The following is a 57,671-nucleotide window of genomic DNA, read 5'->3' as shown; positions in this document are numbered from 1 at the left end:
ATTTAACGCACTTCCAATCAATAAAATAAATACTAACTATACAAGAAACAACTTATAGCAATTATTTATGAGGCTACGGCTATATTTCTACCTCTCCAGTTCCCTACCTGCTAGCGGGGAGGGTTAGGGTGGAGTTCTTTGTCTGCATCTTCATATCAAATTAATATTACTTACTTGAGCTTGAGTGTACATTCTAAAATTAATTTTTGATTCACCAACGAATAGGGTTGTATTTCTAAAGCCCGTTTAAATGCTTTAATAGCTTGACGGTACTCTCTCAAGGCAGCGTAACACAAGCCCATCCCATGTAGAGCGCCAAAATGTACTGGGTTAATCTGAATCACCCTCTCGCAGTCTCCTAGAGATAATTGATACTCACCCATACTGTAATACAAAAAAGCCCGGCGATTCCAAGCCTCAGCAAAATCTGGTTGCTGTTCGATCAGTTCCGTCAATATTACTTCAGCTTGAGCCATTTCCCCCGCATCCAGTAATTTTTGACTCTGCTCAATTCTTTCTAACCCATAAATTCCCTTCTGCTGAAACCAGATCCGCCAGAGTTTCTTAGTGGCTTGCTCTCTCACTTTCACATCCGGGTTTTTCAAGTCTTCCAGTAACGAGTTAATAGATAAAGAATCCATAAATTTGAAATCAGAGATTATATTTTTGTATCTTTGTTTTAAAATATCAAGTTTTCCCGAAAATCTAATCAGCCTTTTTTAAAGACATCTTTAATTTTTTGCCCTACTCATTAAATATTAAGCAAATCGGAATAGTTTTTATGTATGAAGTAATACTTTTCAGCAAAAAATCAGATATTTTATCCTCAATGATTAATCATGAGAACAGCAAGGTTTCAAAACCAAAAACTAACTATTACCAGATCACAAATACGTGTTAACCAATAGTTCAGAAAAAAACACACAAGAATATGCTGTTTTATCCAGTGGTGAATCCCAAACATAACGGAGCAAAGAAGCATAAGTATAGGGAGTACGAGAAAAATGTGTTCCCAGTCCTCATCTCTACAGAACCTCTCTAGGACAATTTGCCGCCACCTCACAGAAGATATTCAGTAGAGTCCCAAATTAATCCTTCCTAGCTCTCCGTAGCGCGTCAATGTGGCAGATCGGCTATCCCTCTCATACCTAGAAGGAATCGGCTTCCCGCCGCTTTTGGCGATCAATTCAACGCCAGGAGCTTACACTTTTTGAATCACTCTGCTAATGTGAGTAAATTTCCCTACAATCTATCAAGTGAGAGCGCGAGGCTAAAAATATTGGACGACAACTATCAAACTTACTTGAATCGGGTAGCAAGAATGACCCTACCAGAAGCTTACAGATCCCAAATTCAGCATATTCAGGAATCTGCTAAGTTTCATTTGCATTCTGGCTCCAGACAAGCCGCACCTTTTCCAGGTTATTCACTCATTACCCCACCTGCGGCAGAAGATGCAAAAAACGCTAGTTTCTATAGCAAATTACAATCTTACCAGCAGCAAATTTTACAGTTACCGATCAACACCGATTTGATCGTCCCTCTACCCCCAGCTAGCTTTCATCTGACTTTAGCTGACTTGATTTGGGACAGTGCTTATGTTCATGCGTCTGAAAAAAACCCTGAATTTGGAGAGCAGTTAAATTCTTGTTGTGCTGAAATATTTCAGAAGTATCAACAATCCATGACAAATGAAACCAATCCGATTAAATGGCAAATGCTGGGATTAATAGTCATGCCTAGAGCTATAGGTATTTGTTTAGTCCCCCAGGATCAAAGTAGCTATGACCAAATTATCCAATTTCGCCGTCAAATTTATCAAAATCCTCAGTTAATGGCCTTAGGTATTGAACAGCATTATCACCTGTTTACAGCCCATGTGACATTAGGCTATTTTGGCAATATTTCCGCAGATTTAGACCGTATAAATCTCACAAATGTGCTGTCTGAATTAAATCAGCAATGGCTGTCGGATTCTCCCAAATTTTTAATCGACCGTGTGGAACTACGGAAATTTGACGATATGACACACTATTATCGTCAACCAGAGTGGCCGAGTTTAAATTTTTAGGGACTGATATCGTTTCTTAATGGAGATGCCTTTTCTTATTTGCTGTTGAAACTTTATATTAGGACTTACGCATAATCTACGTTTTCTTGGCGTTCTTGGCGGCTTGGCGGTTGGATAAATCAAGATTTTTGGCAATTGTTGCGTAAGTCCTGTATATATCAAGTCTCTAGATAAATTTGGCAAAATCTCATAGACAATTGCTATAAACCTCTTCTAAGAAACACATTTTGTTATCCTGATATAGCAAATTTTTGAGGAAAATAATCCTCATGTGTTTCTTGGGAGCAACCTTTTTTTAATGAAATTAATCTCATAAATGGCAGATATTCGGGCTGAACGCTACAAATTAAGCCGCAGAATTTCAGTCATTTGCTGTATTGCGGAAACATGACAGATAATTTTTCGTCATTTTGATTTCCACATATATATCAATCTGGGTGATGTTAAAAGCTGTATTGATTTTTCTCAAGTCTCGATTTTCAAGAATGAAATCCTATCGGAAATCTTACTAGTTGAGGTTGTATTTAATTATGTTCATCTTTAATTAAGATAGCTAAAGCACTTCTATCCTCAATACCTTAGCTATTTTTTGTAGGTTGCGCTCTCGCTTAACCCAACCCAACCTACGAATTAAGGCTTTTTTTAATTTGTCTCAGGTATTGATCCTATTATATTGTGTTTTTAGTTCTCGTATTACTGGTGGAATTGCAAAACATTAAGTCAGCGAAATATCAGGATAAATGATGTCAATTAAATGCTTTTCAGATGGTTTCTGATGCTATCTCTATCACACTCTAAAGGGAATTTTCAGTGATTAGAATTTTATGGGATGCTGATTTAATATTAGAGGCTTTGATTAATCGCCAAGAATTTACAGACGATATTAGAGAATTATTAGACACAGCACATCCATTAATTGAAATGTACATCACGGATGTTGGCTGGCAAAAAATTTACACCTATGCCAGATGCTTAAAAAATACTAAAATTGCCGAAATAGTCTTATTTTGGTTAAAAGGGAAAATTGCGGTTTGCCAAGTTGACCAGCAGATTATCCACAAAGCACGCTCATTACCCTTGAGAGATTTTGAATCTGCTGTCGAGTTATCCTGTGCTAGGTTCTGTGAGCTAGATGCAATTGTTACTCACAGACCAGAAGATTTTGCAGGATTTACAAATAAGTTGTGGGTTTGGTCGATAAAAGACTTGTGCTTACGTGTAAATCTAGAGAATCAGTTACAGGGGACTAAGTAAGAAGGTATATTTGATTTTACTATAGCCCCCTGGGTACAAACATCTTTTAATTAACGGACTTCTTTCAAACTCTCAACTTGTTTAGTAAACATTTCAGTAAATAGACTCATAACTGTGCGTTCTTCCCGCACTTTAATATTAGCGACAATTGACATTCCTGACTGTAACGAGATATTTCTACCGTTAATATCTAAATATTGTTTATCCAAACTAATGGTTGCCGGAAATCTATAAAATTGATATGTTTCATCTGGTGGTAATGCATCTGAGCCGATACTAACCACTTGTCCTTTAATGTCACCAAACTTGCTAAAAGGAAAAGAATCAATTCTCACATCAGTCTTCATCCCTGGCCGCACAAAACCAATATCTTTATTGGTAATGAAAACCTCAGCAGTGAATTTATCATTAGGGACAATTTGTAAAACGATTTGACTAGCATTGGCGACAAAACCAGGGTTTTTTGCTTGGAGGTCGAAAATAGTTCCTGCTACAGGAGCGCGGAGTTCTTGATATTCAAAGTTTAATTGAGATTGGGAAATCTTACTATTTAAATCTGCCAAAGTTTGTTCATTACTTAGCACAATTTTCATAAATTGGCTATCAATTTCTGCAATCCGTTTTTTATTATCAGCTATTTTTTCTAAGACATTTTTTCCAGAAGCCGCCACGGTATTTTTTTGTTCTTGCTGTCTTTGCTCAATTCCGAACTGTAAACGTTGCTGTTCCTCATCTAGTTCGGCTATTTCGGCTGCGAGGGTTTGGACTTGTTGTTGCTGATTGAGATACTGAAGCTGAGAAATACCACCTTCTTCGGCGAGGATTTGAATTTTATCTAAGATACCCTGTTGAATGGCTAAACTAGATTGAGTATTTTTCTTTCTCACTTTTACTTGAGCAAGTTCTTTTTTAGTTTTATCTACTTCTAATTGTGCGGCGCTAGAGCGAGAATCTAATTCTCTTTGAGCAAATTGTAACCGTTTTTGTTCGTCAATTCCTAAACCTGTAACTGTATTTAGGTTACTCAGTTCAGCACGTAATAATTCATTTTCTTTAACTAATGCTGTCCTACTTTTTAACAGAAATTCGGCATTTATGGGTAATTTACCACTGGAAAATTCTACTTCAGATGCTGTGGTATAACTATTTTCCATTAACCGCCGATAAATTTGGTTTTCTGCCATTAACGCGGTGCGAATCTGTTTTAATGCATCTAATTCGGCAACTGTAGCTACAGTTTCAAAGGTAAGTAATAAATCTCCTGGCTGAACTTTTTCGCCATCTTTAATATGAACAGATTTTACGACTCCACTGACGGGAGCTTGAACTTCTTTGACTGTCCCTTCTGGCTTGAGTTGACCTGTAGCGGGGACTACTTGCTCAATTTTAGCGAAATAAGCCCAAGTAATTCCAAAACAGGCTAACCCAACTAAGGTCATCATAATTGCACGGGACCAAATTGGGGATTGGCGTAATACTACTGATTGTTCAAAATTAGTATAGTCGGCGTTACCAAAAGACTGGTGAGAAGCTTTAGCTAAAGATGTGTCTATCTGGGAATCTGGTTGGATATTATTTTTTTGCTTACCGTTGCTATTTCCATTAAGTAGAGTCATAGGATTTTAGATTTGGGTAGGAACTATTGGGGAGAAAATTAGTGCTAGGTTTATAAGTTAACTTCTTGTTGCTGATAAAGATAGGAATAATGACCTTTAGCAGCCATTAATTCTCGGTGGTTTCCTTGTTCGATAACTCTGCCATTATCCATAACGACTATCATATCTGCATGGCTAACGGTGTTCAGACGGTGGGTGATAAAGAAAACTGTGTTCCCTTTAAAGGCTTGAGCTAAGTTTAAACACACTTGTCTTTCTGTGGGGTAGTCTAGGGCGCTGGTGGCTTCGTCTAAAACTAATAACTTTGGTCGTTGTAATATAGAACGGGCGATCGCAATTCTTTGTCTTTGTCCTCCGGAAAGTCCCGCACCCCGTTCTCCTACCCGTGTATTGTAACCGTTGGGTAAGGACATAATAAAATCGTGCGCCACAGCAATGCGCGCTGCTGCAATAATTTCGTCTGTGGTGGAATCGGGATTGGTTAAAGCGATATTGTCCTGAACAGTTCCATCAAATAAGAGTGTTTCTTGGGGAACTACACCCAGCTGTCGCCGCAGGGAATAAAGTTCGACTTTGGCAATATCATAATTATCAACTAAAATTCTGCCGGACTCTAGTTCGTATAATCTCAGCAGTAGTTTCATTAATGTGCTTTTACCGGAACCACTTTGACCGACAATCCCAATAAATTTTCCTGATGGAATATCGAGGTTAACGTTAGAAAGTTGTAAGGGGCCACTGGTCGCAAATCGGAAGGAAACATTTTCAAATTTGACATCCCCAGAGATGGCGGGTAAGGGAATATTTCCTCGGTCTTCTTCGCCTTCTTCTGGTGTATCAACAATATCGCTTAAACGTTCTAGAGATAAAGCTGTTTCTTGGAAAGTTTGCCAGAGTTGAGCTAATCGTAATATGGGGCTGGTGACGTAACCTGAGATAATCCGAAAGGCGATTAATTCACCCAGAGTTAATTCTTGTTGCAGGACTAGATAAGCGCCTAACCACAAAATTAGTAATGCACTGAGTTTATTCAGAAAACTACTGGTGGAGTTGGCGAGGGTGGAAGTAATAACAGTTTTAAAACCAGCCGCTACATATTGAGCATAACGCTTTTGCCAGGAAAACCGCGATTGTAGTTCAATGTTTTGGGCTTTTACTGTCTGCATCCCCGACATGACTTCAACTAAATATGATTGCGTGTGGGCGTTGCGTTCGGCTTTACTGCGTAACTGTTTGCTAATTGTGGGGGAAGCAATTAATGTGATGATAATAAATATGGGAATTGTGCTTAAACCGACTAAGGTTAATTGCCAGCTATAAAACAGCATGACGATAATATAAATTATCGAAAATAGGGCATCTAAAACGACGGTTAAGGCTGTACCTGTGAGAAACTGGCGAATATTCTCTAATTCGTTGATGCGAGTGGAAAGTTCACCGACAGGTCGTTTATCAAAATAGCGCTGTGGTAAACGTAGTAGGTGGTCGATAATTTTTGAACCCAAACTCATATCAATACGGTTGGTGGTATCGACAAATAAGTAGGTTCTTAATGTGGTGAGTAAGGCTTCAAATATGCCGACTACTAACAGCAATACTCCTAAAATATTGAGGGTATTAATGCTATTTTGAACTATGACTTTATCAATGATTAGTTGAATGACGAGGGGGTTAGCTAGCTGGGCTAATTGGACAAAGAAGGAAGCAATAAAAACTTCTATGAGAACTCGGCGATATTTGGAGAGATAAGGAATAAACCATTGAATACCAAAGCGTTCTTGGGGTGTTTCTTTGGTAGCAGTCAGTAATAAAACTTTTACCTGGGGAGGTAAGTTGCTTTCGTCAACATCTAATTTGGCGACAAATTCCGCAGGTTTGCAACGGACAATTCCTTGGGATGGTACACCTATAACTATGGTGTTCGGGTTGGTTTCATATAAAACAGCATAGCTATCACCATAATAAATTAGTGCTGGTGTGGGAATGCGGGTAATTGCTGCTACGGGTAGGTCTACTAACTGAGATTTGAGTCCGATGAATTCGGCGACGTAAGCACAAGCTGGAAAGGATATGTTTCCTTGACGTTGGATTTGCTCAGTTAAGAAGCGACGAATCACCTCCCGGCGAAAGGGCATTTCTAGGTGTTTCGAGAGCATTTGAAAACAGGCGATGGTGGTATTTAATTCGCCTTTAGCTTTAATAAATGGGTATTTTTGAGGTTTTCGTGGGGTTTCTTCTGGAGATGGTTGGGGCTGGGGAATTTCTTGGTCAGAGGCGTAGGGAATATCTAGGTCATCTGTGATAGTTGCTTGGGTAAGTTTTACCGGAGTCTCTATTTGATGACTATCTAAAAATGATAAGTCTGTGGGAGATAAACCTATCAAACGAGGGCGTTTTGTTCCTGTGATTTCTAGTGTGTCAGTTAATTCTAAGCGGGAACCAGGAGGAAATTGGGTGAATGAACTACTGCTACTGACGAACCAGATATGTTCTCTATCTAGTTGAATGGCTGAGGTGATGTCTGGATTAAGATAATGTATTTTGGCTCTGGATAAGGCTTGTTCGGCTAGTTCGGTGAAGTTCAGTACTGCGTTGGCTTGCTTTTCTACTTGTGAACTGAGAACGTCAAATACTTCGATTAAATGACTGCGGTTTACGCGTGTGTTGCTAAAGTGTGGGTAGGAAGTCAGGAGGCGCAAATATTCGGTTTTATTTAAGCTGAGACAGATGACTTCTGTGGATGCGATCGCTGTTTCACAGGCCACTTCCCGTAATATACTAATCTCACCGATGATTGCGCCTGGTTCCAATAATTTTAAGGTTGTAGGTGTTTGGGTTTGGGGATGATATCCCAATAACCGGACTTTTCCTTGGTAAAGAATGCTAATTTGTTCGTTGAGTTTTTCTTTCCCGATTATTTTGTTTCCTATGCGGTAGCGCAAAGGTTGTAATTGTTGGGAAAGATGAGTTATTTCTTCAGCAGGTAGATGTTGAAAGCCTTCTATTTTGGAAAGAAATTCTGGAAAGTAACTTGCAATATTAGCCATTTCTTGATTAGTATATATAGATGTGTATTTATAATTACAACCTAAAAGTTAGTTTGAGATTTTGAGGTTGCTATTATCTGTATTTTGTGTTGTCATCTGTGCTTGTAGCCAAGTATGAAAACGTTCGTTTAGTAGGCGTTGGCGTAGTGAATTATCTAACTGTGTGAGCAGTAATTTTTCTAGGCGGATGATGACTATCAAGTTTTCTATTGGAGTTGGTGGTAGGAGTTGCTGTGGTTGGCTACTAGTTAATATCTTGGCTAAAACTGGATGCAGAGTTTGCAATTCTACCGGACCAACTAAACCATTTGTCTGTGCTTCTGGTCCTTGGGAATATTCTTGTGCTAATTCACCAAAGGTTTGTTCTCCGGCTTGGAGGCGAAAATAAATTTCTTGAGCAATCCCCATGTCATTAGTTCTGATTAAAGAATAAATTACTCGATCTAGTTGGGGTTTGCGCTGGGAAAAGTAGGATTCTAAATCGTTTCCCCAAGTCAAGTGCTTGAATTTTTCGATTTTAAATTGGCGGATGGCGATCGCATCTAATTGTTCTGTGGTAAGATTATTCTTTTCTAGCCAGCGTTGACGGATATCGTCAGAGGTGATTTGATAATGTTGAGCTAAATTTTCACAGGCTATTTTCTTTTCTTCTGGTGTACATGAAATTTCAGCGATCGCTTCGTCAATAACTACTTCTTTGATTAGCTGTGGAAGCATTTGGTATTTTTCCAGCAGTTGCAAAATTTCTGCTGAGTCACAATTATGAAGATTAGCAACTGTTTGTTGCCAAATTTCACCGGATTTTAGAACTGCTGTCATATTTTTTTATTAACAATAGTTTTGACTAGAATACTCGAAAAATTTAGCTAATAGGTTATTCTTTGGTTAATAAGGTTGTGGTGCAGATATATAATGCTTCAGTTTAGTGTAAATAGATAGGTATATAGTATCAGGACTTACGCTAAAATTCACATACACAATCCTGTAATATGCGATCGCTGAATCAGCGTAATCTATTGACAAAGCTCATGAGCTAAATTGAAGTGAAACTTTATGTCAGTATTCTAGATATATTAAGTTAATTTAAGTACATGACCTCTAAGGGAGTTCTTTTCATCCTAATGAAAGTTATTTTGTGTTGATTCATTAACATAGAGAGTGAAACCAAGCACAAATCCTGAAACTATGAGATTATAAAGAAAATCTTAAGAAAGCTCAAAATCATGATTACTGCTAAGATGATGCAACAAATTTGGTCTGTAGTGGAGTCCACCCAAGTTAGTACTCTACTCCAGTTCGACGATGCCGCCTTAATCCAATTACTCCTTCAGAAGTTTAAATCCCAGCAAGTGCTAGATATTCAAGCAGATAGCAGCCTCAATACTTACATCAAATCTAAACTTCCCTTAATCCGTGACACAGCAGAAGGAAGAATATCCTGTGACAAAGGCTATTATTAGTAGAGCAAACAAAATAATTACACATATAACATATATGGTCAATTATTTTCTGGGAATGTAACCTTGACAAAATATATGAATCACTGGCTAGGAATTGCCCTGGTAGCTTATCTAATTGGAGCAGCAATTGAAGGGGTGAGTACAGTCAGTCAGCTATCTCTTTTAATTCAAGAGCTAGAGCAAAGTAAGGAAGAGAAATCATCAGAATCAGATAATTTGTCTCACTCAAATTGGAGAATGTTAACTACCATCGCCTCCGTTAGTATGTGTGGAGCTTTCTTTTGGCCTTGCCGACTGCTCCACCGTTCTATTAAAGGATGGATTTCATCGAAAAACTTGTAGATGATAGTATTAATTTTGATAATTATACTCTTTACCGCCAGTATAAAAAATTATATCAAAAATTGAATCAATTATTTAGAGGAAATTTGAGGGACTTTCACCGTCAGCATCTCTGGGTATCCACATCATTTGACTAATGGAAACAGAAAGTATCAGAAGTGATTTAGGGAAGATAGCGCTTCACTCAAAGTTCAACCAAAGAAATGATGTTAAGCAACCCCCAATCAACTAACCTATAATAAACTAATAAAGTTGAGTTCATCCTTAAGGACGAGTCAAGCCCCCTGTAACTGTTAGAGATCAACAAATGCACTTAACCACTGACTAATCTGGTCATGGTGAATGCAGGAAACAAAAATCTCACTGCCTGCGAAACGGCAATTGCTGCAACGGGGGGAAATACTGCCACTCAATGCCTCGGCTGTGTCAGACCTACCCTTGTGGAAGGATTGGCTGAAATCGGGTTTAGCCCCGAATATCCTTGTGATATGCCGGATACGGTGATGGCAGATGAAGCGGGAAACCCTGTTCAGGTAGTTTTTCTCCTTGAGAGAGAACGAATGAAACCGTTGTTGCGCTGGCTATAAGTTGGAAATTCCAGCTTCAGCCGAAGACAAGTTAGGGTGCTTCACATCTCTAGACAGTGATGATTTTGGAGAGAATCGATGTCAATTTATGTAGGTAACCTCTCATACGACGTTACACAAGATGATTTGAAGGAAGTTTTTACAGAATATGGTTCTGTGAATAGAGTTCAGCTACCTAGTGACCGAGAAACAGGTCGTCCGCGAGGCTTTGGTTTTGTGGAAATGCAAACCGAGGCCGAAGAAGCTGCTGCTATTGAAGCTTTAGACGGTGCTGAATGGATGGGTCGTACCCTGAAAGTTAACAAAGCTAAACCCAAAGAAAACAGAGGTCCCTCCGGTGGTAGCCGGGGTGGATATGGTGGTGGCTACTAAGCTTTGAAAGTTGAAATGTTAACTAGAGTTTTCAAGGTTAGACAAAGTTCGGCTTTTTGCATACTCTAGTTAACTGAATTTGTTACCACTGTCGAGTTATCAATTAAATCAATTTAGTAGGAGAGATAATGACCCAAATTATAGTGGGTGAAAATGAAGCTATTGAGTCAGCTTTACGCCGCTTTAAACGAGAAGTTTCCAAAGCCGGAATTTTTCCAGATATGAGGAAGCATCGTCACTTTGAAACACCCCTGGAAAAACGCAAGCGCAAAGAAATTGCCAAGCATAGACAGAGTAAGAGACGTTTCCGCAACTAAGAACTGACGTAGCTTGAAATTAAGGCCCTCAGATATCTGAGGGCTTTGTTATTAGAACAGTTATCAGTTATCAGTTATCAGTTATCAGTTATCAGTTATCAGTTATCAGTTATCAGTTATCAGTTATCAGTTATCAGTTATCAGTTATCAGTTATCAGTTATCAGTCCAGAGACATAATTGGGTTGAAACCTCTGAATAAAACGCCTTGAATACTGTTCCCTGTTAACTGTTCCCTGTTAACTGTTCCCTGTTAACTGTTAACTGTTCCCTGTTAACTGTTAACTGTTCCCTGTCCCTGGTTTAATTGCTGTTTAACTTCGTGAGATGATAGCTGATTAACTTCGGCTAAAATCTGGGACAGTGCATCATCGTCGATTTGTTCTAGTTGTTTGGCTATGACTATTTCTGCTAGTCCGGCGATGGTGGGACTATTAAAAATGGCTTGGACTGGTAACTCAATGGTGAAAGTTTGGCGTAAACGGGAAACAACTTGAGTCGCTAAGAGGGAATGTCCGCCTAGTTCAAAAAAGTTGTCATGAATGCCGATTTTGGCAATTTCTAATACAGAGGATATGATATCAGCGATCGCCTGTTCTGTCTCCGTTTGTGGTGGGACAAAACTAGCGCTCAGATTTTGGGCTAAATCTGGGGACGGTAAAGCGCGGCGGTCGAGTTTACCATTAGTAGTCAGGGGTAAACTATCCAGCAAAACAAAAGCTGAGGGAATCATATAATCAGGCAATTGTACCTCTAGATGTTGACGGGCTTGATTAATTAGTGCTTGGGGACTAGTCCAAGTTGTCTTTTGAGTAGTGCTAGAGGCTTGAGGAGAGCGAGGCCTGATTGCATAGATATTGTATAAAGCTGTATCTTGTAAAACTACATCCTGTTCAATTTCGCACTCAAAGCCATGTTGTTGGAGTAAGTTGGTGACGTAGGCTAGTTGTCCGTCAATATCGTGAATCTCTACCACAATTTGCTTGATTTTCGGCCAGTCCTCGGCTTTGATTCCTGCTAAAACTGCTAGTTCACTTTTCTCAGCATCAATTTTGAGTAAATCAATTTGAGTCACACCTTGTTGTTGAATCACATCAGAAATGGTGTTTAACTGGCAAGTGAAACGTTGATGAGTTAAACGTTCTGTTAATAGCTCATCAATTTCTGCCTCAGATAACGCTACATTTGTGTCATTACCCTTTTGGTTGACTAAGAAAGATTTAATTGTTTCCCGTTCCTGGTCTTCATTTGCAAAGCGACCAGAAATCACAGAGACATTGGGATAATAGGTAAATTCATCTGTTTTCACCTCATCAGATAAACCACATTGGAATAACTGCACATTCAACCCATACAATTCACAATTAAGACGCAGAACCTCAAATACTGGGGGAATTGGTTCAAAAGCGTAAATTACAGGGTTTTGACATTGTTGGGCAGCAAACAGCGAAAACATACCAATATTAGCCCCGACATCAAAAATGCGATCGCCATCTTGGAGAGTGATACCATGTCGTAAATAAGATTCCTCAGCAAAAATCTCCTGATAAACAAACTCAGTTTCATTTTGATTCAAATGAGCAATTGTCATCCCATTAGGTAACTCATACCGCAGTTGATTATTGAATCTTCCCTGCTGTTCCAGGCGCAGAAGTTGCTGTACATGAGAAGCTTCCAAAGCATCAGGCACAATATAAGCTACTAAACGCTGATTCCCCGAACTATCTGGACGCGCAACCACCACATTTTCCTGAACCATATCATGTTGATTTAACGCCGCCTCAATTTCCCCCAACTCAATGCGAAAACCGCGAATTTTCACTTGGTCATCAATGCGACCGAGATATTCCAGATTACCATCAGCCAAATAACGCGCTAAATCCCCAGTCTTATATAATACCTCTCCCCCAGAATCAATAAACCTTTCAGCAGTCAACTCTGGACGATTGAGATAACCCCTAGTTACCCCAGCACCGCCAACATACATTTCACCCCGCACCCCCACCGGCACAGGTTGTAAAAACTCATCCAGAATATAAACTTGTAAATCCGGAATGGGGACACCAATCACACTACTACTACACCCAGCATCCGCCATAGTCAAAGGACGGAAAGTCACGTGTACAGTAGTTTCAGTAATCCCGTACATATTCACCAACTGCGGACAAGCATCACCATGTCCCTCAAACCAAGGTAATAAACTAGTAGGGTCAAGCGCCTCACCGCCAAAAATCACCCAGCGCAAACCCATCTTCTCATCTTCCTCTCTCCGCGCCTCCGCGCCTCCGCGTGAACCATCCACCCAAATCAACTGACGAAAAGCCGAAGGAGTCTGATTAAGAACCGTCACCCCTTCCCGACAAAGCAACTTATAAAACTCTTCTGGGTCACGACTGACAAAGAAAGGCACAACTACCAACCGCCCACCATGTAATAACGCTCCCCACATTTCCCACACTGAGAAATCAAAAGCATAGGAATGGAACAGCGTCCAAACATCCCTAGCATCAAAGTTAAACCAATCCTGAGTAGCTGCAAATAGCCGCGTCACATTACTATGATTGACTAATACACCCTTCGGTTTACCCGTAGAGCCAGAGGTATAAATTACATAAGCTAAACTCTCTGATGTCGCCTGACCCACAGGATTTTCTAAACTCTGCTGTTGAATATCTGCCCAATCCTTATCTAAACAGATAGTTTTAACAGCAGTCACAGGTAAAGATTCTAACCACTTCGCCTGAGTTAATAATACCGACACCTGAGAGTCATCTAGCATAAACTCTAAACGCTCAGGGGGATACTCTGGGTCAAGGGGGAGATATGCAGCACCTGCTTTGAGGATACCCAGGATAGCCACCATCATGTCTAGGGAACGCTCCACGCAGACTCCCACAAGGGTTTCAGGCTTTACACCCAAAGACTGCAAGTGATGGGCTAATTGATTGGCGCGAGTATTTAACTGGCTGTATGTGAGACTTTCCTCACCGAATACTAATGCTACAGCATCGGGTGTTGTTTCTACCTGCTGCTCAAATTTTTGATGTAAACAGAAATCATGAGAATATGTTTTTTTATTAGCATTCCAGGCAGATATTAACTGTTGTTTTTCGGTGTCACTAATTAAAGGTAATTGTGTAATCGGTAACTCTGGCTGAGTGACAATTGCTGTTAAAACATTTTGGAAATGTCCCATCATGCGGGTTACGGTTGCGGCATCAAAGCGATCGCAATCATATATAATTCTGCCAGATAATGTCTGCTGGGCTGCTGCTACCAAGGTTAAAGGATAGTTAGTGATTTCAAAAGTCCGGACATGATCAATGTCTAAGCTTTCTAAAGGTTCTTGCAGTGCCGCATCTACAGGATAATTCTCAAATACTACCAAACTTTCAAATAAAGACATTCCCCCCGGAACTTGACTCCAGGTTTGAATATCGACCAAGGGACTGTAAGCATATTGTTCCCGTTCTACCTGTTGGCTCTGTAAAGATTGTAACCAAGGCACAATTGCTGTATCTTCTGGGATTTGCACCCGCACCGGTAGGGTATTGATAAACAAGCCCACCATCGACTCTACCCCCGCTAAGGTTGGAGGACGACCGGACACCGTAGCCCCGAAAACTACATCCAATTCCCCACTGTAGCGACTCAGTAATACTGACCATGCTCCTTGCACTAAGGTAGAAAGGGTAACACGATGTTGCTGGGCAAAACTTTGGAGAGTGGCTGAGGTCTGGGATGGTAACTCAAATTTAACGTCTAAAAAATTACCTTTTCCTGGCACATTTTGATCTACCCCCAGAGGAGTGGGTGCGGTGAAGCCTTGTAATTTTTGCCGCCAAAAGTTTTCCGCCGCCGCAATGTCTTGATTTTGCAACCAATTAATATAATCTTGGTAGGGACGAGGGGTAGTTAAAGATATAGATTCACCGCGATTTCCGGCTTCGTAGAAAGCAAATACTTCTTGAAACAGAATGGGGAGTGACCAACCATCGACTAATAAGTGATGAAAACTGGCGACAAATTCATAGGTATTTTCTGCCAATTGCAGCAAAGCACAACGCATCAACGGAGCTTGATCTAGCTTAAAGCCTTGAGTGCGATCGCTCACCAAAAACTCTTCTACTTGTCTTTGTTGTTCCGAGGGAGAAACTGAACGCCAATCATACTCAATCCAGGGTAATTTAACTTGATGCCGGACAACCTGTAAAGGCTTTTTGCGATTTTCCCAAACAAACAGGGTTCTCAAGACAGGATGTCGCTCTACAACTTGCTGCCAAGCTTGCTGAAACACTGGTACATTTAATTTGCCGCTAATAGTGCAAATAAACTGCTCAAAATAAATCCCTGACTCTGGTGAGTATAAAGTATGAAACAGCATCCCCTGTTGCATAGGCGACAAAGGATAAATGGCGGCGACGTTTTTGTTTTTGCTGGTTTGTTTAGAGACTGTCATAGTTTCCTATTAATGGGTAATTTGTAGTTGAGTCGTGAACTGTTTTCCTATTCATCAATTTCTGCTAATAAAGCATCTAACTCGTCTTGGCTTAAATCAGCGACAGGAAAATCAGAAGGGGTGTATCCGCCTACTGTGGACTGACAGTGGCTAATGAGTGTTTGTAAAGCGGTGATCAAATTATCAGCAAGACGCTGAATAGTGCTTTTTTGATGCACTTGTGCGCTGTAAATTAAATTGATCTGTAGTTTACCTGCGGCGACAATTCCCGTAATTTCTAATAAGTAGCGCCGACGGGATGAAGGACTTTGATTTTCTCCAGTGGATATATCGGCAAATCCTTGGATAATTCCCGGTGGGATGCGTTCAAATTGTCCCAGGTAGTTGAAACAGACTTCTGCTGGTGGGAGGTCTGCTAGTTGTTGGCGAATTTGGGGGTCATCGCTGAGATAGCGCAGGATTCCGTAATTGATGCCTTTTTGGGGGATTCGCCGCAGTTGTTCTTTGATGGATTTTAGGGCTTCTCCGGGATGAGGATTTTCCTCAAGTGATAGGAGTACGGGGAAAATTGCCGTAAACCAACCCACCGTGCGGGAGAGGTTGATATCTGCGAATAGTTCTTCTCTTCCGTGTGCTTCTAAATCCATCAGGAGTGAATTGTTACCTGTCCATTGAGCGCAGCTTTGGAGACAGGCAGTTAATAAAATATCGTTAATTTGGGTGTTGTAGGCTTGGGGGACTTCTTGTAGCAGTGCGAGGGTTTCAGATTCACTGAGGCTAACTGATACTTGTTTAGCACTAGCTACGGTGTTATGGTCTTGTCCCTGGGGATAGTCTACAGGTAGGGGGACATTATGAGATTGTCTCAGCCAATATTCTATTTCAGATTTGAGCGTAGGCGATCGCCCGTATTCTAACAACCGCATTCCCCAATCTTGAAAAGAATTTGTTTTCGCTGGTAATTGGATAATTTCTCCCCGGCTGAGTTGTTGGTATGCAGTAGATAAGTCTTCTAACAAAATCCGCCAAGAGACTCCATCGATAGCTAAGTGATGAATAATAATCAGTAACTGACTGGGTTTATCTGTTCCCAAGTAAAACAGCACAACTCGCAGCAATTCACCTGTTAATAAATTGAGGCTAGCTTGCAATTCCGTAGCTATGGCTGTAATTCTCTGTGATTGCTGTGCGGGAATCTCTGTTGATAAATCCATCACCTCAAAGGGTGCGGTAATTTTCCCATCACCATTAACTTGCGACCATTGGGAATCATCCCGCCCAAACCGCAACCGCAAAGCATCATGATGTTCTAACAGCTTTTGTAATACTTGCTGTAATAGTTCTGGCTGCAAATCTGGCTGAACTTCTAGCAGTATTGACTGATTAAAATGGTGTGGTTCTGGTGAATTTTGCTCAAAAAACCAATGCTGAATCGGCGTTAGGGGTATTTCTCCAGTCACTAACCCCTGTTCTGCGGGAATAGTACCCATTGTGCAGACTTGGGCTAACTCAGAAATGGTTTGATGTTGGAAAATCTGCTTCAGAGTCAGTTGGATTCCCAATTGATGAGCGCGGGCAATTACCTGGATACTAATAATAGAATCACCACCCAAATCAAAGAAATTATCGTGAATCCCCACTTGTTCCAGTCCGATAATTTCACCCCAGATATTCACTAAGCTTTCTTCAATAAAGTTGCGGGGGGAGACAAAATTATCTTGGTTACTAGCGGCTACATCCGGGACAGGAAGGGCGCGGCGGTCGATTTTGCCATTGGGTGTCAGAGGTAACGCCTCTAAGTAGACAAATATCTGCGGAATCATATATTCAGGAAGTTGCTGTTGTAGCAAAGTCCGCAACTCGCTGTTAGTCGGTGCTTCTGCTTGGGAAACAACATATCCTACCAAGCGTTTATTTCCCGGTTGGTCTTCACGAACAATCACGGCGGCTTGCTTAACTTGGGGATGGGCGATGATTCCAGCTTCAATTTCACCCAATTCTATGCGGAAACCCCGTAATTTTACTTGATGGTCAATGCGTCCCAAGTATTCAATTTTGCCATCTGAAGTATATCTAGCTAAATCACCTGTTTTATATAATCGCTTCGGAGATGGGGAATCAGACCCTAGAGCCAATTCAACAAATTTATCTGCTGTTAAATCTGGACGGTGACGATAACCTCTAGCTAATCCTGCGCCACCAATATGCAGTTCTCCTCCGACCCCAATTGGTACTGGTTGTCCGTAGGTGTCTAACAGATAAATTTCAGTATTAGCGATGGGACGACCAATCAACACCTTTCCTTCACCTGGTTCTACTTGATCAACTGTTGACCAAATTGTAGTTTCTGTGGGACCGTAAGCATTCCAGAGTTGAGAACTTCTGGCTAATAGTTGATTCGCTAAATCTCTAGGTAATGCTTCACCTACAGAGAAAATTTTGAATTGATTTGCACCATTCCACCCAGAAGCCAATAAAATCCGCCAAGTGGCTGGTGTAGCTTGCATGATTGTGGCGTGAGATTCTAGCAACAACTTCTGTAATGCATAGCCATCTTTACTAGTTTCAGCACTGACTAAAACAACTTTAGCCCCTACGATCAAGGGTAAGAAAATCTCTAGTACCGCAATATCAAAGGATAAAGTTGTGACAGAAAGTAAAACGTCTTTAGCTGTGATTCCTGGCTGTTGCGCCACTGAGGTTAAAAAGTTAACCACAGCACTATGGATAATCTGCACACCTTTGGGTTGACCTGTAGAACCGGAGGTGTAAATTACATAAGCCAGTTGACTAGGGGAGTAGGAAGTAGAGATGGGAGAGGGGAAAGTATTTGCAGTAATAGCTAGCCAATCTGTATCTAAACAGATAATTTTGGCTTCTGTGGTGGGCAGTGAATTTACTAAGTGCTGTTGTGTTAAGAGGACTGCAACTTCAGCATTCTCCACCATGAAAGCTATACGTTCCGCCGGATATTTGGGGTCGAGGGGTACATAAGCACCACCTGCTTTGAGGATTGCTAATAAACCCACAAGCATATCTAGGGAACGTTCGACACAAATTCCTACTAACTGATCAGTTCCTACACCCAAGGATTGCAAGTACGCAGCTAGTTGATTAGCACGGGAATTTAACTGAGTGTAAGTTAGTTGTTCTGTGGCTATTTCTACGGCGATCGCATCTGGTGTTTTTTCTACCTGAGCCTCAAACAGTTGATGTAAACAGACATCGGTGGGATAGGTCGCCTGAGTTTGATTCCAATCAACTAGGATTTTTTGGGCTTCACTAGCTGTTAACAGTGGTAATAAAGCCACTGGTTGTTCTGGATCGGCGGTTACTGCTGCGAGTAAATTTTGGAAGTGGTGCGCGATGCGTTGAATAGTTTCTAAATCAAACAAGTCGCTGTTATATTCCCAATTTCCGGCTAATCCTGCGGGTGTTTCTTCCATCGCCAAAGTTAAATCAAACTTGGCTGTAACTATTTCCATCGGTAAAGCGCTCAGACTCAACCCTGGTAATTCCCAATTTGCTGAGGGGGTATTTTGCCAAATGAACATTACCTGAAACAGGGGACTGTAACTGAGGTTGCGCTCTGGTTGTAATGCTTCTACTATTTGCTCAAAGGGGACATCTTGGTAAGCGTAAGCTTCTAAGGCTACTTGTCGGACTTGTTGCAGTAGTTGGGAAAATTTGGGGTTATCTGTAAGTTGCGAGCGCAGTACTAGACTGTTGATAAATAAACCGAGTAGGGGTTCAATCTCAGCGCGATCGCGGTTAGCAATGGGTGTCCCCACAAGTATATCTGTTTGACCACTATAACGATGTAGCAAAGTCACAAATACAGCTTGCAGAGTCATGAATAAAGTAACGCCGGATTTCTGACTCAAATTCTGGAGTTTTGTTGTCAACTCAGCATCAACTGTAAACCCATAATTCCCACCTTGATAACTGGGTTGGGGAGGACGGGGACGGTCAGTTGGTAACTCTAAAAGTGGTGGCGCACCTGCTAGCTGTTGTTTCCAATAGTTGAGTTTTTTGTCTAATACTTCTCCACTCAACCATTGTCTTTGCCAAATCGCAAAATCAGCATACTGAATAGCTAACTCTGGTAAAGGGGAGGGTTTTTCCTCAACGAAGGCTGTATATAGTGCTGATAATTCTTCGATAAATACACCCACAGACCAACCATCACAAACTATATGATGCAGATTGATCAGTAAAATATGAGACTCTTGATCTAAACACAACAACTGCGATCGCATTAACGGCGCAACAGTCAGATCAAAAACTGTCTGAGTAGCTGTAATTGTCAGTTGTTTGACTTGTTGAGCTTGTTCTGATACTGGTAATCCCTGTAAATCGATCACTGGGAGGGTGACGGTGACATCAGCAACAATCACTTGAGTTGGTATCCCATTGTGACTGGGAAAACTAGTCCGTAAAATTTCGTGGCGACGGACAATTTCCTGTAATGCTTGTTCTAAAGCTGCAACGTGCAGATATCCCTGTAACTGGATCGCCGCAGGTACATTGTATGTACTACTGCTTTCTTCTAATTGACTTAAAAACCACAGTCTTTGCTGTGACCAAGATAAAGGTAAGGGTTGACTGTCTCTCGTTACAGGAACCAGGGGTGGTGAGAGCAAATCCGACTCAGTTTGTTGTAATTTCTGAATAGCTTGGTCAAGTTCCGCCACAGTGGGAGATTCAAACAACAGTCGTAGCGGTATTTCCAGACCAAAAATTTGCCGCAGACGGGAAATTACTTGTGTAGCTAAGAGGGAATGTCCTCCCAGAGTAAAGAAATTATCATGGATGCTAACCTGTGTGATTCTCAAAACTGCGGCGAAGACATCAGCAATTAAGACTTCCGTTTCTGTGCGGGGTGAAACAAAGTTTTCGGAAGTGTAATTGATCTCTGGTGCGGGGAGAGCATTCCGGTTTAGTTTACCGTTGGGTGTCAGGGGAAAGGTATCAAGAACTACAAAGGCAGTGGGAATCATGTAGTCGGGGAGTTGCTGTTGGAGAGAGTGGCGCAACTCGTCGCTGGTGGGTGCGTCCCCTGCTGGAATGATGTAAGCTACTAAACGTTGGTCGCCTGGTTGGTCTTCGCGGATAATTGCTGCTGCTTGTTGGACTTGGGGATGTTGAGTTAATGCTGTTTCAATCTCTCCCAATTCAATACGAAAACCTCGTAGTTTTACCTGAAAGTCTACCCGACCCAGGTATTCAATTTGTCCATCAGGTAAATAGCGAGCTAAATCACCAGTTTTATATAGATGACCTTCACTAAAGGGATTGGGAATAAATCGCTCTTGGGTCAACTCTGGACGATGTAAGTAACCTCTAGCTAACCCCGCACCACCAATGTATATTTCACCAGGGACACCAACGGGAACTGGTTGTAAATTTTGGTCGAGGAGATAAATTTGAGTATTGGCGATGGGACAACCAATGGGAACTGTTTGATTAATCCCAGCAGCTACTTTTGAGCAAGTAGCATCAATTGTCGCTTCTGTGGGACCATAAAGGTTATATATCTCGGCATTTATTTGACTTTGACAGCGTTCTACTAGTTCGGTGGTCAAGACTTCACCACCACAAAAGATCCGTTTCAGGGATTTACAGCTAGAGAAATCTCCGGAGTCGAGGAGCATTCGCAGCAAAGAGGGAACCAGTTGTAATGTGGTGATTTGATATTTATTAATGACATCTATTAAATAAGTACTGTCTCGATGTCCTCCTGGTTGCGCCATGACTAACTGCGCTCCCGCTAGCAAAGGGGCGTAAAATTCCCAGATAGCTGCGTCAAAGCTGAAGGGGGTTTTTTGCAGAACTTGATCATGGGAAGTGAGGGGGAAAGTGTTCTGCATCCAAACCATGTGATTAACTATGGCTCGATGGGGAATCATGACCCCTTTGGGTTTACCTGTGGAACCGGATGTATAAATTACGTATGCTAAATCGCTGGGGGAGGAGGAGGCGCGATGAGTCTCATCTGTGTAATAAGAATCTTGATCTAGGCAAATTATCTGAGCTTGCTGTGATGGTAGGGAGTCTAATAAATGTGTTTGTGTTAATAAGATGTTAATTTCAGCATCCTGAATCATGAACGCTAAACGTTCCGCCGGATACTCTGGGTCTAAGGGAAGATACGCACCGCCGGCTTTGAGAATCCCCAGTAACCCAACTACCATTTCTAGGGAACGTTCTGCATAAATCCCCACTAGGGTATCTGCTCCTACTCCCACAGATTGTAAATAGTGAGCTAGTTGATTAGCACGGGTATTTAACTGGCTGTAGGTTAACTTTTCCTCTTCCCCAATTACAGCAATATGATTAGGTGTGCGTTGGACTTGTGCCTCAAATAATTGATGCAGACATACATCTGTAGGATATTCTGCTTGAGTTTGATTCCACTCTACAAGTATTTGATGACGTTCTGATGGAGTGAGTAGGGGTAAATCTGCGATCGCTTGTTGGGGATGGGTGGCGATCGCATTTAATAAATTCTGGAAATGTCCCGCCATCTGGGTAATTGTGGCATTATCAAATAAATCACAGTTATATTCCCATGTCCCCCTCAGTTTTCCGCCGATTTCCTCCATTGACACAGTTAAATCAAATTTAGCTGTCACTATCTCCATTTCTCGAGGCGCAATTTTCAACCCCGAAAGTTCCAACTCCCCCACAGGCGCATTTTGCAGCGCAAACATTACCTGAAATAGGGGGCTGTAACTAAGATTGCGCTCTGGTTGTAGAGCTTCTACCACTTGCTCAAAGGGGACATCCTGATGAGAAAAGCCATCTAAGGTTGTTTGCTGTACCTGTTGGAGCAACTCTAAAAAGCTAGGATTACCAGCAATTTGGTGACGCAGAACTAAGGTATTGACAAAAAAGCCAATTAATGGTTCTAGTTCTTGGCGATCGCGGTTAGCGACAGGTGTACCGATGAGGATATCTGTTTGACTACTGTAGCGATGCAGCAAGGTAACAAAGGCTGCTTGTAAAGCCATAAACAGAGTCACACCTGTTTCTTGGCTGAGGGTTTTAAATTGTTGGGTGAGTTCAGCACTCAGTTCCTGGGTAAAAGTGCTACCGCGATAAGTCTGAATGGGGGGACGGGGGCGGCTAGGTAATTCCAACAGTGGGGTAGCATCTGCCAATTGTGACCGCCAATATTCCAGTTTATTACCTAAAACTTCCTCTGTTAAAGATTGTCTTTGCCAAGCTGCGAAGTCTGCATACTGAATTGCTAACTCTGGTAAGGGTGACGGTTTCCCCTCAATGAAAGCTGTATACAAAGCTGAGAGTTCTTGGATAAATACACCCACAGACCAACCATCAGAAACTATGTGGTGCAGGTTTAACAGCAGCAGGTGGGAGATTTCACCGAGGCGGAGTAGTTGCACTCGAAATAAAGGTGCGATGGTTAAATCAAAGGGTGTAGAAACTTCCAACGCTATACGCTGCTGGACTTCGGCTGTTTGTTCTGGGCTTGGTATCCCCTGTAAATCCACTACAGATAGAGTAATATTCACATCTGCATCAACCACCTGCACAGGGGTATCATCTACCACCTGAAAGCTAGTTCTGAGAATTTCATGACGATGAACAATTTCCCTCAAAGCCTGTTCTAAAGCAGTCACCTGAAGTTCACCAGTGAGTTGTACCGCCGTGGGGATGTTATAACTAGCACTATTTTCGTCCCATTGGTTCAGAAACCAGAGACGTTGTTGGGAAAAAGACAGAGGCGCGGGTTGGGATGAATTGCGACGGGCGATCGCTTCATTCTTCACACTAATGCCTTTTTTCTTCAGCATCAGCTTCAGTAACTCTTGCTTTTTGGCTGTTAAAGACTTGTTCATAGAGGCTAGGGGTAGGGGTAGGAGAATTTTGGACTCAGGACTCAGCACTCAATAGAGATTGCATCTCTTCGGGGGACATTTGGGCAATTTCCTGGATAGTCAGGGCGATTTCATCGAGAATTTCCTGTCCACCGGCTAACTCTGCCAAAACTTCTAATAGTTCGGCTACTGTTGGCTTTTGGAATAATTCGCGGATGGGTAGTTCTAAATCAAAGGTCTGTTGGATGCGGTTAACCAGTTGGGCTGCTAGTAAAGAATGTCCTCCTAAATAAAAGAAGTTGTCATAAATACCGACTTTGCTGACACCCAATATCTCAGACCAAATTGCTGTTAACACTTCTTCCGAGGGGCTGTGAGCTGTGACAAAAGCTTGGGTGATCTGCGGTCTGCTGTCGTCTATTGTCAGGGAAGCGCGACGATCCACTTTACCGTTGGGGTTTAACGGCAAACTATCCAGAAAGACAAAGGCAGCAGGGATCATATAATTAGGTAGCCGTTGTTGGAGAAAATCAAACAATTCGGTATTAGTAATGGTTTCTCCAGGAATTGGCACAATGTAGGCTACTAGGCGTTTTTCATTGGCGGTTTCACCCTGTACCATTACCACCCCTTGGCTGACCTGGGGATGTTGATCTAAAACTGCTTCAATTTCACCTAGTTCAATGCGGAAGCCCCGAATTTTAACTTGATGATCACTGCGTCCGCAAAATTCAATTGTGCCATCAGGTAAGTAGCGGGCTAGATCTCCGGTTTTGTAAACAGTACGGGAGTGGGGCGATTCTCCTGGTTTTTTATACCCGATGTCTAGGGGAATAAATTTTTTCTTAGTCAAGTCATTCCGGTGGAGATAGCCTTGTGCTAAACCGACCCCTCCCACGTACAATTCACCTTTAACACCAATGGGGACTGGTTGCAGATGGGCATCGAGGATGTAAACTTGGGTGTTAGCAATGGGGCGACCGATAGGTACTGAAAGACCTAGTGCGGTGTCGGTTATGACGGGGAAACAGCAAGTAAAAGTAGTATTTTCTGTGGGACCGTAGCCGTTAATTACCCGACATTCCGGGAATTGGTGCAGCAGTTTTTGGATGTGGGAGACTGATAAGACATCGCCGCCGGCTAATAACTGACGGACTGGCTGTAAGTCTTCTAGGCGTTCATCTACCATGAGATGGAAAAGACTAGCGGTGAGCCAGAGGGTAGTTACTTGGTATTTTTGGATAATTTGCCCTAATTCTTCTAAAGATGATTGATTAGGGGGGGCGATCGCTAATTTGGCTCCATTTAACAAACTACCCCAAATTTCAAAGGTGGAAGCATCAAAGGAAATCGGTGCTAACTGTAAAAATACCTGTTCGGCGTTCAGTTGCACATAATTATTAGCTTTCACCAAACTCACCACACCACGGTGGCGAATACAGACACCCTTGGGTTTACCCGTAGACCCAGAAGTATACATAATATAAGCTAAGTCGTCGGCTTGAGATGGGATGGAGGGGTTTTCTGGACTTTCTTGCTTAATACTTTCGCTAATGGATTCTAAACAAGTGATTTTGGTTTCTACCTGAGTAGGAAGTTGGTCTACTAAATGTTTTTGTGTTAATAAAAGCGGTGGTTTAGCATCTGCTAACATCCAAGACAATCTTTCTAAAGGATAGTTAGGATCAAGGGGAACATAAACGCCACCAGCTTTGAGAATAGCCAACAATGCGATCGCCATTTCTAGGGAGCGTTCCACACAAATACCCACAGCATCCCCTAGTTGTACCCCTTGTTTAATCAGGTAGTGCGCCAACTGGTTAGAACGACTATTTAACTGGGTATAAGTCAAGCTTTGATCTGCAAAAAATAACGCCACCGCATCAGGTGTCTTCTCCACTTGTGCCACAAATACCTGATGAATCGCCATGTCAACCGGATACTCTGTCTCGGTGTCGTTCCACTCTACTAACAATTGATGTTGTTCTTGTGGACTCAACATTGGGAGTAAACCAACCGACTGTTCTGGTGTGGTGACAATTTCCGCGAGCAAATGCTGCAAATGACTCGTCATTCTGGCGATGGTTTCAGCCTCAAACAAGTCACAGTTATATTCCCATGTCCCCATTAATCCCTCTGGGGTTTCTTCCATTGACAGGGTTAAATCAAACTTAGCTGTAACTGTCTCAATGGGTAACGGTGTGAGACTCAACCCTGATAACTCTAAGTTACCCAAGGGCGCATTTTGTAAAGCAAACATTACCTGAAACAGAGGCGTATGGCTGAGATTGCGTTCCGGTTGCAGTGCTTCTACCACCTGCTCAAAGGGGACATCTTGGTGAGCATAACCATCTAACGCTACCTGTTTGACTTGTTGGAGTAATTCCGCAAAACTGGGATTACCGACAATTTGGGTTCTGAGTACCAAAGTATTCACAAAAAAGCCAATTAATGACTCTATCTCAGCCCGGTTGCGGTTAGCGATGGGTGTCCCCACCAGAATATCAGTCTGTCCACTGTAACGATGTAGCAAAGTGACAAAGGCTGTTTGCAGAGTCATAAACAGCGTTACGCCAGAATTTTGACTCAAAGCCTTGATTTTTTCCGTCAACTGCAACGACAGTGTAAAGTCTTGTTTGTTACCCCGGAAAGTTTGAATGGCTGGACGCGGTTTATCTGTGGGTAACTCTAATAAAGGCGGTGCGCCCGCTAGTTGTTGTTGCCAATAGTTAAGTTTAGCTTGTAATAGTTCCCCAGTTAAATATTGTCGTTGCCAAATTGCGAAGTCTGCATATTGAACGGGTAACTCTGGTAATGGTGTCGGTTTTCCTGTGCAGAAAGCTTGATAGAGTGCTGATAGTTCTTGGATGAAGATACCCACCGACCAGCCATCGGAAATAATATGGTGTATGGTGATCAGCAACAAATGAGACTCTTCACCTAAGCGGAACAACTCCACTCGTAGTAAAGGCGCATTTTGAAGATTAAAGGGTGTTTCGGCTGCTAAGACTAGCAAACGCTGGATTTCTGTGGTCTGTTCCTGGGTTGGTAATGGCTGTAAGTCTGTGAGGGTTACAGTGACAGTGGCGTGAGGATCAATGAATTGTACTGGTGTTCCATTCACCAATTTAAAACAAGTCCGCAGGATTTCATGACGGCGCACAATTTCCGCTAAGGCTTGTTCTACAGCCGTAACATTTAATTTCCCTGCTAACTGCAACGCCGCAGGTATATTGTAAGTAGCAGTACCACCATCTAATTGTTCTAAAAACCAGAGTCGCTGTTGCGCCCAAGATAAAGGTATATCGAGATTTTCTCTAGATACGGGTGTGAGGGGGGGTGCGGTTAATTCTAAATTGGTTTGACGCTGACTGTTAATCAGTTTGGCAAGTTGGATAACGGTGGGAGATGCAAATAATACCTGCAAAGGTAACTCAATTTGGAAAGTTTCCCGTAGACGAGAAATTAGTTGAGTGGCGATTAGGGAATGTCCGCCCAATTCAAAGAAATTATCATGGATACCGATGTTTTCCACCCCTAAAAGCAGAGAAAATAAATCGGCGATCGCCTGTTCTGTATCTGTGCGGGGTAAAACAAAATCAGTGGTTTTCTGTGTTTGGGTCGGCGCAGGTAATGCTTTGCGGTCAAGTTTACCGTTATTTGTTAAGGGGAAGATATCCAGATAAACAAACGCCGTCGGAATCATGTAATCCGGGAGGTTTTGTTTCAGGTGTTCTCGCAATTGGCTATCTGTCGGTGTTTGGGTCGCCACAATATAAGCCACTAATCGCTGATCTCCTGGCTGATCTTCCCGGACAATTACCACAACTTCCCGAATGTCAGCATATTTCGCTATGGCTGTTTCAATCTCTCCCAATTCAATCCGAAAACCGCGAATCTTCACCTGATGGTCAATGCGTCCCAGATATTCAATACTACCATCGGGTAAATAGCGAGCTAAATCACCAGTTTTATAGAGAGTAAGGTTATTTCTGTGTAAAGCTGCGCTGAATTTCTTTCCTTCCTTCTTTCTTTGTGTACTTCGTGTACTTCGTGGTTCGTTCCTCCTATAATTCAGTGCATCCTCATAAAGAATTGGTATAAGGTTATTTCCCCAGTTCCCAGTCCCTAATTGAATAAATCTATCCTGGGTTAATTCTGGACGATTGAGATAACCCCGCGCTACCCCAGCACCACCCACATACATTTCTCCGGGTACGCCAATGGGTACTGGCTGGAGTTGGTCATTTAATATATATAGTTGTAAATCGGGAATGGCTTTACCAATCACACTACTACGGCTGTGAGTATCTGCCCAAGTTAGAGGACGATAGGTAACGTGTACAGTGGTTTCGGTGATGCCGTACATATTAACTAATTGGGGGGTGCGATCGCCATGACGTTGAAACCAAGGTTGCAAACTTTCCGGTTCTAAGGCTTCTCCACCAAATACTACCCAACGCAGATTTAATTCCACTTCTGCCATTTCTGCTAACTGATCTACCCAAATCAACTGACGGAACGCCGAGGGGGTTTGATTGAGGACAGTAACCTGTTCTTGGGAAAGTAGATTGTAAAAGGCTTTCGGATCACGACTTACCCAATAGGGGACAATTACCAACCTTCCACCATAAAGCAATGCGCCCCACAGTTCCCACACCGAGAAGTCAAAAGCATAGGAATGGAACAGTGTCCAGACATCACTGGAGTTAAACTGATACCAGTTATCTGTAGCTTTAAATAGACGCGCCACATTGCTGTGATTGACTAAAACACCCTTGGGTTTACCCGTAGATCCAGAGGTATAAATTACATAGGCTAAATTATCAGGGGTAACGTCACAGCGCGGATTTTCTGGACTCAACTGACTCAGAGATTCCCCATCCGTATCGAAGCAGACAGTCTGAATATCAGTTAAATCTAGAGTCTCCAACCATTGAGATTGAGTCACTAAAACTGGAATTTGAGCATCACTTAACATAAACGCCAGGCGATCGCTGGGATAATCTGGATCTAAGGGTACATAAGCTCCCCCAGCCTTCAAAATACCTAATATCCCGATCACCATTTCCACAGAACGTTCAACGGACAAACCCACCAACACATCAGGTTTTACACCCAAGGTTTGTAAATGGTGCGCCAGTTGATTAGCACGAGTATTTAACTCAGCATAAGTCAGACTCGTATCTGCAAACACCACTGCTGTAGCGTCGGGTGTCTTCTGCACTTGGGACTCAAACCACTGATGCAGACATTGAGTAACAGGATACTCTCCTTGGATAGAGTTCCATTCCTGTAATATTTGCTGCTGCTCTGGGGATGAGAGGAGTAATTGATTTTGATAGAGTGCGGATGGTGCTGCGACCATTGCCGTTAAAGCATTGAGATAGTAACCTGCATAGTAGGTGACCTGTTCTCTACACAGTTGACTCGTCTGATAATTCAGAGCTAAATTTACCTGAGAGGAAACCAAATCCAAACTAAAATGCGCCACCAAAGTAAAATTAGTCTGTTCAAAGGTCTGATAATCTAAAACCTCAGATTCCTCTAAACTGAGAATCCCCTGATAGACGTGGAAATGGACGAAATTAAACGCAGTTTCAAATAAAGGCTGTCCACCACAGAGACGTTGGATTTCCGATAGAGGATAACGACGATGGGGTAAAGACCCTTGTTCTGCTTGAAAAACCTGTTGAATCAATTCTAACCAAGTACCACCGCCTAAGTGCGATCGCATTGGTAAAGTATTCAGAAATAGACCGATAATCTTTTCCCCATCTGCATTTTCCGGTCTCCCATTAGCCACCAAACCCGTTAACACATCCCCTTGATTGGTGAGTAAATTTAACACCCGTAAATGAGCAGCCAACAGTACACTTTTCAGAGGAACCCCAGCCTGACTAGCTAGTTGCTTCAAACCATCCGACAACTCAGCCGTAATTGCAACTTCCTCAATACCTACTTCTTCCTTAACTGCGGTTCGAGACGATTCCGGCCAGCGTGGTAACTCAGTAATTGAGACATCAGCCAGTTGTGACCGCCAATATTGCTGGGTCGTTTCCGATTCTAAAGCCGCACGTTCCAACGCCACAAAATCCCGGAAATCGAGGTGAGGACGTGGGGAGGGTTTGAGTAAATTTACATATTCTTGCCACAATTCCGTCAGTAAAGAGGCGACACTCCAACCATCAAGAATAGCGTGATGGAAACTAAAACTTAAATTAAAAGTTTCCCCACTGCGACGATGGACATAAAAACGCAACAGAGGCGGTTTTGTCCAATTAAAACTATGATGCTTTTCTGTTTCTATCCAATTATTAATAACTGCTTGTTGTTCAGCCGTTGTTAAATCACTAATATCATCCACCTGTAAAGGCACATCGACATTTTCATGTACCAACTGTAACGGCTCAGAAAAACCAGTCAAATCAAAACTGGTACGCAGCACAGCATGACGAGTCATCACTTGTTTAATTGCATTCTGCAACCCTGGTAAATCCAGATTCGCCCGCAAATGAAACGAAAAGACATCATGATAAACCGCCGAATCTGCATTCAATTCACTATGAAAAACCATCCCCCCTTGTAGTGCTGTCAGAGGATAAGCATCTGCTAATTCTGCGGGTAACTTTTCCCTATCTGTCTCCGAAATTAAACTAAAAGGCGATATCTGCGATGTGAGAGTAAAACTGACTTCTTTGCTGACTAATTCTGCTAATTCTGCAATAGTTTGGTATTGGAATAACTGTTGTAAAGACAAATCCCAACCAACTTGATTAGCCTTCGCCAAAATTTGGATACTACGAATCGAGTCCCCACCCAATGCAAAGAAATTATCATGTATCCCCACTTGGGAAACCCCTAAAACTTCCCCCCAAATATTCGCTAATAACTCTTGTTCTGGGGTTTGGGGTGGGGTAAAATCACTACCTAACTCTGTGCGAACATCAGGTACTGGTAACTTCTTCCGATCCAGCTTACCATTAGCCGTCAACGGGAAAGCATCCAGAGAAACAAACACAGCCGGAATCATGTAATCAGGTAACTGTTGCTTGAGATAATCTCGTAATTCACCATTACTAGGAGATGCACCATCAGCAACCAAATAAGCCACCAACCGCTTATTCCCCGGACTATCCTCCCGTACCACCACCACAGTTTGCCGGACGTGGGGATGATTTGCCAACTTCGCCTCAATTTCCCCCAACTCAATGCGAAAACCGCGAATTTTCACTTGGTCATCAATGCGACCCAAGTATTCAAGATTACCATCAGCCAAATAACGCGCCAAATCCCCAGTCTTATATAATACCTCTCCCCCAGAATCAATAAACCTCTCAGCAGTCAACTCTGGACGATTGAGATAACCCCTAGTTACCCCAGCACCGCCAACATACATTTCACCCCGCACCCCCACCGGCACAGGTTGCAAAAACTGATCCAGAATATAAACTTGTAAATCCGGAATTGGTACACCAATCACACTACTACTACACCCAGCATCCGCCATAGTCAAAGGACGGAAAGTTACGTGTACAGTAGTTTCCGTAATCCCGTACATATTCACCAACTGCGGACAAGCATCACCATGTCCCTCAAACCAAGGTAATAAACTCGTAGGGTCAAGCGCCTCACCGCCAAAAATCACCCAGCGCAAACCCATCTTCTGTTCTTCCTCTCTCCGCGCCTCTGCGCCTCTGCGTGAACCATCCACCCAAATCAACTGACGAAAAGCCGAAGGAGTCTGATTAAGAACCGTCACCCCTTCCCGACAAAGCAACTTATAAAACTCTTCCGGGTAACGACTGACAAAGAAAGGCACAATTACCAACCGCCCACCATGTAATAACGCGCCCCACATTTCCCACACCGAGAAATCAAAAGCATAGGAATGGAAAAGCGTCCAAACATCCCTCGCATCAAAGTTAAACCAATCCTGAGTAGCTGCAAATAGGCGAGTTACATTACTATGATTGACTAATACACCCTTGGGTTTACCCGTAGAGCCAGAGGTATAAATTACATAAGCTAAGTTTTCCGGTAAAACCCCAGTTTGAGGATTTTCTGAACTTTGAAGATAAATATTATCTCTATCAATATCTATAGGACTTACGCAAGAACTCTCTGAAACCCTCTTGACTTCGTGTCCTTCGTGTCCTTCGTGGTTCGTTTTTTCATAAATTTGCGTAAGTCCTGTATCTAAACAAATAATCTTAGCAGCAGTCACAGGTAAAGATTCTAACCACTTCGCCTGAGTTAATAACACCGACACCTGAGAGTCATCTAACATAAACGCCAAACGCTCAGGGGGATACTCAGGGTCAAGGGGTACATAAGCGCCTCCGGCTTTGAGGATACCCAATAAACCCACCATCATCTCTAGGGAACGCTCAACGCAGATACCCACTAAAACATCGGGACCCACACCCAAAGTTTGTAAATAGTGGGCTAATTGATTGGCGCGAGTATTTAACTGGCTGTATGTCAGACTTTCCTCGGCAAAAGTTACCGCTACAGCATCGGGTGTTTTTTCTACTTGCTGCTCAAATTTTTGATGCAGACATAACTCAACTACATACTCATGACGAGAATGTAAATCTGGGATTAACTTTTGTCGTTCAGCATCGCTAAGTAAAGGTAATTCTTGAACTGTTTGTTGAGGATTTGCAACAATTGCTGTTAATAAAGTCTGGAAATTCCCCGCCATGCGAGTGATGGTTTCAGGGTCAAACAAGTCGCTGTTATATTCCCAATTCCCGATGAGTCCTTGGGGTGTTTCTGTCATGGACAGGGTTAAATCAAACTTAGAGGTAATCGCCTCTATGGGTAACTGAGACAACTGTAACCCTGGTAATTCCAAAGTCCCCATAGGTGCGTTCTGCAACGCAAACATCACCTGAAACAAGGGTGTATGGCTGAGATTGCGTTGGAGTTGTAATGCGTCTACGACTCGCTCAAAGGGTACATCCTGGTGAGTGTAGGCATCCAGTGCTACTTGCTTGACTTGTTGGAGTAATTCTGCAAATGGGGGGTTATTTTCTAGATGCGATCGCAATACTAATGTATTGACAAAAAAGCCAATTAATGCTTCTGTTTCCGCTTGGCGGTTAGCGATGGGACTACCAACTAAAATATCTGTCTGACCACTGTAACGATGCAGCAAAGTCACAAAGGCTGCTTCTAAGGTCATAAACAGCGTTACCCCGAACTGCTGACTCAGGCGGTTGAGTTGTGCGGTTAGTTCTAGAGGTAAGGGAGAATCTTGACTGCTACCCCGGAAGGTCTGAATAGCTGGGCGTGGTCTGTCGGTGGGAAGTTCTAATAATGGTGGCGCGTCCTCTAGTTGCTTTTGCCAATAGTTGAGTTTTTGATTATATGCTTCCCCTTGTAACCATTCTCTTTGCCATACAGCAAAGTCTGCGTATTGAATGGTTAATTCTGGGAGAGGAGAAGGTTTACCTTGTAAAAATGCTGTATATAAATTAGATAGTTCCGGAATTAAAATCCCCAGAGACCAACCATCAGCCACAATGTGGTGCATATTGATCAGCAACACATGGGATTTTTCACTCAGCTTCAGGAGTGTCGCCCGCATCAGGGGCGCGGTGGTGAGGTCAAAGGGTTTCTCTGCGTCGAGGATGGCTAATTCTGTGACTTTATCAGCCGTAGCTCCCTGTAAATCCACTACTGGGAGGGTGACGTTAGCATCGGGATCAATGATTTGGAGAGCATGGCCGTCTACAGTGGTAAAACTGGTGCGTAAAACTTCATGACGACGGATAACTGTTTGTAAGGCTTGTTCCAGTGCGGGGATATTTAGCACCCCAGTCATTTCTACCGCCGCCGGCATATTATAGGTAGCACTGGCTCCTTCCATTTGGTAGAGAAACCAGAGGCGCTGCTGTGACCAGGATAGAGGTAAATTACCTTGGTCGCGGGGGACTGGGGTAATGGTTGCTACTTCTGTGTGGGAGTTTAGCTGTTGGAGAAAGCTGATAATTTCGGCTTTGCGATCGCCTAGAATACCACGAATTTCTGGCGTTAATTTGCCACTGGGCGCATTACACCGTAACTTTACACCCAGGGAGGAATTGGGGTGATCTTCTACCCACAGCTTGATGTCCTGATTTCCTAATTCAGATAAAAATTCGGCGATGGGTTTCATAATTCGATTTCCTCCCGGTCTTCTGATAGTTCCACGGATGTGGACTGTAATTTTTGGATAGTTGTGAGAATTTGCTGAATGTTAGCGGCGATTTCTCTGACGGTGGGTGACTCTAATAATTGCCGCAAAGGTAAATCTACACCAAATTTTTGTCGTAGGCGTGAAATAACCTGCATGGCATTTAGGGAATTACCGCCGATTTCAAAGAAATTATCCTCAATCCCGACTTTTTCCAAGTTGAGAATTGACGAAATAATTAGTGCGATCGCCCCCTCTTCTTCAGTACGAGGAGCAATATATGTAACTGCTGCATAAGTAGCTAAATCGGCTGGAGGTAACGCTTTTCGGTCTACCTTACCGTTAGCTGTGAGAGGAAAGGTATCTAAACAGACATAGGCTGCTGGTAGCAGATAATCTGGGAGTTTTTGCTTTAGGTAGTGGCGTAATTCGCTGTTTGTGGGCGCTGTTGTTTCCGGGATGAAGTACGCAATCAGGGTGTCCCCATCAGCTATAACTACAGTCTGTTTGACTTGGGGATGAGTTGCTAATTTAGTTTCAATTTCCCCTAATTCGATGCGGAAGCCCCGAATTTTGACTTGCTGATCGATACGTCCTCTAAATTCAATGATTCCATCTGGGCGGTAGCGTACTTGGTCGCCGGTTTTGTAGAGTTGAGGGTTGGTTTCACGCAGAGGAGCCACTGCGTTGGGCGGGTATCCCGACTTGAAGCAAGTGGCGTACGCAGAGGCGCAGAGAGTGGAGGAGATGAATTTTTCTGCGGTGAGGTCTGGTTTTTCCCAGTAACCTTGGGCTAGTCCTGCGCCGGCGGTGTATAGTTCTCCCCAAACTCCGATGGGGACTGGTTGTAACCCAGCATCTAGGATGTAAACTTGGGTGTTGGCTATGGGGCGACCGATGGGGACTGATGATTCTAGATTGCTGTCTTTAGTTATGGGGTAGCAACAGGTGAAGGTAGTATTTTCTGTGGGACCGTAACCGTTAATTAGTTGACATTGGGGTAAATATTCTAATACTTTCCTCACATGAGGGACTGATAAAACATCACCGCCGGCGATTAATTGTTTCACCCCTTTTAAGTCTTGCCAGCGTTCGTCTACCATAAGATGGAACAGGCTAGCTGTGAGCCACAGGGTAGTAATTTTATACTTCTGAATTACTTGTCCGATCTCCTCTAATGTCGGTTGGGCGATCGCCATCATCACTAATTTACTACCATTGAGTAAGCTACCCCAAATTTCCAAAGTTGCAGCATCAAAGCAGATGGGGGCTAATTGTAGCCAAACTTGCTCTGAGGTAAAGGCTAGATAATCTGTGTTTTTAACTAGACGGACTACGCCGCGATGGGGAATACTCACACCTTTGGGTTTACCAGTGGAGCCGGAGGTATAGATAATGTAGGCTAAGTTATCGGCTGTCGCCTCTGTCTGGGGGTTTTCTCTAGACTCTTGGCTGATATCTGCGGTATCTAAACACAGGGTTTTGCTCTCTTGGGGTAGCCTATCAACTAAATCCGTCTGAGTTAATACCACTACTGGCTGGACATCTTCCCACATCCAAAATAATCTTTCTTGGGGATAGTTGGGATCAAAGGGGACATAAGCACCGCCAGCTTTCAGGATACCTAAGACTCCCACAATAAAATCATGGGAACGCTGCATACATATCCCCACCGGGAAACCTGGCTTGACTCCCTGTTTTCTTAAATAGTGCGCTAGTTGATTAGCACGAATATTTAACTGGTTGTATGTAATTTCCTGATCTGAGCATAACAGCGCGATCGCATCAGGTGTTTTTTCTACTTGTTCTGCAAAGATATCCTGAATACACTTTTCCGCCGGATAATCAGTTGCTGTCGCGTTCCAATCTCCTAACAATTGTTGTAATTCTGTCTCTGTCAGCAGTGATAATTCCCCCATTGGTTGGCTGGGGTTAGAAATTACGGCTGTGAGTAAGGTTTGGAAATGTCCCAACCATCTCTCAATGGTAGCTGCATCAAATAAATCGCTATTGTAATGACAATCTACCAGCAGTTGATCATCTATTTGGGTGATATTCCAATGGATATCGTAATCAGTCGCCGTGATGGGTTGACTTAACCAACTGGTTTCCAGTGCGCCTAATTTGGGTAAGGTGATGGATCGATCTAAGTTAAAAGTAACAGTGACTAGAGGTGATCTACTAGCATCGGGAGTCAGGTTTAATTTTTGAATTAGTTCTGCAAAGGGATAATCCTGATGTTGGTAGGCTTCTAGTAAAACGTTCTTGATAGTGATTAAATGTTCAGAAAACGGAGTTGTATTTTGGTAGTCGCTGCAAACTGGCAAGACATGGGCGCAATAACCAACTAAACTATCACTACCTGCAAGCGATCGCCCGGCGGTGGGAATACCTAAAATAATCTGGTCTTGTCCTGTCAATCTGTGCAGTAATGTTGTGTATACCGCCAACAGAGTCATGAATACAGTACAACCATGCTCTAAACCGACTTTTTTAATCCCACTACCGATATTATTCTCTAACAGTAAACTCTCCTTACTACCGCGATAGCTTTTCAGGGGGGAGCGTGTTCTATCAGTGGGTAAATCTAAAGTCGGAATAGTCTCACCCAATTTTTCCAACCAGTAAGCCTCATGGCTAGCCATTTCCGCCGTCTGATCAGATTCCCTGCGCCAGTTGACGTATTCCCGGTATTGCATGGGGCTGGAAAGTTGGCACTTTTCACCTGCACACAGGGCTGTATATAAGGTGCTGAGTTCCTGGAGGATGACCCCCACAGACCAACCATCAACAATAATGTGATGACCAGTCAGGATGAGTACGTGTTCTTCTGGGGCTAGTTTCAGCAGGTGAGGGCGAAACAGAGGCGCTGTGGTCAGGTCAAAGGGAGATTGACTTAATTTTTCACCCAGAGTCCCAGAGTCGCCGGTGTCTGCTGTCAGGTCGGTAATGGGGATTTCTATGTTTAAGCTGGGGAAAATTCGCTGAATATCTCCTTCTGGACTGATGCTGGTTCTCAGTGCTTCGTGGCGGTTGACTATTTGCTGCATCGCCTGGGTTAAAGCGCTGAGGTTTAATTCACCTGCTAATTTCAGGCTGACTGATTCGTTATAGGCGCTGGCTGCATTTTCCCCTAGTTGCGCGATGACCCAAAGTTGTTTTTGGGCTGTGGTTAGGGGGGCGGTGGTAAAAAATTCTCGGTTTTGGTACAGTTCTCGCAGGGCGTTTAATTGGGGGAGACTCTCGACTACATCGGTAGAATTTACGCCAAAGTCAATTAAACAGGCGATTTCATCTACGCCGATGGCTTGTAAGTTAGCGATGATTTCCGCACAACTTTCAGGTGTACCAATTAAAGCACTAGATTCCACATAGCGATCGTAGGCAGAGGATAAAATATAATCTTTATCATCTTCACTGAGGCTATCAAAATCTATATTTAAGCCTTGACTTTTCACCAAATTTTGGAACAAAGCGACGGAAGAGGTGAGATAGTTACACAGTGGTTGTTTAGCTTGTTGGCGGGTGGTGGCTAGATCTTCACCGACGAAAGTATGGAGTAACACCGTTACCCTTCCTAAAGCCGGGTTGTGACCACTTTCAACTAAAGATCTCCGGTATAGGGCGATGTTATCCGCCAAATCTTCTGTACTCTGACCCATGAGGTTAGTTAATACCCCCGCACCCATTTCACCGGCTTTAATGTAAGTATCTGGATTGTTGACAATGGTAATCCAGTCTTGTAATTCCCTCTGCATGGGTTTGGGGTATACTTCCACGCTGACAGTTGCACCCACTCCGTTCTGCACTGCAATTGATTCTCCCCGCCACAATTTGCGGACAGTTTCTATCTGTTCAAACATCAGTTGTCGATGTTTTCCAAAGGACTGGGGCGCAAATACAAAGTCGTTGGGATTCCAGCCGGAAGCATAGGAAATTCCCACCCGTCCGTGGGAAAGATTATCCACTACTGACCATTCTTCCACTACGCGGATGGGATGGTGTAGGGGGAGGACTACGCTACCGGAACGAATGTGAATATTTTCCGTTTCTCTAGCCAGGGCTGCTGCAATTACTGAGGGGTTGGGGGAAAAACCACCAAATTCATGGAAATGTCTTTCAGGAATCCAAACGGCACTAAAGTGATTTTGGTCGGCAAATTTAGCCCCGGTAAATAACAGGTCATATTTATCCCCGCTAAATTCTGAAGCGTAGTTGCCAAAATAATACAAACTAAATTGCACTTTTTGGCTAGGGATATGCAGGGTTTTTTCCCTGGGGGTGGTTTGATGTTTGCGCCGTTCCCAAAAACCAGTTGCATTTGTGGACTGGTTGAGGCTAGTTACTGGAACCGACGCTAGAGACTTTTTTGCGGTGATTTTCTCCTCCCCCTGGCTGTTTTGTGATATTGGGGGAAAACAACCACCGGCACGCATTTCACTAATGCTTTCTGCTACTGCTTGAATTATGGCTTGAATATCTGCGTCGGTGTGGGCTGTGGAGAGAAAACAGGTGCGTCCTTCCCAAATATAGATCCCTTTTTCTAGGAGGTGGTAAAAGAAGGCATCTATGTTACTGGTGAATACAAACCGGAATAGTGAACCGAAATGTACGACTCGGATATCAATTTGGTTTTCGGTGAAGATGGTGTTGAGTTCTTGGACTAGGTAAGCGGTGCGGGCGTTTAAGTTGGTTTGTAATTGTGTACCTTGCTGTTTGAGATATTTTAAGGCGGCGCGACAAGTAGCCATTGGTAGGGGGTGCTTGTTAAATGTGCCGGCGAAAAATGTTCTGTCTGCTTGAGGATAGGAATTGTCCCCAAATTGCCAATATCCGCCGTCTATACCATCCATGAATTTGGCTTTACCTGCTACTGCGGCTAGGGGTAAGCCTCCACCAAATATCTTGCTATAGGTGGCTAAATCAGCCTGTACGCCGAAGTGGGCTTGCGCTCCTCCTAAGTGAATCCGGAAGCCTGTCATAATTTCATCAAAAATTAAGGCTGTGCCGGCGGCGGTGGTCAGCTGACGCAATTCCTGTAAAAATTCTCGCGGTTGTAGGTCAGGAAAGCGACTCTGTACTGGTTCTACTAGCACGGCGGCTAGGGTGGGCATTTCGGCGCGGAGAATTTCTAGGGATTGGCGATCGCCATAGTTGAGAACTAAGACATCTTTGACGCTATTGGCGGCGATACCGTTGGCTAGTGGTACGCCAGACATTCCTTCTGGTTGCGCTAAGACTCCATCAAAATGCCCGTGATAGGAACCTGTAAAAATGGCAATGCGATCGCGTTGGGTAGCAGTCCGGGCTAATCTTAAAGCTACCATCACCGATTCTGAGCCGGATTGACAAAATGTCGCTCTTTCCGCCCCAGTCAGTTCACAGAGTAATTCTGCGGTTTCCAAGGCTAATTCTGGTTGGGGACCGACAGCCACACCTTTTTCCAGTTGTTCTTGAATGGCGGCGGTGAAGAATGGCGCACTATGTCCAAACAAATGTGTCCCAAAACCCATCGCCAAATCAATATACTCGTTACCATCTAAATCCCAAAAATGTGAGCCTTGATAATGTGACCCCACAATGGGATACAACATTTCTTTAATTCCCATGCGGAATCCCGCTACAGCCCGGTTATCCGCTAGTTGATGGCGAGAAGCTTGCGCCCTTTCCTGGGATTTGCGGGTGCGTTGGGTATAACGTTGGATCAGGGCTTCTAGGTGAGGCGTAGCTTGTGGGCTAGGGGCGTTATAGCTCTGGGGTTTATGTGGGTTTGTCCTCTGGGTAGCTTGGGGTGTCGGCTGTGGGCTGACCTGGGGTGTAGGTATAAATTCTGGCTGAGTTGATGGCTGACTCCCGCCTAACACCTGCAATTGCTGGGACATGATTTGCAGTTGCAACGCCATGACATTTTCTATTGCTGTGCCGGGCTTTGCCCCATTACCATTGTGGCTTTTACCGTTAGTTGCTGGCAGGGCAATGTTCGCAATAGTTGGAGTAGGTTCTACATATTGAGTCGTTACAATCCCGGAGGTTTTGCCATTCCCATTAGTAACAATTGCCTCTTGAGCAGGAGGAGTTTCACTGACTAGACTAACTGGCAGATGCTGGGCAATATAGCTAGCTAATGCGGCGATGGTGGATAATTCTTCAAAAAACTGACGAATGGCAATTTTCACGCCAAAGGTGTTTTCAATGTTGCGTACCCCTTCCATTAAAAAGATAGAGTCTGCACCCATTTCTAGGAATGGTGTATTGACATCTATCTGATGGGGAGGAACTTGCAGGACTTGGCTGAGTAAAGAACGCAGTTGATCAAGGATTTCTTCTAGGCGCTGGGTATGGGTAGATGCAGTGTTTTGGTTGGTGGGGTTCATGGGGATATGTTTGTCTTCAATCCAGTAATTTTGGCGTTGAAAGGGATAAGTAGGCAGTGAGAGGCGTGGGTATGGATAGTCTAGGGCTAATGCTGCCCAATTAATGGCGACACCTTGGATGTATAAGCTAGATAAGCTGTGAAGCATTACCTGATAATCGTCTTGGGTGGGCATCAGAGAAGTTAGCCAAACAGCATGATTTTCTGAGGGACATCGTTTACCCAAGTTAGTTAAAACTGATTTCGGTCCCAGTTCTAAGAAAATTTCACAGGCTAATTCCTGTAGGGTATTGATGCCGTCTTTAAATCTGACTGGGGCGCGGGTGTGGTTTTGCCAGTAGGCGATGTCAGGAGTTTTTCCCGGTGGGTATACTTTGCCGGTGACGTTAGAAATTAAGGGGATTTGCGGCGCTTTGTAAGTAATTTCCCGGAGTCGATCGCCAAATTTATCTAAGATTGGCTCTACTAAGGGAGAATGAAAAGCATGGGAAACTTTCAGGCTGCTGGTTGCGATGCCTTGTTTTGCTAAGACTGCAACTATGGCTGCTAGTGATGCCTGTTTGCCGGAAATTACTAGACTTTCCGGGGCGTTAATGGCGGCGATCGCTACATCTGTATACGGTGCGATCGCCTGGCGGACTTGGGTTTCATCTGCCAAAACTGCCACCATGCTGCCTCCCGCAGGTAGGGATTGCATTAACTTGGCACGTTGGGCGATCAGTTTTAAACCATCTTCCAGACTAAATACACCCGCTACACAAGCGGCGACATATTCCCCCACACTATGACCAATCACCGCAGCTGGTTTTATTCCCCAAGATTGCCATAATTTATACAGCGAATATTCTAAGGCAAATAAGGCTGGTTGGCTATATGCCGTTTCGTTGATGGGGGATTGAATTTCGGCTTTGTTCTGTGTGGGGGGATAGAGGATTTCTAATAGGGGTTTTTCTAAATAGGGGCGTAAAATTTGGTCGCAATTATCTAGGGTTTGGCGGAATACTGGCTGGGTGTCATAGAGTTGTTTTCCCATGCCGAGGTATTGGGAACCTTGACCAGTGAAGAGAAGGGCGATTTTAGGAGTTTTTCTGTGGGTGAGGTGATTCTGTAACAGTCCTGGGGCTGTCTGTGTTTCTACCCAGCCGTGGAGTTGAGTTTGTAACTGGGCTATAGAATCAGTGACCACAGCCAAACGATGCTCAAAATGAGTCCGTCCTGTATTGGCTGTCACACACAACTCGGCTAAGGATATCTCTGGATGAGTTTGTAAATAATTTGTATATTTTTTAGCTAATTCTTGGAGTGCTTTCTCGGTTTTCGCTGACAAGGTTAACAGATGTAATGGCAGTTCCGGGACTGTTGACTTTTGATTCTCAACGGCGGTGAGATGATTCTCTAAGACAATATGCACGTTAGTTCCACTCATCCCAAAGGAACTGACTCCGGCGATGCGTGATGGCTCTGGGGTTTGCCAAGGTGTGGATTTAGTCGGAACTACCAAAGGCAAGTTTTCCCAAGGAATATGGGGGCTTGGTTGCTGGAAGTGTAGGTGGGGTGGAATTTCGCCGTGATGCAGTGCTAAGACTGCTTTGATTAAACCTGCAATGCCGGCGGCGGCTTCTAGGTGTCCCAGGTTGGTTTTCACTGAACCAATCATTAATGGGGTTTCTGGGGAACGTTGGCGACAAAATACTGATGCTAATGCGCCGACTTCTATGGGGTCTCCCAGACTAGTACCAGTACCGTGGGCTTCGATGTAGGTGACTTGTTCTGGTGTGACTTTGGCGTTCTGGAGGGCTTGCTGAATCAGTCGCTCTTGGGCGAGTTGGTTGGGTACGGTTAAACCGCTACTGGGGCCGTCGTGGTTGACTGCTGCGCCGCGAATTGTTGCCCAAATGCGATCGCCATCGGCTACTGCATCGGATAATCTTTTGAGAATAATTACCCCACAGCCTTCACTTCTGCCAAAACCATCAGCCGCCGCATCGAAGGTTTTACAACGACCATCAGGAGCTAAGGCGTGACTACGGGAAAGAAACAGGCTAGTTTCTGGGAATAAGTTTAAGTTAACACCACCGGCGATCGCCAGATGACATTCCCCACTGCGTAAACTCTGGCTAGCTAAATGCACCGCCACTAGGGATGATGAGCAGGATGTATCCATTGCTAAGTTCGGTCCCTGTAACCCCAATACATAGGACAACCGACCAGAAGCAAAGCATAAACCGTTACCTATACCATCATGGGCGCTGATATTCTCCGCGCGGTCTGCATTCATCCGCAGTTTGGCGTAATCATTGGGACCCACCCCCAAAAACACCCCGGTCAAACTATTCACTAGTTGTTTTGGATTAATCCCCGCCTCTTCTAAGGCTTCCCAAGCTACCTCTAATATCAGGCGTTGCTGGGGGGAGATACTGGGTGCTTCTCTAGGAGAAATGCCAAAAAACTGCGGGTCAAATTGGTCTACATTTTCCAAAAATCCCCCAGAGCGGGTGTAAACTTTCCCTGGGGTATCGGGATTGGGATCATAGTATTCATCAATGTTCCAACGGCTTTTAGGCACTTCTGTAATGGCATCCACACCATCACACAATAACTGCCAAAATGTCTCCGGGTTATTAGCTCCTCCAGGAAATCTACAACCTATACCAATAATGGCGATGGGTTCGCTTTTAGCCCGCTCAAAGGCTTCTAGTTTGGCGCGGGCTTCTTTAAGTGCTAATAACATCCGTTGGGATGTCGTCATTTGCTCGGTAGTGTCGGAACTCATCAGAATAACCTCACCCTGTTAATTTATTTAGACAGCAATAGATGCAGAAAACTCTCGCAATGACTTCTGGTTATTCTGTATGGCCTTGTTGATGGAACCTCCATTGGCCATAACTTTCATTTCCCGGTTAATCGGCCATAAGTAATCAAGATTGCTAGTAAATCGACACAAATCTGTCTGGAGACGCTGATGATATTTCAGATTCACATGAAAACCTTCATGGTCATCACACAAAGATTTTTCTAGCCAATGTAATGCATCTTCATGAGACATATCAAAAACAGGCGATCGCAGAAGCTTATAATAGAAGGGTAAGAAATTCCTATCTTCTCTAAATCCAGACATCATCCCCCCAGACAATTGTCCTAAAAGACCCTTTTGAATCATATAGATAATCACATTAGATACTAATTTCTCATAAGCTGTTGGCTGAGAAAAATCTTTGTACATATCTCTCCCAATTAGCTGGGAAGTTGTTGTATGAAAGGATTCATCTAATAAATGATAGTGAGAAATTGCTGTAGGTGTAGGGATAAAATCTCCCTTCTTGGCTAAATCTCGAAAATATTTAGTATAGCGATATTCATAGCTCTTTAAAGCTAAATTGGCTGTAAATCTATAGGTGAAATGCTGACAAGCTAGAAATGGTGAACTACCCCAATTAAAAGTCAGAAATTTATGTAGTGACTGAGGGATGGCTGAATTGATATATCCTTTTACAGGGGGAATAACATTACCTTTTGCTTCCAATTCCTGTAAATGGGTAGAATAGCAATAGTTAGCATTTTGCAGCATCATTTTATTAATGAAATGCAAAGCCCGATATTCCAAATCTGAAGGGGATGATTTCTGGGGTTTCTGATTAAATACTTTTGGTAATAGTTTCTCGCGCAAACTTCCTTTACTAACTTTTTTAGGATTGCTACCGAGTAATTTCTTACCAAACAAACCAGTTTTAATTTTATAAGAAACTTTCTGAAATGTGTGAATGTGAGTATATTCTTGTTCTGTTTCCAGGTCTAATGTCGAGCAGAGAGTTTCATAGTCACTAAAATAACCAAATACACCGGATGTCACCTGATTATAGTGAATAGCACTAGATTCACTAGCCGCAATGAAATCATACTGAATAGGCCAATACAGGTGGTTAAGAGCTAACTTCTGTGAAGGAGAAGCCTCGGCATAAAGGGGAGTTCCATATAAAATAGAAAGCTCAGGATCACTCCAGTAATGCTCACTATTGCTGGCATAATCAAAGCTTTTTTCTAATGACTCCATTTTCTCTGTATAGTCGGAGTCAAGATTATTTTTGTGATTAATTTCACAAACTTTAATATGTCTTTTATTTGGAGATTTTTCTAGTTCGTCTTCAGTAGCAATATTTTCAATCATGATTTTATCCTCATTCCTGACAAGTTATATATAATGGATATTTTTTCTAGGAATCAACACTTAAGATGGAGCCTATATGTTCTGCTAAATCTCCAATTGTGGAATAATCATAAACTAATGTGGGATCTAAATTACAGCCGAGCCAAACTTCTAACTCTCCCATCATGCCTATAATCATGGAAGAATCTAGACCATATTCATCGAACAGCATTTTAATGTCAATTTCATCGGGGGTAATTTCGAGAATATCCGCCATCTCTGAAATTAACCAGTCTTGGATTTCTTCCGTAGAGCGAATATTTTTGCTGTTTGTTGTTGTCATTTTATTTTGATGATTTAAGAGGATTTTTCCAAGACGGTGCTAAAGCCACAACTACGAAGAACTAATCAGGTTTTTATTATCTGAATATAACACTTCCAAGTTATTTTCTAACAATTTTTCTCGACATAATCGGCGCTGAATTTTACCACTAGATGTTTTAGAAATAGTATTGGTTTTAATTAAGAATATGCTATAAACTTGGAGTTCATGTTGTTGAGTTATTGCTTTGCGAATAGCGATAATTACCTCTTCTCCTTCCAGTTTTCTCAGCCAAGTCCTTTCCACCTCCTGAACAATAACTAGTTTTTCTTCTTCATTGACTTTCACAGTAAAGGCTGCGCCAAAACTGGTTCGTAAAGCCGGGTGACTTTGTTCCACTGTGAGTTCAATATCTTGGGGGTAATGATTCCGTCCCCGGATAATCATCACATCTTTCATGCGTCCGGTGATAAATAATTCACCATCGAGTAAAAAGCCTAAATCACCTGTCCGCAGAAATGGACCCGCGCCTGTATCTGCGAGGTAGGCGTGAAAGGTTTGCTGTGTCTCTTCTAGCCTTTGCCAATAACCACCGGCTATTGAAGCCCCAGATACCCAAATTTCACCAATTTCATCGGGTGGACACTGAGTTAATGTTTCGGGATTAGCGATCGCAATCTTACCATCTAGCCATACCCGTCCACACCCGACGAATTGCTTCACCTTTGGCCCTTCTTTTTCAGTAATAACGACGCGGTTATTTTCCAGTGCTTCGGCTTCCACAGCACAATAGACCGGCTCATCTTCTCCCAATCCTCCAGAAACCATTACAGTAGCTTCAGCTAATCCATAACAGGGATAAAAGGCGCGACGACGGAAACCGCAAGGTTGGAATATCTGAGTAAATTTTTCTACGGTGGCTTGATTAATTGGTTCAGCACCACAGTAAGCATCAAGCCAACTACTCAAATCCAATTCCTGTATTTGTTCAGAAGTAATTTTTTTAGTGCAGAGGTCATAACCAAAGTTGGGACCACCGCAATGGGTAGCACGATATTTAGAAATAGCTTGCAGCCAGCGAATTGGTTGCTGTACAAAGGATGCAGGCGGCATTAATACCCCCAGAAACCCAGTGTAAAAAGGTTGTAAAATGCCATCAATTAAGCCCATATCATGAAAATTGGGCAACCAAGACACAGAAACGCTGGCGGATGAAAGTTTACAAGCTTGTTTGATGTATTCAGAATTGTGGAGTAAGTTACCATGACTGACCATGACACCCTTTGGTGTTCCTGTCGAACCGGAGGTGTATTGCAGAAAGGCGAGACTGTCTCGGCTGAGTTGTGGTGGTTCCCAGTCTAAAGAATCACAGTCATCAGTAGCCAGGAGTGGGATACCTGCTAATTTGGTATTCTCACTAAACCACTCCTGGAGTTGGGGTAATAAAGATTTCGTAGTTAAAATTACCTGGGCTTGAGAATCGGTAATAATTGCTTCCAGTCGGGATAATTTCTGATTCCGGCGGGGTGGATAGGCTGGTACAGCTACAACTCCGGCATATAAACAACCAAAAAAGGCAGCAATAAATTCTAAACCTGATGGATATAGTAACAGAGCGCGATCGCCTGTTTTGACTGTGATTTGAAGTTGGCTGGCGATCGCTTGTGCTTGTTGTGCTAAAGTTCCATAGGTGAAACTACCAGCTTCCACTTCCCCATTTTGGAGAAAGGTAAACGCAGTTTTCGACCCTTGCATTTTGGCGCGATATTGCAGCAATTCTACTAAAGTGGAGAACTGGTTACTTAAAACTGGTGCTTCCTGACTGTCTGTTAAAATCATCTTTTTAGTTCCCCTTTAACAAAGCTTCTAGTTCCGCAATTTCTTGGGCGATGGAAGCATCAATTTCATCTGCTGACAGTTCTTTCACCGCTTCCCAATCTTGATTTTTAGCCTTTGTCTCCGGTAGAGGTGCAGCTAAATTCAACACTTCCACCGCCAAATAATCCACCAGTGCTGCAACGGTTGGGTATTTAAAGGTGAGGGTAGCCGGTAGACTACATCCCACACTTGTCTGTAAGCGGTTTTTCAACTCGACAGAGGTGAGGGAATCCATCCCTAAATCAAAGAAGCCTTGTTCAATATCAATGGATGTGGTGGAACTTACCCCTAAAACTGTCGCCACTTGGCTACAAACATGATTCATCAGGTAAGCACGCTTTTCAGTTGTGGCGATGCTATCTAGTTCTTGGAGAAATTCCGAATTTTGTGCAGATAATTCTGGGGTTTCAGTTAATCCCATCCGTCGGGGTTGTAACTCTTGGAAGAATGGCGAGATATTAGACTGCGCCAAAAACTTCGACCAATCCACCGGAACTACTCCCACTTGGGGCGAGACTGGGGCTAACATTTGCTGTTCCAGGACGGATAAGACTTGCTGCGGCGCAATTGTCCCGATACCTTTGGTTTTCACCCAGGACTCGGCTTGGCGTTTGGCGGCTGCACCAATGTCAGATACTACACCCCAATTAATACTTAATCCTGGGAGTCCTTGCTGTTGTCGGTAATGCGCCCAGGTGTCTAAAAAGGCGTTGGCGGCGGCGTGGTTGGCTTGTCCTGGTGAACCGAAGAGGGAAGCTACGGAGGAGAATAAAACAAAGAAGTCTAAGTTAATATGCTGAGTTAATTGATGTAAATTCCATGCTCCTTGGACTTTGGGAGCCATGACTTTGGTGAAGCGTGACCAGGTTTGCTGCTGTAGGACACCATCATCTAATACTCCCACGGCATGAATAATACCGCGTAATGGGGGGTGCGATCGCTCTATATCTGCCATTACCTTGGTCATCTGCTCTATATCGACGACATCGGCGGCTTTTACTATCACCTCAGCGCCCATATTTTCCAGGGCTGTGATTGATTTTTGCACCTCTGCATTGGGACTGCTGCGCCCCAGTAACACTAAATGTCGCGCTCCTTTTGCAATCATCCACTCAGCCACCAGTAAGCCTAAACCACCCATTCCCCCAGTAATTAAATAGGTGCTGTCTTCCCGGAAATTCAGTTCTGTTTGGGTGACGACAATTTTCCCGATATGCTTGGCTTGCTGCATATAGCGGAAAGCATCGACAACATTTGACATCGGGAATTGTGTTTGCGGTAAAGGTTTAAGTTGTCCTGTGGCAAATTGCGGCATTAACTGCGCTAACATTGATGCAATTAAGGCTGGTTGTTGCTGACAAATTTCCACTAAATCCACTAAAAAGTAAGCGATATCTGAGCGCACCGTCAGGGCTTCATCGGTTTGTAACACTCCCCGCTTGGCAATTTCCACAAATCGCCCTTGGGATGGTAAGACTGATAAACTTTTGCTGATAAATTCGTCAGAGGTGAGGGAGTTGAGGACAATATTTACACCTGCTCCGGCGGTAATTTCCTGGATTTTTTCGGCAAAGTCTACAGTCCGGGAGTTCATAATATGTTTGACTCCCAGAGATTTGAGAAAATCCCATTTACCAGGGCTAGCGGTGGCGAAGACTTCCGCGCCTATTTGTTGAGCTAACTGGATGGCGGCTTGTCCCACACCACCCGCAGCCGCGTGAATTAATACCCGTTCACCGGGACTAATTTTCGCCAAATGATGTAGTGAATAATATGCGGTGAGGAAAGTAATGGGAATAGTTGTGGCTTCTGCAAAGGTCAAATTATCTGGCTTTGGTGCTACCATCTGAGCATTCACAGTGACGTATTGACTAAAACTAGCCGGTGCGATCGCCACTACAGCATCACCCACCCTCAAGCTGGTCACTCCCTCACCCACGGCGACAATCTCACCCGCACACTCGCCACCCAACGCCCCCGGATCTCCAGGATATAAGTCTAAAGCATTGAGCAAATCGCGGAAGTTTAACCCCGTAGCTCTCACCCGAATTTCCACCTCTCCCTTCTGGGGTAAATGTCGTTCCGTAGGTGTAAATTCCAGGTTTTCTAAAGTCCCCCTCGTGGAAATAGTTAAATTAAACGGCTGATTTTCCGGGATTTTTAGCTGAGTTTCTCCCCCAACCGCAGTCCGAGTTAACCGCGCCACATAACGCTGTTGATGGCGTAAAGCAACTTGATCTTCTCCATCCTTAGCCCTGATTTCTGCCAATAATGCCGATACTTCATTCTCTCCCGGTTGCGGATCTAAATCCAGCCGCACACATTTAAATTCTGGATGTTCTAAAGTAATTACCTTACCCATCCCCCAAAGTGCAGAGGAGGTGACACCGGAAACACTACCTTCTACACACTGTGCGCCTCTAGTCACTAACCATAACTGAGGGCTGATATCTGCCTTGGTTAAAGCTTGCACTAAATGTAAAGTGCTACCCACTGGAAGCTGTAAATCTGGCTCAGATGTATCTAAACTCCAGCAATGGACTACACCATCTAAAGCACCTTTTTCAGTCAGGAGTTGTGTAAAATCACCAAGTTCCTGGGGATTCACTTTCACCGTTTGGCTATCCACCAATTGATATTCTTCACCGGAGAACACAACAGTACAAATATCACCCTGCTCCCTCAACTGCGTAGCTATATTTGCGCCTAAACCCTGGGAGTCAGCCAATACCAGCCAATGCTGAGATTTAGTCGCAGCTAAGGTTTTAGTTATGGGGGCGGCTTGTGCCACAATTACCGACTGCTGATTAAAATTACCTTCAGTAGCTTGGGCTATAGGTAGGGTGACTGCGGCTTGATATCCTGTTTTTCCTAAAAATTGCTCCCATTGCTCACTACTTAACAGGGGATAATTTAACCGTAAATCAGAATCATTAAATCGCCACCAACCCTCAGTTAAACCAAAGGTTAAATCTAGCCAAGCTTGGGGAATAGTTCCCTCTAATAAAACCAGTAACCCTTCCGGTGCGAGCAACTGTCGGATATTTTGCAGGGTTTGTCCTAAATCCTGGGTAGCGTGGAGGACGTTAGCGGCGACGACGATATCATATTCATGGAACTCAAATCCCTGTGGCTTTAATTCTTGCTCAATATCTAATACCTGATACTGCACAAAGGGATAATCACGGAATTTTTCTTGAGCCTGGGTGGTAAAGCGGGGGGATAAATCGGTGAAGATATATTCTGTTTGCTCTGCTGGTAAGATGGGGAGAATATAAGCCGTAGTTCCCCCAGTACCCGCACCGATTTCTAAAATCCGCACCCCTCTATCTGAAGGTAATTTTGCTATGGCTGCGGAAATGGACTGCTGCACTAAGGTATTCAGAACCTGGGAACCGGGCGCATCTTGATAAACTTGGGTAGCTGTGGTCATGTCCCCTTCTGGGAATAGCAATTGCAAGGGGTCACAGTTACCTTGGAGGACTGCGGCTAGTTGAGTTCCACAACGCCCTAGTAATGTTAACTCGGCTTTAGCACTGGGATATTTTGCTAATAGCAGATTTAATTGGTTGTCTGGATGGGATTCTGGGGGTATTTGTCTGACCTGCCATTGGGAGCCAGTTTGTTGCAAATAACCGACCCCGGCTAAAATCTCTAATAGCCGATGCAAAAGCCTGTGATGGCGGTTGACTATCCCTAGTTGGGTAATTATATCTGCTGTATTAAATTTTTGCCCCAAAGAGAATCTTCTGCCCATATCGGCAAAGGCGCGAATGGTATAGGCGACGCTGAGGGCTTCCAGTTGGGTGAAGACTTGCTGATATTCTACATGGTCAAATTTACTGATAATCTCAGATAAATTTGTATCAATCTGATGACTAATTTTCTCTGGTTGCAGTAGGTAATCGGGGGCAAGTTGTTGACTACTAAAGTGGAATTTTTGCCGCCAAGCTACTTGATAAAGGTGATTTTGTATGGTTTCTGGGGCTGTGGTCAATGGGCGCGATCGCTTTAATTCTAAACCCTGGACATGAACAATCTGCACTCCATCATCTGTATAAAGGCTGACATCAGCGTTCAGGAGTTCTGGATTATTATCGGCATGAATTTTTGCCTGACTCCAAACCAAATTACCCAAACTACCATCAATCTGCAACCGCTCAATGGCTACTGGTAAATAAGTATCTCGCTGATTCTGATTCAGTAAAGCTGCACCTACTACCTGGAAACCAGCATCTAAAAGAATCGGATGCAGTTGGTAACTCTCATCTGTCCAGTCTGCGGCTAATTCCACCCGTCCCACAGCTAAACCGGAATCATAACTAAGTTCTTGGATAGCTTGGAAACTAAGACCGTAATCAATACCTCTGTCCTGACACTGCTGATAGTAATCGCTAGTTGATATTACTGTTTCACACAGCTTTGGTAAACCTGTCTGTGTCAACTGTGCCGCATTTTCCCCCGCCAATAATTTACCTGTGGCGTGGAGTGTCCAGATCAAATCCTCATCTCCAGTATTTTCACTACTAAAAATTTCAAACGAGTAACCATTATCACTTTGACTCAGGCTAATTTGTAATGTGATGGCTGCTGCTTCCAATGTCAATGGTTGGAGAATACTGACATCTTCTAAGACTAATTTAGCTGACTTATATAATTTAAATCCCGCCGCCAAAGCCATTTCTAAATAAGCGGTAGCGGGTAAAATCACTTCACCTAAAACTTGATGATCTGCTAAATAAGCGGGTTGATCTTTGCTAATTTGAGACTGGAAGCAAATTGTTTTCAGACCGGCTACATTTAGCCTGTTACCTAATAACGGATGCTGTTTCCCTGGAATTAACTGCAAACTTGACTGATGTAGAGGCGAAACTTTCTCTATCCAATAGGGTTTTCTTTGAAAAGCATAGGTAGGTAAAGCCACTGGTTGGTAGTCAAAGTCTTGATAAAACGCTTTCCAGTTGACAGCAACACCCTGGACATACAAAGCCGCTAAACTACCGAGGATTTGTTGTCTATCATCTTTTTTGGGATGCAAACTCGCCAACCAAACCCCGACATCATCCGGTAAACATTGACGACCCATACCAATTAAAGTGGGTTTAGCGCCAATTTCCACAAATGTCTCATAGCCTTGTTGGTGCAGCAACTGCATACTGGCAGCAAATTGTACTGGTAGGCAGATATGATCTACCCAATATTCTGCTGTCGCTATATCTGCTGTGGCAATTTGTCCCGTCAGGTTAGAAAATAGGGGAATTTTCGCGGTGGAGTATTTTACTGTTTTCGCTACCTGTTCAAAATCTCCTAACATCGCCTCCATCAAGGGAGAATGGAAGGCGTGGGAAACCTGTAGAGGCTTGGTTTGGATGCCTTTCTCTGTCAGTGTTTGACAAACATCTGCAATAGCTTGACTTTCTCCAGAAATCACGAAACTTTTGATCCCGTTATTAGCTGCTATGGATATTTGTCCACTGTAGGGTTGAATGGCAGATAATACGGTGTTTTCATCCGCCATAATTGCGGACATTGACCCATTTAGGGGTAGTGACTGCATTAACCGACCCCTAGCAGCGATCAGTTTTAAGCCATCTTCTAAACTAAAAACTCCCGCCAGACAAGCGGCGACATACTCACCCACACTATGACCCATAACCGCCGAGGGTTCTATTCCCCAGGATTGCCAGAGTTTCGCTAGGGCATATTCTAAGGCAAAGAGTGCGGGTTGGGTGTAGGCGGTGTCGTTGATGGGTGATTGGGTATCTGGAGATGAGGGATATAAAACTTCTAATAGGGGTTTTTCTAAATAATTACTGAGAATTTCTTGGCAATAGTCTAGAGTTTGGCGGAATTTGGGGTAGGTTTCATATAGTTGTCGTCCCATGTCAATGTACTGGGAACCTTGACCTGTAAAGAGAAAAACTATTTTGGGACGTTGACGATGATTGATTTTTCCCTGGAAGATTCCGGGGCTGTGTTGTTTGGCTGTGAATGCGGCTAATTGCTGTTGTAGTGTGGTGGTGGAATCTGAAGCAATTGCTAACCGATAATCAAAATGGCTGCGTCCGACGCTAGCTGTAAAACAAGCATCGCTGAATGAGACTTGTGGATGATGCTGGAAATATTCTTGATAACTCTGTGCCAGTTCTTGCAGTGCGGTTTCAGTTTTAGCTGATAAGGTCAGCAAATGTACGGGATGGTTGCTGATGGGGGGGGGTTGACTATTAACTAACTGATGACTCTGTAAAACAACGTGAGCATTAGTACCGCCAAAGCCGAAGGAACTGACCCCGGCTGTGCTGGGTTGATCACTTTCTGGCCAAGGTGTTAATTTTTGCTGGACTCGTAGGGGCAGTTTATCGAAGGGAATGTAGGGGTTGGCTGCTTGAAAATGCAGACTGGGGGGGATTTGCTGGTGTTTGAGGGATAAGGCGACTTTAATTAACCCGGCGATTCCGGCGGCGGCTTCGGTGTGACCAATGTTGGTTTTGACTGAACCTAAAGCACAGTATTCTCCGGGGGGGCGATTTTGACTGAGGACTTTCCCCAAGGCTTTGACTTCTATGGGGTCGCCTAATTTTGTGCCAGTACCGTGGGCTTCTATATACTGCACTTGACAGGGGGAAACTCCGGCTTGCTGATAAGCGGCTGTGATGACTGCTGTTTGGGCTAAGGAGTTGGGGGCGGTGATGCCGTTGCTGCGACCATCTTGATTGACGGCGCTACCTCGAATTACTGCATAAATGCGATCGCCATCGGCCACAGCTTGAGATAAAAGTTTTAAGACTACAACCCCAGCCCCTTCACTACGTACATAGCCATTAGCCCGACTATCAAAGGTTTTGCACCGCCCATCAGGAGCCATAAAACCACCTTTAGAAAAGCTCACACTCACCCAAGGGGTAGCGATGATATTCGCACCCCCAGCCACAGCTAAGGTAGATTCCCCCTGCTGCAAACTTTGGCAAGCGAGGTGAACTGCTACTAAAGAAGAGGAACAAGCCGTATCAATGGCCATACTTGGCCCTGTGAAATTCAAGGCATAGGAAATGCGGTTAGCCGCCAGGGATAAGGCTGTACCCGTACCTGCGTAACCATCTAAGTTAACTGGATTTTGAAAGCGGATTTTATCGTAGTCAAAGGTGGAAATCCCCATAAATACACCAGTAGGTGTACCTGTCAAGGCTTCGGGATTTTGTCCACCATCTTCTAAGGCTTCCCAGGTTGTTTCTAATAACAACCGATGTTGAGGATCTACACTTGTGGCTTCTCTAGGGGCAATATTGAAAAATTGCGCGTCGAATTGATCTATTTGCTCCAGAAAGCCACCCCATCGCGTTGTCATTTTGTCTGGTGTCGAGGGGTCTGGGTCATAGAAAGCATCTATATCCCAACGTGTCTTTGGCACTTCGGTAATAGCGTCTATGCCATCCCGCAACAAATGCCAAAAGGCTTCGGGATTTTTAGCCCCAGGAAAACGACATCCTATTCCAATAATGGCAATGGGTTCTTTAACCATGTTGATCCTCAAACAATTTTAATTATGTCAACTTAACAAAGTATATTTATGAGTTATTTGTAAAGGTTACTGGTAACTCTTTTAATCCCCGGAGGATAATTTTTTTCTGCCATTCTAGTTTGTCTGTGGCTAGTTGGAGATTAGAGCATCTTTGCATGAGAGTATTAATAGCAATCTGGGCTTGGACTCTTGCTAAGACGTTACCCAAACAGGCATGAATACCATAACTAAAACCCAGATGTTGGTTATTTTGGCGGGTAATATCGAGTTGATCAGCATCGGGAAATTGTTCGGAATCTCGATGAGCAGATCCGAGACAAACAAAAACCTGTTGCCCTTGGCGAATGGTTTTACCACCAATTTCTATATCTTTAATGGCTGTTCTTACTGTTAACTGAACGGGGCTATCGTAACGTAGGAACTCTTCTACAGCGCTTTGAATTAGTGCCGGTTCTTGTTGGAGTTTTGCCATCTGGTCTGGGTGACGCAGTAAGGACAATATACCATTACTAATCAGTTTGACTGTGGTTTCGTGACCAGCTGCAAACAGTAATATACAAGTTCCTAACAATTCTTCTTCCGTCAATTTATCTTGCTCGTCTCTAGCAGCAATTAAGTCACTCAGGAGATCATCTTCAGGCTGTTGGCGACGCTGAACAATTAAGTTGCGGAAATATTCAGTAAACTGTATGACTACTTTATTCAGACGCTCAAAGACATCTATCGACATCATGGGGTCTAAACAAAGCACCACGTCATCAGACCACTTTTGCAGCTGGTCGCGGTCTTGGCGGGGGATACCTAACATTTCGGCAATTACTACCACGGGTAGGGGTTGAGCCAAGTCAGCTATCACATCTAACTTCCCTAAATCTTGCACTTCATCCAGTTTTTGGTTGACTACCTCTTGAATATAAGGACGCAATCGCTGAACTATTTGGGGACTGAAAGCTTTACTCACCAGTCTTTGTAAACGAGTGTGGTCTGGTGGGTCCATGAATAGCATCCATTTACTAGTCATGCTTCCTAGTGGTCCTAGTTCTGTGGCTGTTTCTCGAAATCGAATGTCTTTGTATTTTCCCCATCGGCGCATATCAACACTGAAGCGAGGATCACGCAAGACTGATATAGCATCAGCATAACGGCTGATTATCCATACACCCATAAAACCGAAATGGATGGGATCGTCAGATCGTAATTTTTCATAATATGGATAGGGGTTAGTTCTAAACTCAGGTAGAAAGGGGTTAAATATAGGTTTTATGGTGTTATTATTCATGACTTTGGGATGATCCCCGAATGACTTCATTTCCACTCTCCTTGTTGATTGTTTCCAGGGTTGGGGGAGAAGTACCTTGTTTTGCTAAATATTGAGCAAGTGCGGCAATGCTGGGATAATCCCAAAATAAGGTGGGGTCAACTTCACAGCCTAACCATTCGGATAGTTCATTGGTGATGCTGACTGCTGCTGATGAATCCAAACCGTAGTAGGCAAAAGGTTCTTGAGTGTCTACCTCATCCGCCGACATATTCAGAGATGAAGCTAGATGTTTTACTAAGAAGTTTTGAATTTCTTCGGGAGTAAAAACAGGTTGAATACTATTTTCTTCTGCTGGAATTTTTGCAGTTTTTTGGATGTGTTCCGATTCTTGCAGGTTGGCTTGCCATTCTCCGACTATCTGGAGATCTTTGGCTAAAAACCCGGTGCGACAGCCTTGACGCTGAATTTTACCACTGGAGGTTTTCGGAATGCTGGCTGTTCTGAGCAAGACTACTGCATAAACTTGTAGTTCATGTTCTTCTGATACGGCTTTGCGGATAGCTCCAACTACCTGGTCTATATCTAACTGGCGGAGGTAACTGCGCTCTAGTTCTTGGACAATTACTAGTCTTTCTTCACCTGCAACTGTGATGGAGAAGGCTGCTCCACAACTGGGACGTAATCCTGGGTGACTTTTTTGGGTAGTGATTTCAATATCTTGGGGATAGTGGTTTTGTCCGCGAATGATGATTAAGTCTTTGATGCGACCGGTGACGAATAACTCGCCGTTGCGGATAAATCCTAAGTCTCCTGTGCGGAGAAATGGCCCTTCTTTGGTGTCTGCTAAATAGGCCTGAAATGTTTCTGTGGTGGCTTGGGGATTTTGCCAGTAACCGGCGGCGACATTAGCACCTGATACCCAGATTTCGCCGATTTGTTCGGGGCTGCACTGAGTTAGGGTTTCGGGGTTGGCGATCGCTATTTTCTGCTCTAACCAAGTCTTACCACAACTGACTATTTGTTTACTGTCTGCTGATTGTTCACTACTAATGACTACTTGATTCTGTTCAATGGCTGCACTGTCTACAGAGAGCAACACAGGGTCGGATGTTTTCATCCCTCCAGAAACCAGTAAGGTAGTCTCAGCCATGCCATAACAAGGGTAAAAGGCTTGAGAACGAAAGCCACAAGGCTTAAATTTGGTAGCAAATTTTTCTAGGGTTTCTGCTTGTACTGGTTCAGCGCCGTTGAAGGCTAATTCCCAACTACTTAGATCCAGACCTGCTATCTGCTCCGGGGTAATTTTATTTATACATAAATCATAGGCAAAATTTGGCCCGCCACTGGTGGTAGCTTGATAGCGGGAAATGGCTTGTAGCCAACGCACTGGCTTTTGCAGAAAGGCTACTGGTGACATTAGATGGCAGGATACCCCTAGATATAGAGGCTGTAGTATGTTACCAATTAATCCCATGTCGTGGAATAGGGGCAACCAACCGACAATGACTGTTTGCTGGCTGTGTTGGTATGCCAGTTCAATCATGCGCTCGTTGTACAGCACATTACCATGAGTGACCATTACTCCTTTAGGTTTACCAGTGGAACCGGATGTGTATTGGAGAAAGGCTAGGGTGTCGCTGCTAATTTCGGGTTTTTGCCAATGGGAATCCCCGTTGAGGTCGATGTCGTCGGTGGCTAGCCACGGAATTGTAGTTAATTCTGGTGCTTGCTGAGACCATGCTTCCCGATTTGTTAGTAAGGATTTAGTAGTCAGAACTACTGTTGCCTGTGTATCAGATGCGATCGCCTGAAGTCTGCCCAGATTCTGGTTTCTTCGTGGCGGATAGGCGGGAACTGCTACTACTTGAGCATATAAACACCCAAAAAAGGCACTGATAAATTCTAAACCTGGGGGATATAGCAACAGGGCGCGATCGCCACGGTCTACCAAAGTTTTTAACTGAGTGGCGATCGCGCGAGCTTCTTGCGCTAATCCTTGATATGTAAGGCTTTGGGCTTCTATTTCTCCATCCTGCAAAAACGTGAAAGCTGTTTTACACGGTTGCTGTAACGCTTTTTCTTGCAAGAGGTCTACGACAGTCTGATGATCTACCAAAATGTTTGATGTCAAAGTCTTACATCCATAAGCGGAGAATCGAGTCTTATTTAAGGTGTTTGTAATTGCCTAGTCATATTTAAAATCACCGCAGGTTCAGAATCAAGTGATCAAAAAGTTTTTTTCGTGTGACAGTGATCACTTTTTATCGAAAATAATTTATATGAGTATATTCACATAATAATTTTTTGAATGATTAAATTATCCGCAAAAACACTGAGTACTTACACATTAATAGTACCCCTGTAAATTGATTATTAGGTCATTCTATTTCACTATCCACCGCTAGATTAAAACATCAATAGTACCCCTGTAAATGGATCACTAGGTCATTGTACAGGGATAGGAGTAATTTTCTACAATCTTGCGGGTTTTCCAAATTTTTACCAAAAAATGGGGTGTAAAGCCCCGTCTCTTCAGGACGGCTTTCGAGAGCGTGATTTAGGCAAAGAATCTTGATGCATCATAGTCTGTAATCGTTGTAAAATAAATGGCAAGTTCTTCGACA

The 57,671-nt window shown here is 43.5% G+C and carries 22 protein-coding genes and 2 pseudogenes (1 of these 24 running past the window's edge); 8 read left to right on the top strand and 16 right to left on the bottom strand.

The window, feature by feature from the left end:
- Positions 1–6, top strand: the final stretch of a protein-coding gene (locus VB620_RS11050) for a tRNA dihydrouridine synthase (RefSeq protein ID WP_323196202.1). 1,014 nt of this gene lie to the left of the window's left edge; only the last 6 of its 1,020 coding nucleotides appear in the window; its start codon lies beyond the left edge, outside the window; it ends in the stop codon at positions 4–6.
- 164 nt (positions 7–170) lie between these two features.
- On the opposite strand, the gene VB620_RS11045 is transcribed toward VB620_RS11050, so the two are convergent.
- Complete coding sequence (locus tag VB620_RS11045; RefSeq protein WP_323196201.1) at positions 171–641, bottom strand: tetratricopeptide repeat protein; 471 nt, start codon at positions 639–641, stop codon at positions 171–173.
- Positions 642–1,279: 638 nt separating this feature from the next.
- On the opposite strand from VB620_RS11045, the gene VB620_RS11040 reads away from it, so the two are divergent.
- Positions 1,280–2,071 carry a DUF1868 domain-containing protein gene (locus tag VB620_RS11040; RefSeq protein ID WP_323196200.1) on the top strand — a complete coding sequence of 264 codons (792 nt, stop codon included), beginning with the start codon at positions 1,280–1,282 and terminating at the stop codon, positions 2,069–2,071.
- 810 nt (positions 2,072–2,881) lie between these two features.
- Entirely contained in the window at positions 2,882–3,325 is a 444-nt protein-coding gene (locus VB620_RS11035; RefSeq protein ID WP_323196199.1) for a PIN domain-containing protein, read from the top strand.
- A 50-nt stretch (positions 3,326–3,375) separates the two neighbouring features.
- On the opposite strand, the gene VB620_RS11030 is transcribed toward VB620_RS11035, so the two are convergent.
- From VB620_RS11030 to VB620_RS11020, 3 genes are read right to left on the bottom strand one after another with little or no spacing between them, the layout of a single operon-like run.
- Positions 3,376–4,941, bottom strand: a complete 1,566-nt coding sequence (locus VB620_RS11030; protein WP_323196198.1) for an HlyD family efflux transporter periplasmic adaptor subunit — start codon at positions 4,939–4,941, stop codon at positions 3,376–3,378.
- A gap of 50 nt (positions 4,942–4,991) precedes the next feature.
- On the bottom strand, positions 4,992–7,988 hold the full coding sequence (locus VB620_RS11025; RefSeq protein WP_323196197.1) for a peptidase domain-containing ABC transporter: 2,997 nt from the start codon (positions 7,986–7,988) through the stop codon (positions 4,992–4,994).
- Positions 7,989–8,036: 48 nt separating this feature from the next.
- Positions 8,037–8,807, bottom strand: coding sequence for a peptidylprolyl isomerase (locus VB620_RS11020; protein WP_323196196.1), 771 nt, complete (start codon positions 8,805–8,807; stop codon positions 8,037–8,039).
- Positions 8,808–9,211: 404 nt separating this feature from the next.
- On the opposite strand from VB620_RS11020, the gene VB620_RS11015 reads away from it, so the two are divergent.
- The 5 genes from VB620_RS11015 to rpsU all read left to right on the top strand — a co-directional run bounded on the left by VB620_RS11015 (position 9,212) and on the right by rpsU (position 11,066).
- Entirely contained in the window at positions 9,212–9,448 is a 237-nt protein-coding gene (locus tag VB620_RS11015; RefSeq protein WP_323196195.1) for a hypothetical protein, read from the top strand.
- Positions 9,449–9,523: 75 nt separating this feature from the next.
- Positions 9,524–9,790, top strand: coding sequence for a hypothetical protein (locus VB620_RS11010; RefSeq protein ID WP_323196194.1), 267 nt, complete (start codon positions 9,524–9,526; stop codon positions 9,788–9,790).
- Between the two features lie 335 nt (positions 9,791–10,125).
- Positions 10,126–10,377, top strand: coding sequence for a hypothetical protein (locus VB620_RS11005; RefSeq protein ID WP_323196193.1), 252 nt, complete (start codon positions 10,126–10,128; stop codon positions 10,375–10,377).
- 78 nt (positions 10,378–10,455) lie between these two features.
- Complete coding sequence (locus VB620_RS11000; protein WP_323196192.1) at positions 10,456–10,749, top strand: RNA recognition motif domain-containing protein; 294 nt, start codon at positions 10,456–10,458, stop codon at positions 10,747–10,749.
- 128 nt (positions 10,750–10,877) lie between these two features.
- Positions 10,878–11,066 (top strand): 30S ribosomal protein S21, encoded by a 189-nt coding sequence (gene rpsU, locus VB620_RS10995; RefSeq protein WP_017803988.1) that lies wholly within the window; start codon positions 10,878–10,880, stop codon positions 11,064–11,066.
- A 272-nt stretch (positions 11,067–11,338) separates the two neighbouring features.
- Here the strand turns inward: rpsU and VB620_RS10990 are convergent, their stop codons facing one another.
- The 12 genes and pseudogenes from VB620_RS10990 to VB620_RS10945 form a co-directional block, all read right to left on the bottom strand.
- On the bottom strand, positions 11,339–15,523 hold the full coding sequence (locus VB620_RS10990) for an amino acid adenylation domain-containing protein (protein ID WP_323196191.1): 4,185 nt from the start codon (positions 15,521–15,523) through the stop codon (positions 11,339–11,341).
- A 47-nt stretch (positions 15,524–15,570) separates the two neighbouring features.
- Positions 15,571–23,388, bottom strand: a complete 7,818-nt coding sequence (locus tag VB620_RS10985) for a non-ribosomal peptide synthetase (RefSeq protein WP_323196190.1) — start codon at positions 23,386–23,388, stop codon at positions 15,571–15,573.
- Between the two features lie 34 nt (positions 23,389–23,422).
- Positions 23,423–23,725 carry a phosphopantetheine-binding protein gene (locus tag VB620_RS20870; RefSeq protein ID WP_407674195.1) on the bottom strand — a complete coding sequence of 101 codons (303 nt, stop codon included), beginning with the start codon at positions 23,723–23,725 and terminating at the stop codon, positions 23,423–23,425.
- Between the two features lie 84 nt (positions 23,726–23,809).
- Positions 23,810–29,965: pseudogene (locus VB620_RS20940) on the bottom strand (amino acid adenylation domain-containing protein); the annotation flags it as partial.
- A gap of 102 nt (positions 29,966–30,067) precedes the next feature.
- Positions 30,068–33,532 (bottom strand): annotated as a pseudogene (locus VB620_RS20935) (amino acid adenylation domain-containing protein); the annotation flags it as partial.
- On the bottom strand, positions 33,529–42,696 hold the full coding sequence (locus VB620_RS10975; protein WP_323196188.1) for a non-ribosomal peptide synthetase/type I polyketide synthase: 9,168 nt from the start codon (positions 42,694–42,696) through the stop codon (positions 33,529–33,531). The gene VB620_RS10975 and the pseudogene VB620_RS20935, both read right to left, overlap by 4 nt.
- Before the next feature lie 27 nt (positions 42,697–42,723).
- Positions 42,724–44,088, bottom strand: a complete 1,365-nt coding sequence (locus VB620_RS10970) for a hypothetical protein (RefSeq protein ID WP_323196187.1) — start codon at positions 44,086–44,088, stop codon at positions 42,724–42,726.
- 46 nt (positions 44,089–44,134) lie between these two features.
- Positions 44,135–44,410: an acyl carrier protein gene (locus VB620_RS10965; RefSeq protein ID WP_323196186.1), complete on the bottom strand. Its 276-nt coding sequence runs from the start codon at positions 44,408–44,410 to the stop codon at positions 44,135–44,137.
- Between the two features lie 51 nt (positions 44,411–44,461).
- Positions 44,462–46,228 carry a fatty acyl-AMP ligase gene (locus tag VB620_RS10960; RefSeq protein WP_323196185.1) on the bottom strand — a complete coding sequence of 589 codons (1,767 nt, stop codon included), beginning with the start codon at positions 46,226–46,228 and terminating at the stop codon, positions 44,462–44,464.
- Between the two features lie 4 nt (positions 46,229–46,232).
- Positions 46,233–53,786, bottom strand: coding sequence for an SDR family NAD(P)-dependent oxidoreductase (locus tag VB620_RS10955; protein WP_323196184.1), 7,554 nt, complete (start codon positions 53,784–53,786; stop codon positions 46,233–46,235).
- Positions 53,787–53,832: 46 nt separating this feature from the next.
- On the bottom strand, positions 53,833–55,095 hold the full coding sequence (locus VB620_RS10950; protein ID WP_323196183.1) for a cytochrome P450: 1,263 nt from the start codon (positions 55,093–55,095) through the stop codon (positions 53,833–53,835).
- Positions 55,058–57,178, bottom strand: coding sequence for an AMP-binding protein (locus VB620_RS10945; protein WP_323196182.1), 2,121 nt, complete (start codon positions 57,176–57,178; stop codon positions 55,058–55,060). The genes VB620_RS10950 and VB620_RS10945 overlap by 38 nt, the downstream gene beginning before the upstream one ends.
- Positions 57,179–57,671: the final 493 nt, after the last annotated feature.

It is taken from the genome of Nodularia harveyana UHCC-0300 (assembly GCF_034931085.1).
Classification (GTDB): Bacteria; Cyanobacteriota; Cyanobacteriia; order Cyanobacteriales; family Nostocaceae; genus Nodularia; species Nodularia harveyana.
This window is presented reverse-complemented; position numbering and strand designations above follow the sequence as displayed.

What these genes read in the sequence shown, in the direction of transcription:
- VB620_RS10970 (WP_323196187.1), bottom strand. Translation starts at nt 44,088, where the DNA reads ATGATTGAAAATATTGCTACTGAAGACGAACTAGAAAAATCTCCAAAT.
- VB620_RS10990 (WP_323196191.1), bottom strand. Translation starts at nt 15,523, where the DNA reads ATGACAGTCTCTAAACAAACCAGCAAAAACAAAAACGTCGCCGCCATT.
- rpsU (WP_017803988.1), top strand. Translation starts at nt 10,878, where the DNA reads ATGACCCAAATTATAGTGGGTGAAAATGAAGCTATTGAGTCAGCTTTA.
- VB620_RS10965 (WP_323196186.1), bottom strand. Translation starts at nt 44,410, where the DNA reads ATGACAACAACAAACAGCAAAAATATTCGCTCTACGGAAGAAATCCAA.
- VB620_RS11015 (WP_323196195.1), top strand. Translation starts at nt 9,212, where the DNA reads ATGATTACTGCTAAGATGATGCAACAAATTTGGTCTGTAGTGGAGTCC.
- VB620_RS11045 (WP_323196201.1), bottom strand. Translation starts at nt 641, where the DNA reads ATGGATTCTTTATCTATTAACTCGTTACTGGAAGACTTGAAAAACCCG.
- VB620_RS10950 (WP_323196183.1), bottom strand. Translation starts at nt 55,095, where the DNA reads ATGAAGTCATTCGGGGATCATCCCAAAGTCATGAATAATAACACCATA.
- VB620_RS10960 (WP_323196185.1), bottom strand. Translation starts at nt 46,228, where the DNA reads ATGATTTTAACAGACAGTCAGGAAGCACCAGTTTTAAGTAACCAGTTC.
- VB620_RS11005 (WP_323196193.1), top strand. Translation starts at nt 10,126, where the DNA reads ATGGTGAATGCAGGAAACAAAAATCTCACTGCCTGCGAAACGGCAATT.
- VB620_RS10985 (WP_323196190.1), bottom strand. Translation starts at nt 23,388, where the DNA reads ATGAACAAGTCTTTAACAGCCAAAAAGCAAGAGTTACTGAAGCTGATG.
- VB620_RS11000 (WP_323196192.1), top strand. Translation starts at nt 10,456, where the DNA reads ATGTCAATTTATGTAGGTAACCTCTCATACGACGTTACACAAGATGAT.
- VB620_RS10955 (WP_323196184.1), bottom strand. Translation starts at nt 53,786, where the DNA reads ATGGTTAAAGAACCCATTGCCATTATTGGAATAGGATGTCGTTTTCCT.
- VB620_RS11010 (WP_323196194.1), top strand. Translation starts at nt 9,524, where the DNA reads ATGAATCACTGGCTAGGAATTGCCCTGGTAGCTTATCTAATTGGAGCA.
- VB620_RS11030 (WP_323196198.1), bottom strand. Translation starts at nt 4,941, where the DNA reads ATGACTCTACTTAATGGAAATAGCAACGGTAAGCAAAAAAATAATATC.
- VB620_RS11025 (WP_323196197.1), bottom strand. Translation starts at nt 7,988, where the DNA reads ATGGCTAATATTGCAAGTTACTTTCCAGAATTTCTTTCCAAAATAGAA.
- VB620_RS11020 (WP_323196196.1), bottom strand. Translation starts at nt 8,807, where the DNA reads ATGACAGCAGTTCTAAAATCCGGTGAAATTTGGCAACAAACAGTTGCT.
- VB620_RS10975 (WP_323196188.1), bottom strand. Translation starts at nt 42,696, where the DNA reads ATGAGTTCCGACACTACCGAGCAAATGACGACATCCCAACGGATGTTA.